Source organism: Anabaenopsis arnoldii, assembly GCF_028331025.1.
Lineage (GTDB): Bacteria > Cyanobacteriota > Cyanobacteriia > Cyanobacteriales > Nostocaceae > Anabaenopsis > Anabaenopsis arnoldii.
Map to the genome: position 1 here is coordinate 1 of NZ_JAQMUH010000096.1, position 57,099 is coordinate 57,099.

A 57,099-nucleotide genomic window follows, 5' to 3' on the forward strand; every position below is an offset into this window, starting at 1 on the left:
TCGATTTCATCAATAAACACCACTAAAGGAAGGGATGAAATCTTTGCCCATGATTCTAATGCTGCTCCAATCCGTCGCCCTACAGGAGCATCAGGCCATTTAGGGGGTTGTAATTCATCGGGTAACCTGTGACTAATAGCACCACGCCAAGCGTCTAAAATGGCTAATTCGGCAATATCTGGTTTATCTGGAAAAGCCGCCCCCACCTCTACAGATACCATGACGGCGGTGTACTTACCACTGGCTGTTAATTCCTGTGCTAGGGTGAGCATGGCAGTAGTTTTACCGGTTTGTCTGGGTGCATGGATGACAAAGTAATTGCGCTGCGCAATCAGGCGTTTTAACTCTGGTAACCGTTCGGTGGTAGGTAGGGTATAGTGTATATCGGGTTGACAAGGGCCAGCGGTGTTAAACCATTTAGTCATAAAAGTTTAAGTATAGGTTGATTTGATTATAACTCCCATGATTGTTGACGGTTGACGGTTGACTGTTGACTGGGATAGATGACTAGGCTATCCGCTTCATAGAGAATTGGTATTAAACCTCAGAGTTTTCTGCAACCTAGGTACACAAGTAAAGGTAAAATTAAGAATCTATCTTGAAATCACCGCATCTATAAGCCCCATGTATTGCGATTACCTGGTACAAATTCTGACTGCTCGTGTGTATGATGTTGCCCAGGAAACCCCCCTGGAATATGCCCCTAATCTCTCAAAACGACTGAATAATAATCTCTTGCTGAAGCGGGAAGATATGCAGTCAGTGTTTTCTTTTAAGCTGCGGGGTGCTTATAACAAGATGGTAAATCTGACACCAGAACGGCTAGCTCAAGGTGTAATTGCCGCATCTGCGGGGAATCATGCTCAGGGTGTGGCTTTGGCTGCTAGTCGGTTAGGTGCGCGAGCAATTATTGTCATGCCGGTGACTACCCCCCAAGTTAAAGTAGATGCGGTGAAAGCTAGGGGGGGAGAGGTGGTATTATATGGTAATACCTATGATGATGCCTACGCTTATGCTCGTGAGTTGGAGGCAGAAAAAGGATTGACTTTTATTCATCCCTTTGATGATCCTGAGGTGATTGCTGGACAGGGGACAATTGGGATGGAGATTTTACGGCAATACCAGCAACCCATCCATGCAATTTTTGTGGCTATTGGTGGCGGTGGTTTGATTTCGGGAATTGCTGCTTATGTTAAACGATTGCGTCCGGAAATTAAAATCATCGGTGTTGAACCTGTGGATGCTGACGCTATGTCACAATCGCTGAAGGCGGGACATCGTGTCCGTTTACCCCAGGTGGGTTTATTTGCTGATGGGGTGGCGGTACGAGAAGTGGGTGCAGAAACCTTTCGTTTATGTCAGAATTACGTAGATGAAGTTATTTTAGTAGATACAGATGATACCTGTGCGTCCATTAAAGATGTGTTTGAGGATACACGTTCAATTCTAGAGCCGGCGGGTGCATTAGCGATCGCAGCTGCTAAAGCCTACGCGGAACGAGAACAAATTCAGGGAAAAACCTTGATTGCTGTAGCTTGCGGTGCTAATATGAACTTTGACCGTCTGCGGTTTGTGGCGGAACGCGCCGAATTTGGCGAACGTCGTGAGGCTATTTTTGCAGTAGCTATTCCCGAAGAACAGGGTAGTCTGGGTAAATTTTGTCAATGTATAGGCGATCGCAATCTGACTGAATTTAATTATCGCATAGCCGACGAAAAAGAAGCCCATATTTTTGTCGGTGTACAAATCCAAAACCGTGCTGATGCAGTCAAAATGGTAGAAACCTTTGAAACTTATGGTTTTAAAACCATTGACTTAACCGATGATGAACTGACAAAATTACACCTGCGCCACATGGTGGGTGGACATTCTCCCCTAGCTCATAATGAATTACTCTACCGGTTTGAATTCCCCGAACGTCCCGGCGCTTTAATGAAATTTGTCGGTTCTATGAGTCCTAACTGGAATATTAGTATGTTCCACTACCGTAACAATGGGGCAGATTACGGGCGAATTGTGGTAGGAATGCAAGTACCTCCCCAGGAAATGCAGGAATGGCAAGCATTTTTAGATACCCTTGGTTATCGTTATTGGGATGAAAGCCAGAATCTGGCGTATAAACTGTTTTTGGGGTAGCTCTATTTCTACCCCAAATATAAGACAATTTTAGGCTTTTAATTCCGCGTGTTCTTCAAAGATAAAATGTTCATCCCGTCCCTTGATACTGTCGTCTGGCCATTTCACCCAATAATGTCTTTCTTCCAAACGAGCATCTAAAAAGGGATATTCCCCCGGAACAATATTTTCTAAAGTTTCTGGGAGTAAGTCTGAGGATTGATCTGTGGAAGGTTTGAGGATGGTTGGCTGTTTAATGATTAACGTACCAGGTAAACTGGTATCCTCTGGGGGAGGTGGAGGAGCATCTTTACCCACTAAGCCAACTTTGATCGCTTCGGCCATTTTTTCGGCATCAAACAGATCCATATCGGCTTTAGAATCAATAAAGCAACATTCTACTAGAATCGCCGGCATGGAAGTATTCCTGATGACAAAAAAAGCGGGTTTGCTTTTAACTCCTCTGTCCTTAAATCCTAGTTTGACAATTTCATTGAGCACTCTGCGAGCAATAGCTTGGGAAGCATTGCTAATGGCGAAAACTTCTGAACCTCTGGGAGCATTTGTAGGAGAAAACGCGTTGAAATGTATAGACACAAAGATGTCTACTTGATTGGCGTTAGCTTTACTAACTCGTTGACGAAGAGAATCACTTGATGAGGTGGCGGTGCTAGGAGTGCAATTGATCACACTGTGACCCAATGCAGTTAATTTTTGCATCAGGCGAGTGCCTACATCTTTAGTTAGGACATCCTCTCTTTTTATACCTACTGCACCAGTATCACGGGGAGGGCAGTTGTGTCCTATGTCAATTCCAAATTTCATACGAGGATTTCCTTAAAGGCTAATCAATCACGGTTTATTGACACTCTCCGGGCTGAATCCCCGGAGATTCTTGGTTCAACGAGTGCACTTAGATTAGACACCTTGCGGTACTTAACCCAGAGGTGGTTCTCTCCTAAGCGCGTTAACTTTCCGAGTGCTCCTCGGTAGTTGGATTACTCCAAGAATTTGTTTGACTTAAATTCGCTTGTAGGCTTACTAGTATATGTAAATTTTTATCATACATATATTTTGAAGCCGGCCTTATACTTATAGCCATTAAGATGACTTATGTCATCTATCTAAAGATAGATATTAGATAAATATTTTTCGTATCTAGGGTTACTATTTGATAGGGTAGGGTGGGGTAAACCATAAAAAACTCAGTACACAGGTAACACAGGATAATCAATCGATCGCCTTTTCGGTGTTCTCCTCCATAATGAATTGTGATAGCCATAGAAGTTTAGAAACGGTAAATATGCACAGCAGCGAAAAACTATCTCTCCCCCTGATGGGTTGCGGCACTTGGGCATGGGGTAATCAACTACTCTGGGGATATAATCAAAGCATGGATGGACAGTTACAAGCTGTGTTTAACCTGTGTGTGAGCAGTGGTGTAACTTTGTTTGATACAGGTGATTCCTACGGAACTGGAAGATTAAACGGACGCAGTGAGTCACTCCTGGGACGATTTACCAAAGAATATCAAGGTGCAAATCAAGAGCATATCTGCATTGCGACCAAGTTGGCGGCTTATCCTTGGAGATGGACAAGTCAATCAATGGTCAAAGCTTGTCAGTCATCGGCTCAACGCTTGGGTAAAAATGTTGATTTAGTGCAGATGCACTGGTCTACAGCTAATTATGCACCTTGGCAAGAATCAGGTTTGTTAGATGGTTTAGCTGATTTATACGCACAAGGATTAGTTAAGGGGGTGGGCTTATCTAATTATGGACCCAGACGTTTACAATTTGTACATCAAAAATTTGCGGCGCGGGGCGTTCCCATTAAGACTTTACAAGTCCAGTATTCTTTACTATCTACCTATCCGGTGACTGAATTAGGTCTCAAAGATGTTTGTGATCAATTGGGGATAAAATTAATCGCCTATAGTCCTTTAGCATTGGGGATATTAACTGGAAAATATACAGAAACTGGGAATTTACCCCCTGGTATCCGGGGTTTATTATTCAGACAACTATTACCAGGAGTGCGATCGCTGGTGGAATGTTTGCGGGAAGTGGCAAAATCTAGAAATAAAACTATGTCTCAAGTAGCAATTAACTGGTGTATTTGTAAGGGAACCATTCCCATCCCCGGTGCGAAAAGTGTGGAACAAGCACGGGAGAATATTGGTGCTTTAGGATGGCGGTTAGACTCTGGCGAAATTACCGCATTAGATCAAGCTGCAGCCAGTACAGATAAAAAAATGGTACAAAATATATTTCAAACGCGGTAAAAATACTGGTAGAGACGCAGGTAATCACATCTCTACCCACAGGCTTAATTTTGGAATCTATGATTTACCCTCAGCTATCGCTATCAGGAAAAACCCATTGAGGTGGTTCCATGATTTTCTTGCGCAGGCGTTCTTCTGCGATCGCCAGCATTTGGTCTAAGGAAGTTTCTTGAATAAATTTGCTTGTGGCTTCTCTAAATTCGATATTGGGGCAATTATCCCCTAAAACGCAGCCATTAACGCAGGCTTCGGCACAATTGATTTTTTGTTCCATAGTGAATTCCTCTCTAGTGAAAATATATGATCTCAAACTCTTGCTACTCTAAGAGCATATATATATATAAACCCAATACAATTTTTTGCTAAAAAGGGCGCTTATGTCGGAACTCTTAGCTATTACCGGAACCATCGCCGCCATCGCTACGGCTGTGGTTCCCCAACAAGGTAGCGTTACTATTGTACGGGTATCTGGTTCCCAAGCAATGGCGATCGCTCAAACCCTATTTTACGCTCCTGGGGGTCAGGTTTGGGAGAGTCACCGCATCCTTTACGGTTATATTCGTCATCCCCAGACCCAACAATTAGTAGATGAAGCTTTATTATTAATCATGGCAGCACCCCGTTCTTATACTCGTGAGGATGTGGTAGAATTCCATTGTCATGGTGGTATGATTACAGTGCAGCAAGTCTTACAACTGTGTTTAGAACAGGGTGCTAGACTGGCTCACCCAGGAGAATTTACTCTCCGGGCTTTTTTAAATGGACGACTAGATTTAACCCAAGCTGAAAGTATAGCAGATTTGGTGGGAGCGCGATCGCCCCAAGCTGCTCAAACTGCTTTAGCTGGTTTACAGGGAAAATTGGCTCATCCCATCCGACAGTTACGCGCTGACTGTTTAGATATTCTGGCAGAAATTGAAGCCAGGATTGACTTTGAGGAAGACCTACCCCCCCTGGATGATAAAGGCATCATATCACAGATTAATCAAATTGCTGCCGAAATTAGTAAATTATTAGCCACTAAAGATCAAGGTGAACTGCTGCGAACAGGTTTAAAAGTGGCGATTGTGGGACGACCAAATGTCGGTAAGTCCAGCTTATTAAATGCTTGGAGTCAGAGCGATCGCGCTATTGTCACTGATTTACCAGGTACTACCAGGGATGTAGTGGAGTCCCAGCTAGTGGTGGGGGGGATACCTGTACAAGTCCTGGATACAGCTGGAATTAGGGAAACCGTAGACCAAGTAGAAAAAATTGGTGTAGAGCGATCGCGTCGTGCTGCTAGTGCTGCTGATTTGGTATTATTCACCATTGATGCTGCTGCGGGATGGACTGAGAATGATGAGGAAATTTACCAACAAGTAAAAGACCGTCCCTTGATTTTAGTGGTTAATAAAATTGACTTAGTAGAAAATACATCTATTGTATCTAGTAAATATCCTGATAATGTTGAGGAAATTGTTACCACATCAGCGGCTAAAAATCAAGGAATTGATGCTTTAGAAACAGCCATTTTAAAGATAGTTCAAACCGGAAAAATACAAGCTGCTAATTTAGATTTAGCCATCAACCAACGACAAGCCGCAGCTTTAACTAAAGCTAAAATATCTTTAGAACAAGTACAAATGACAATAGCTGCACAATTACCCCTAGATTTTTGGACAATCGACTTACGAGGCGCAATTCAAGCATTAGGAGAAATTACCGGAGAGCAAGTTACAGAATCTGTATTGGATAGAATTTTTAGTAAATTCTGTATTGGTAAGTAAATCTTATGGTGTGGGTAGATTACCCCCTTTTACCCTACAGATTTAATCCCAGATAATCCTGAGAAAGTTACCACAGATAAACACAAATGGGGTAAAATACATTATGTTAATCCTCCATTCATCAAGATGAAATAAATGGCTTTTGGAAATTATCTTAATGCTGCTAATGCCTTAATTGTTGGTGCTAGTCAGGGGATAGGTTTGGGTTTTGTGAAAAATTTATTGGAAGATAGTAGAATCAAAAAAATTTATGCAGCCTATCGTCAAAGAGAAACAGCAGGGGAATTAATCGCTTTACAAAACGAATATCCTGATAAATTAACTTGTTTATCTATGGATATTACCCAAGAGTCCCAAATTGTCGCAGTTATCCAACACATCAAAGCCGAAGTCAACCGGTTACACTTAGTAATTAACTGTGTCGGAATATTACACGACGACACCTTACAACCAGAAAAAAGTTTAAAACAAATCAATTCAGAAAATTTACTACGCTACTTCCAAGTTAATAGTATTGGTTCTATTCTACTGGCTAAACACCTGTTACCCTTATTCCGCCATCCTGAACCCAGCGTTTTTGCGAGTATTTCTGCTAAATTAGCTAGTATTGGCGACAACCAACTGGGTGGTTGGTATGGTTATCGTGCTTCTAAAACCGCACTGAATATGTTTATGCGGACAGCAGCAATTGAGTATGGGAGAAGTTCCCCTAAAACGCTATTAGTTACTTTACATCCTGGGACAACAGATACAAGTCTATCCCGTCCATTTCAAACAAATGTCACCAAAGACAAGTTATTCTCTGTAGAACGTACGGTTAAGCAACTCTTACAGGTGATTTCACAACTGGAAGAAGGCGACAGCGGTCAATTTTTCTCTTGGGATGGAAGTAGGTTACCTTGGTAGCTGAAATTAACTGACGCTGAGGAAAACCCATGAAATTTTTTATTCCCGCTGCTAATGACCATACCAGAGCGGAAGATGTTTATCACAAGATTGCTCAATTCGCCCAAGCTCCAATTACTCAAAAGCGGATTTGGAAGTTAAGCTGGGTTGAGAACGGTGTCAAGATGGAATCTGAAGTGGGTAGACCTTTACCATTTCCATATCTCACCGGTCAAGAGCTAGTTTTAGCTATTTTTGATTGTGAAAACCTGTATAAAATTTGTACTCTCACTCATGGAGCAGTGAAAGGAAGACCTGTGTTAGTGGTAAAAAACTCCCAATGCTCAGTAGTCTATTTTTCCCCTGATATCAATAGTAATTAAATCGGGAGGTTAACTTGTATTTGAACATCAAGAATTATGATTAACTCATGAGTTCCAAGAGGTTTGATTAAAATTTCTACTAACAAGTATTTTGTGGAAGACTCAGCTGATTTAACCCCCGCAACGATTGAGCGGGTAAAACAAGGTGTAGCTGCTGCCAGCGATCGCGCTGTACGGGATATAATCAAAGAAGTTCTTCAGGGTCTGGAAGTTATTAGTCAAGGACATCCAGAAACTAAAATTCATCCCCTGGTGCGTCGTTGGGTATTGCGAACTTTCATCCATACTTTGTTTCGCGTACGGGTGGAAAACCTGGAGAGAATACCGGAAAAACCAGCTATCCTCGCAGCGAACCATCTCCACCATATCGACCCCTTACTACTGCTCGGGGAACTCCCCACCCATCCCCAATACTACGTTCTGGGTGATGCTCGGACTCTTTATAATAAGTGGTGGAAGCGTTTTATATTGCGCTTCGTGGGTGGTGTGATTCCTTTAGAACGTATCTGGAAAGAAGAAATAGCAGTCATAGAAGCAAGTAAGCACCAACGACAAGACCTTCTAGAACTCGCTCAAGCAATTGAGGACAATGTACCCACCGGGGAGGATATCTCCACCCTGCGAAAAATTAACCGCATTGTCCAGGGTTTGTTATCCCGTGGTAACGGACTGGTTGTATTTCCCGAAGGACGCTTAGGAAGCACAGAGGGTCAGTTACATCCTCTGAAGCGAGGAACAGTAGTTTATGCTTTGCGGGCTGGTGTACCTATAGTACCGGTTGTAATAATTGGTACACAAGACCTGTATTTAGGCAAAAAGTTAACTGTACGCTTCGGGGAACCATTATACTTTTCTCAAACTTCCAGAATTAAGCGTCAGGAAGTAGATTCAGCATTAGAAACCTTACAAAACGCTTTACTGAGTCTGTTACCCACTGACTATGTAGAACCAAAAGGAATTAAGATTTTGCGTCATTTTCTCAATCATATGTTCTGGTAGTTCAAGAGAAGATTACTTCCCACGCCATAAGTTTTGTAAAGACCGCAAAACTTTGACAATGATTTCTTCTAACCATAGTATAATTTTATCGAGCCACTCTAGCAGTTTCTCTAAAGGGTGCTTATCATAGCCCATAAAAGTTGCGGGAACTTCTATCCAGTCTGGCGCAAATTCCAGGTTATGGTACTTATTCTCAGTTGTAGCTGGGGAATTAACCCCTGGAGAGGTTTTTACAGACCTTTGCAACCAAGCAGATTTGGTCTGGATCTGACTATCAGACCCACTTAGGGATATGACTGTCGGATCATGACTAAACAAATCATGGAAATCTAACCAGGAATCTCCGACTAAATCTTCTGAATCAGGGTATTTTGCCAGGATTTTTTCCGGTGATTTTTCCAGTTTTTTATGTTTATTTCCCCCAAAAAAGTAATTAATTGCAGCTGCAATTAAATCCCTAATATTCAGTTGATTAGTTTCTAAACTATCAGCATTGACTGCTATATCCTCTGGTTTGCCATAAATCAATATTTTTAGCTCAGTTTGAGCAATTGCAATCATCTCTTGGCTGCGCTTTTGTATAGGTAACAAAGCCTTGGTTTCCCATTTAGCCACAGATGTATCCAACCAGGAAATTAATTTATTAGTTGGAAATGAATTATTTGGTCTACTTTCCGGCAAAGCTGGTATATTTACTTTACTTATGCCGGTAATTGTTGCTAAAATATATTTTTTAATCTTGCTAATTAATTGACTGTGTGGTTGGTTTTCAGGTAACTGCCAAGGTGGTTGAGAATTTTCTAATTCAAAGATTATCCTGGCGGCTAATTTTGCTTGTTGGTTGGGTGTGAGAATATCTAAAATTTTATTCTCAGTAGTAACAAGTACCAAATTACGACTTACCAAGTGTGTAGCAATTCCCTGAATCACCTGATAGGGTGGGGTGGTTATCCTCCTACTACCATTCCCTAGCCATATGTTACGTTCATTTATAGGTAACGCCACCCTATCGCCATCAGAAAATTTTCTGGGTGGGGTAGGGAGATAACGCCCAAGTTTTGACCGCAAAAACCGGAAAAATCTCACAGGTGCTGATTCAGAGTCAGAAGGTAAACTTCTGACTGCTGCTAAGACTCGTTCAATGGGTGCGTCAGATTTAGGCTCTTGCGGTTGTAACTTCAGTCTGGGTGGTGATTTAGCCTCTAAAGTTTTATTTGCTAATTCTGTGGGATGAAATAATTGGTAGAGGGGGTAAAGCAATATTTCCAGACTCCACTTACTTGCAACTTGCAAATGTCGGAAGGTGTGATCCCACTGTTGTGTCAACCGCCGAGTTTGCTGGTGGACAAAATTTAGTAGTCTACTTTGATAACGACCCAGAGAACCAGACATAATAATGGTGATTTGCTTTTTTTGAGTCTTGTTGAGTGGAGAGACTCCCCCCCAAGAATAATATATGTAATTAACCCTATTTTATCGAAAATATGACCCTGCCCATGTCAAAATCTCACACTGAATTTATTTTGGCAACTATTGAGCAACTGCGCTCTTATTCTCAGGTAAATGTCCAGTCTGGTTGGGTAGGTTGGGAATGTGACTGTCAGATTACTGAAATTGATATATCTCAAATCTCAGCGGGGAACCCTGTAAATCTCAATGCTAAAGCCCATATTGCTTGGACAAGGGGTAAAAAGGTGCTGTGGTTGGTACAAAAGTTTGTAGTTCCCGCAAATTTACAGGGTTATTCTGTAGCGGGTTTGTCTTTACGCCTGGCTTTGGTGTGGTGGGCCGATGTGGCTGAGATTTATGTGAATGGGGAGTTAGTGCTACAGGGAGATTTATTTGATTGTTCCCCCAGGGTGCTGCTAAGTCAAGGGGTGAAGGCTGGGGATGAATTTGTTGTGACTATACGTTTAGTCAGTCCGGGACATGATGATGGTGCTTTGGTGCGATCGCATCTAATTTATGAGTCTAATGATCATGATCATCCAGATCCGGGTTTTATGGCTGATGAGTTGGCGGTGGTACAACTGTTTTTAGCAAAGTTTGCGCCGGAACGTTTGGTTGATTTGGCGCAGGGGTTGCGGGAGGTAACAAACCCCAGGGGGACACAGATCGCCAACAAGGAGCTACGGGAAGTTTATCAGCGGTTATCGGGGTTGATCAACAGTTTAAATCCTAAAATCTATTTATTAGGTCATGCTCATTTAGATTTAGCATGGCTTTGGCCGGTGAGTGACACTTGGAAAGCGGCGCAAAATACTTTTGAGTCGGTTTTGCGGTTACAGGCTGATTTTCCAGAGTTGATTTTTTGCCATTCTACCCCAGCCCTTTATGCTTGGGTAGAGGAACATCGCCCAGATTTGTTTAGGCAAATTCAAGCCCAGGTAGCAGCTGGACGCTGGGAGGTTGTGGGGGGTTTGTGGGTGGAACCGGAATTAAATTTGATTTCCGGTGAGTCTATTGTACGTCAGCTGTTGTATGGTCAGCGTTATATCCAAGCTAAGTTTGGTAAGTTGTCCCCGGTAGCTTGGTTACCGGATACTTTTGGTTTTTGTGCGACTTTACCCCAGTTTCTAGTTAATGCTGGTATTGAGTTTTTTGTAACTCAAAAGTTACGCTGGAATGATACTAGCCAATTTGATTATGACGCTTTTTGGTGGCGATCGCCTGATGGTAGTCAAATCTTTAGTATGATGTCCGCACTTATCGGTCAAGGTATTGACCCGGTACAAATGGCAACATACGCTGATGAATGGCAAAGCAAAACCGGTTTTAAACAGTCCCTGTGGCTTCCCGGGGTGGGTGACCATGGGGGCGGTCCTACCCGTGATATGCTAGAAACTGCCCAACGCTGGCAAAGGTCTGATGTTTTCCCAGATTTAGAGTTTACCACCTCACAAAAGTATTTACAGCAAATCCAGGAGCAAGCTAACAACCTTCTACCTACCTGGAATGACGAACTATATTTAGAATTTCATCGCGGTTGCTACACTACCCATGCAGACCAAAAACGGTACAATCGACGCTGTGAAAATTTATTATATCAAGCAGAATTATTTGCTAGTTTAGCCTCCCTGATCTGTGGGGTGACCTATCCCCTTGAAATCGAAAAGGCTTGGAAACAAGTTTTATTTAACCAGTTTCACGATATTTTACCTGGTTCCTCCATTACCCAAGTTTATCAAGATGCACTCCCAGAATGGCAGCAAGTGGAAGCAGTAGGAACAAAGATATTACAAGAATCTTTATTAGCGATCGCCTCCCAAACCATTCTACCCCCTCCCCCCCATCCAGAATCAGAACCGATATTTATCTTCAATGCTCTCAATTGGCAACGTTCTGAGGTTGTCTGTGTCACACTACCTGAATCTCACCCACAATGGCAAGTCTACAACCTTTCAGGACAGCCAATTACTTCTCAAATATCAGCAGACAGAAAACTGCTGTTTCTAGCTCCTGAAATTCCCCCGGTAGGTTACCGCATTTTTTGGCTTTCCCCCACATCCCCAACCCCCCAATCCCCCAACACCCCCGACTGGACTTTAGAAAATGAATTTCTGCGGGTGATAATTAATCCCGACACGGGAGATTTATCTAGTGTATTTGATAAAACCCATCAACGAGAAATTCTAACTGGTGCGGGTAATCAACTACAAGCCTTTAAAGATAGCGGACAATATTGGGATGCTTGGAATATTGACCCCAATTATGCCCAACATCCCCTACCACCCACACAACTAAAATCTTTAGCATGGTTAGACCAAGGCCTAGTACAAAGTCGTGTCCGGGTGGTGCGTCAATTAGGTAAATCGGAATTTTGCCAAGATTATATTTTACAAGCTGGTTCGCCATTGCTAAAAATTGCCAGCACCGTTAATTGGCAAGAAAATCAGGTAATGGTAAAAGCAGCCTTTCCTGTAAATGTAGAAGCTGATTTTGCAACTTATGAAATTCCCTGCGGTGTCATTCGTCGCCCTACTCAACCCCAAACACCCGCAGAACAGGCTAAATGGGAAGTTCCCGCCTTGCGTTGGGCTGATTTAACTGGGGAAACTCAGGTAAATGTAAATAATGTAAATATTTATGTAAATATTTATGGTGTCAGCTTGCTGAATGACTGTAAATATGGTTACGATAGTAAAAGCAATCAATTACGCCTCACCCTGCTACGCAGTCCCAACTGGCCTGACCCAAAAACAGACAGAGGACTACATGAATTTACTTACGCCCTATATCCCCACGGGGGTAGTTGGGAAACAGCCAACACAGTTCAGCGTGGGTATGAGTTGAATATTCCCTTACAAGTAGTTATCAATCCCCCCACTACTCAGGATGCTACACCCTCACCCGGTGAAAGTGTGAGTTTCCTCAATTTATCCGCAGCCAATTTAATCTTAATGGCCTTCAAGCCCTCTGAGGACAACCCCCAGCAATTCATCCTCCGGTGTTATGAATGTCAGGGAGACACAGCGCAGTTAAGTTTACAGAGTCATTTAGGGCTAAGTTTGGGAAATGCTGTAGATTTGTTAGAAGCGAAATCATCCCAGCCGCAAAACTCAATCATAGAACCTTGGAAAATTGCCAGTTTTGAGGTGAACAGTGAACAGTAAACAGCCTGCGCACTGTTCCCTCACTCTAGTCTTCGTGGTCTTCAAAGGGGTCTGCTAACTGCTTACTAGGAGGACCGAAGGAAATGTAAATGGCATAACCCGTGATGGCAACTAAGGCAGCGCCAACGGAAATACTAACAATTGTTGCGGTGTCCATAAATGAAGAATTAATTATGAGTGCTATTATGGTTAAACTTGGCCTAGATTGGCACTGTTTATTTTAACATTTGTTTCGCTGTCACTAAAATTATTTTCCCTATGGCAAGTTATGACTCAGGCGCTTCGTGGTAATAGTAGAATATTACAGAAGATGAAAAAAAGCTTTGGTAACTGAATCTTAGGTGAACTATGGCACAACGCACTAGGTTGGGAGATATACTCAAACCTTTAAATTCTGAGTACGGTAAGGTTGCCCCTGGTTGGGGTACTACGCCTTTAATGGGTGTTTTTATGCTCCTATTTTTCGTGTTTCTGCTGATTATTTTGCAAGTTTACAACAAGTCTCTGTTGATTCAGGACGTAATGGTTGATTGGCGCTCTTTGGGCGGCTAAGTCAATACAGCGCAACTGTACCCGGCTTGTCCGGGTTTTTTTTTGGTTTTATACCAAAAACGTTAGCCTTAAATAAGTCAGCATGATATACATAAGGGGAGTTTTGATTTCGATTCTCCCCGGCCTAACTTGACCGCATTGTCTATTTATAGGAGAAAGGGCGTGAATATATTTGGTATCGGTCTACCGGAAATGGGTCTGATTATGGTAGTGGCTTTGTTGATTTTTGGCCCCAAGAAGTTACCAGAAATTGGTCGTAGTCTCGGTAAAGCAGTGCGGGGTTTTCAAGAAGCTTCTAGTGAGTTTCAAAATGAGTTTAAACGGGAAGCTGAACAAATAGAACAGGCTGTGAAAACTTCCGCACAAATCGAACCCAAGCAACTCGAAGCCACTAAATCTGAACAGGATGCGGCCGGTTCCTCCCCAATCAGTTAGGGAAGGACTAGCCAAAAAATTGATTTAAGGCATAATGACAGAAAGTGTTACGAAACCATCTCTGGTGATTCCTCAACTAATTGTCGGGTTGGGAAATCCTGAGCCTAAGTACGACCAAACACGCCATAATGTTGGCTTTGCTGCTATAGATGCACTGTCTCGTGCTTGGCAAATTCCTTTAGGGGAAAATCGCAAGTTTCAGGGTGAGTATGGCGAGGGAATAGCCCCGGGTAGGGGTAAAGTCCGCTTACTCAAACCTTTAACTTATATGAATCGCTCTGGACAGTCCATTCAATCTGTGACTAGTTGGTATAAATTACCTCCTGAGTCAGTGCTGGTGATTTATGACGATATGGATTTACCTTTGGGTAAAACTCGTTTACGGTTGTCTGGTTCGGCCGGGGGACACAATGGGATGAAGAGTACAATTTCCCACCTTAACACCCAAAACTTCCCGCGTTTACGCATCGGCATTGGTAAACCCAATGATGGCAGTAATAGCGATAAGTCTGAATCAATCTCTCATGTTTTAGGCAAGTTTTCTGCAGATGAAAGTCAACTGATATCTCTTGTGCTTCAGTTTGTGGTTGAGTGTGTAGAATTTAGCCTGAAACAGGGAGTAGAAAAGGCGATGAATCGTTGTAATAGCCACAATATCCCAGTCTATCCATAAACTACGTGAAAATAATATACCCTCACCTCTGAGATGTGGTGGGGTATATCCAAAAATTTTATGTAATAATTAAGGCAATGTACTATTGCTGATGTTAGGTCAAGCCTAAATAGGTTTATTAAAACCTTCGCTTACGTCTAGCTGATACCGCCTTACGTTTGCGCTTTTCTAGAGGTGTTTCAAAGTGGCGATGAAACTTGACATCAGCTAATATACCAGCTTTAGACACCTGGCGTTTAAACCGACGCAAAGCTGAATCAATACCTTCGTTTTCTCCTAGAACGACTTGGGTCATTCTTACCGCATCCTCATAATCAATACTTTCCACTGCAATTTTAGCCTCAAACTCAGGCAAACATCCCAAGGTACAGTCCGCATTAGGGGCAATTTATTAAATTTCTATTTGAGTTCATTAATTGTAATTACACTGAATATACAGTTGTTAAATCACCAAATCTATGGTATAATCATTGCTCGTTATCATTGCCCAGAGAAAGGGCTAGTTGATACAGCTGACGGCGAGGAAGAGAGGTAATTTTTGCTAATTGCCGGCTAGCTTGCGATCGCGATATTCCCTGAGTCATGATCTGAAGTAATTCAGCTTTGAGTTGTTCCTCTGTTAATTGGGGATGGACGGGGGGATTTCCGGCCACAAGTAGGGTATATTCGCCTTGGGGTTCACGCTGGCTGTAATGGGCGATAGCTTCGGCAATGGTTCCCCGCCAAAATTCTTCGTATAATTTAGTTAACTCCCGTGCCAGCACAATCTGGCGATCGCCACCCCAGACTGTTGCCAAGTCTTGTAAACTTTCTTGCAACCGATAGGGAGATTCATAGAAAATTAGGGTGCGGGATTCTGTCTGCAGAGAGTCTAAATACTCCCGCCGTTTTGCTGCTTTAGCTGGAAGAAAGCCTTCAAACACAAATCTATCTGTAGGTAGCCCAGCTGCGCTCAGAGCGGTAATCACCGCACTGGCCCCAGGAATTGGCACGACTGTTATTCCTGCATCAATACAAGCTATCACCAGTTCATAACCAGGATCAGAAATACCAGGCATTCCCGCATCACTCACCAGAGCTATGGCCTGGCCATTTGCCATATACTCTAATAATTCCGGGATACGGCTTTGGCGATTGTGTTCATGGTAACTTATTTGAGGGGTTTTAATTTGAAAATGCTGTAATAGTTTCCCAGTGTGGCGAGTGTCTTCCGCGGCGATTAAATTTACTGTTTGCAAAATGCGCACCGCCCGAAAAGTCATATCTTCCAGGTTGCCAATGGGTGTAGCAACAATGTAAAGTGTTCCTGGTTTGGGTTCAGTCTGCATGAGTAAAAAAAATTAGCGTTAGGTGACACACATGAATAATCTCAGATCCCACCGGGGTTTATTTGTGGGTTTAATGACTTTGGATTTAATTTACCTCGCTGATTCTACCCCTAGAAATAATCAGAAAATTGTCGCTACTGACTATACTTTAGCAGCTGGTGGACCGGCTACCAATGCCGCTGTCACCTTTAGTTATTTAGGTAATCAAACTCAACTTTTGGGGGTGCTGGGTTGTCATCCCATGACCCAACTGATTCGGGGAGATTTGGCAAAGTATCAAGTGGCGATCGCTGATCTTCAGCCTAGTATGACTACAGCACCACCTGTATCTTCCATTATTATCACTCAAAGCACAGGTGAAAGAGCTGTAATTTCTCTCAATGCAGCCAAAACTCAAGCTAATAGTGCATCTATCCCGGCAAATATTTTACAAGATATTGATATTGTATTAATTGATGGGCATCAAATGGCAGTGGGTCTAAGCATAGCGGCAATGGCTAAAGCTGAAAATATCCCAGTAGTCATTGATGGCGGTAGTTGGAAACCAGGATTTGAGGAAGTTTTACCTTTTGTTGATTATGCCCTGTGTTCGGCTAATTTCTATCCCCCTGACTGCAACACCGAGGCTGAGGTGTTGACTTACCTGAGTAAATTTAATATTCCCTACATTGCTATTACTCACGGGGAGAAACCCATTACATATTTATGTTCTACTGGAATGGGTGCTGTGGATGTCCCTCAGGTTCGAGCTGTTGATACCCTGGGAGCGGGAGATATTTTTCACGGTGCTTTCTGTCATTATATTTTAGAGGGCAGTTTTATGGATGCCCTGGCAGTATCTGCGACAATTTCGGCTGATTCTTGTCGATTTTTTGGTACTCGTCGGTGGATGGATGTTTCGGAATTGTCCACAGATGAACACAGATGAACACAGATGAAGAGGGGGGAATGAAGGACTTACAAGCAATATTGGCGATCGCTCTTGAAGTTAGTTGGGGTGCTTCTGATCTACTCCGGTCTTATTATCATGGCACTGCCAAAAATCCCGATCTTGATATACAGTACAAACACAATGAGCCTGTAACTGTTGCAGATGTGGCTGTGAGTCGATATATTATCGAGGAGCTACAAGGGGCTTTAGGTAATCAAGATTTTGCCTATATCAGCGAGGAGACGTATCAATCACCACTGAGTAAGCAATCCTCTCCATGGGTTTGGATTATTGACCCGTTAGATGGTACTCGAGATTTTATTCAAAAAACTGGCGATTATGCGATTCACATCGCCTTAGTCCAGGAATCACGTCCAGTTTTAGCTGTAGTTGCTATTCCGGAAGCTGAAAAGTTATACTTTGCGACTAAGGGAGGGGGTACTTTTGTCGCCACCCGTGACCAATGTTTTCCTATACAGGTCTGTTCCGGTAAGCCTATAGAAGATTTAACTGTAGTGGTCAGTCGCTCTCACCGCAATGAACCTTTAGATTATTTATTACAAAATTTACCTTGTCAAAATCAGAAATCTGTTGGTAGTGTAGGTTGCAAAATTGCCACAATCCTGGAAAAACAGGCGGATATTTATATTTCCCTTTCCGGGAAATCTGCCCCTAAGGACTGGGATATAGCAGCACCTGAACTAATTTTAACAGAAGCTGGTGGTAAGTTTACTCACTTCGATGGCAGTTTGTTGCAATACAACACCCAAGATATTAATCAGTGGGGTGGTTTGCTTGCGAGTAATGGCGAACATCATCAACAGCTATGTAAGACCGCAGAAAAGTTAATGAGAGAGTGTCAAAGTTAAGTTTTTACTACCCTCTGTGAGTAAAAAAGTACCATCCTTAAGCTTAAAAGCTATGAACTGAATCAACCTGAGAAGATTTAAAAATGCTGTGCTATATTCGTGGGTATAAAGATTATTTTCGGTGGAGTAACTCCTTTTGGTTTCTAAAAAGCGCCTCTCCGAATCTAACTCTCTACACTTCTCGGAATTCGGAGACATTCTATGTCAATTTACGTCGGCAATTTATCCTATCAGGTGAAAGAAGATGACCTGAAGCTAGCTTTTCAGGAATATGGAAAGGTTAATCGTGTTCAGTTACCCACCGACCGGGAAACAGGTCGTCCCCGTGGTTTTGCCTTTGTAGAGATGGAATCAGACGCAGAGGAAACAGCCGCCATCGAGGCTCTTGATGGTGCTGAGTGGATGGGACGTGATTTAAAAGTGAACAAAGCTAAACCCCGTGAGGAAAGAACTTCCCCACGTGGTGGTGGCGGCGGTAACTGGGGTAACAACCGTCGTGGCGGTGGCGGTGGGGGTGGCGGTGGACGCTACTAATCCCTAACATTGCCTTAGTAGTTCCCAAATGACCCTTAGCCCCCCCATTATAAATTTACTTTATGTTGGGGGGGATGTAATTATGGTAATGTATATTTTTGTATCGATTTGGCAGAGTGATTGGACTGATAATCTCATTTTTGCTCAACCTGTAAGATGATTAGACCTCTTTAAGCATTGGCGGAACTAATAGCCATAAATATATATCTTTTATATTTACAGGGTGTGGTGAATATAATTACCCGGCAAGTTTTGGCTCAAGATTATCAGGAAAAATGTTGCGCGTTTATCATCTTGTTCTCGGTGCTATTTTATTAGCTTTAACCCCGGTGGGAGTAAAAACTATTCTCCCTAATTTTTCTGCTGAGGTAGTAGAAAAGCCCAATTCTGTAGTAGAGACAACTCACAGCAGTCCTTCTCAAACCACTACTGGAATTACTTCTAGTACCATGGAAGGAAATACTTGGCAGAAAATTTTGGGTAAAACACCTACACCCAAGGGCTGGGAAGTTGTCCCTTGTCAGGTAAACCCCTCCCTGCTGTGCGTTTCTTCCCAAGGGAAACTTTTGGGTACCGTGGAAATCGGAGTTTATCCGGTGAAAGAAAATCAAAAATTTCAAAAAAATCTCACAGACGCGGGTATTCCCCTGGGTTCTCAGCTAGATTACCAAAGTCCTGATTACCAAAACAAGTTATTAATTGCACTCCAGACTTGGGTGGCTGATTTCAACGCTAGTTTTGTCAAAGACCGTCGGGATGTCCATGGAAACAAAATTATTTTCTCAGCTTACCCACCACAACCCGCATTAGTTGGTAAACTCCAGGGAATACGCTACGGGTTTGTGGGACTCAGTCCAGAGGGTGGAGTCGAAGAGTTACATATTAGTCATGTCACCTTCGACGGTACGGCTATTTACGTGATGACTACAGCTTTTGGCGCTGACTCTGTTACAGGTAAATTTGAGGAACTGGAAAATTTAGCAATTTTTCAAGCTTACTTTTCGGCCATCGCTTCCAATTTAAAATTACCGATGTGAGGGAATCCACCCGCTGGAATGGGTTAAATCTCGGCTACAGCGCGGGAAATCAATCGTCTCGCCAAGGTTTGTGTACCTGTGTGTTCATAGTAATTGGTAGCTACATCTAGAAAAGCCGCCAGATAATCTAACTTATCATCGGCCAGTTGCACAAAATTTTGCAAATTGCCAACTATTGTTTGTGGCGTTAAATTATTTTGGGTAACTAACCCCCCCATCCAACCTTTAACGGAGTCAAAGCTTTCGCCAATGAAGTTCAACTTACTCCCAACATTGTTACCGGGAATCGCATCTTGAATACCTTGGAAAGTCGAGTTTTGCGCTAATTCCTGGGGATTCATGCTAGATAGTGCAGATAATGCTTTGTAAATAAAGTCTGGACCTAGGGGTAATAATCCATCGACACAAACTAAAGCTACCATGCGAATCAGGGACTCACCAGCATACTCACCCAAAGAAGCGACAAAATCGCCGATACTGTCCCCCGGAATCCCATTAATTTGGCAGAATGCTACTAACTCTACTACTAATTTTAGGCACAAATCAATAGTTTGGGCTTTGTCGGCTTTGGGGGTGATATTGTTTAAAAAACCCAACAGAGGTATTTTTTCACCGACCTTGTTAGCTAATGCTGCTGTACCTAGGGCTGTATCTGTCCTGTCCACAGTTTGATAAAGCCACATAGCCCGTTGGTATCCTTGGGATCTGTCATTGTACAGGTATATCGCCCTTTCTCCAATTTGTTGAATTAAATCTTCATCAGTTTCCCCAGTTACAGTTTTAATGGTGTTGACAAAGCCTACGGTATTTTGCCACTCACCAGGAGCGATAAAATCTAGGGAATTTAACATGGAAACTGTTAACCCCCTAGTTGGAAGTTCATCAACTAACTCAAAAATTGGTTTGTTCACAAAAATCTCCTAGTTCAATTTAGCTAGACCATCAAGATTAAATTTCTCTATCCAATCTGCGCGATCGCTGGCGGTAAATGATGGATCGCGGGATAATACTTTTACTTGGTAACGATTATTTATCAATATTGCTGTTTGAGTCTGGCCAATTTCCCGCGCGGGATAACCAGCAATTGTCATAGTGCTATTAGAGTAGCTGGCCGCTGTTGCTGGTGTGCTGCTGGTGTCAGAAATAGCTAACATAGCTACATCTTGACCATCTTTCTTTAATTTAGCTTCAGCAAAACCTTTTTTCTCCTGGGTAAATACTCTTTGGTAACCATCACTAGCTACGGGAAAGAATTTATTAAATTCTCCCCCTTGAGTAGCAGTTTCTACAACTGCTTGACCTCGTTTTTGCTGAGTACTTTCCTGCTGTACCTGGTCAAAACGTCCCGGTTCTGCGGGGGTACAGGCGGTAGCTAGTATTAATACTGATATTACCAACCCAGCGAAAATTTTAGACACGCGAGGGAAATTCATTGTTTGTTCCTGATGTTTCAAATCTCAGCAATGCGGTGTGCGATGACAGCATAAAATGGATCTCCACCACCAGCACCTAACCACTGTAAAAAATTTGGCACTGTGGATTTATTCACAATTACCTCTGGAACTGTAAATCCCGGTACTGAGGTGAAGTACTGCTTCACTAATTCCACCCTAGCGGGTTCGGAAGCATCTCGCCAAGCTTGAATCGCTTTTTGAAAAAACATCCGGTTAGAAAAGCTAATAATTGCTACACCACTAGGTTTAAGGATACGATAAATTTCTGAAAATATGGCTTCTGGATATTGTATATATTGCACAGAAACACAATTGAGAACCGCATCAAAACTCTGGTCTGGTAGGGGTAGTTGGGGATGCTGATTCAGATTTTGGACAAAGTAATGATTTAAACGACGATTACGTGCTAATTCCTCGGCGTTCAGTCCATGTCCCTCAATATGGCTAAATTCCATCTCTGCTGGTAGGTGGGATACCCAACTGCTCATCATGTCCAATATACGCGTGTCAGGGCGCAGGCGATCGCGATATAAATCCGTTAGCTGTTGAATAAATCCCTCATCTACATGGGTGACGAAGCGGGGATAGTCGTAAAATACCTGGTCGTCTGTGTTGTCTAATTTTTGCCTTTCTTCGGGTTTGAGGAGCATAATGACCCTATTTTTTACCTTTCTTAGTGGTAAATACCGTAGTAAACATCATTAACATACCACCCAACAGAATAGCGATCGCAACCCCTCCGGTGATTAAATCCAGTAAATTGCTGTTCTCCATGACTTAAAAATCTACCCCCCGCTTTAGTTCTACACCTTGATTCGCATAATGTTTGTGACAGTATACCTCAGAGTGAACGCTAGCTAAATCAAAGTAGGCGGGTTGTTGTTGACAGCGTCCAGTAATAATAACCTCGGTATCCCGGGGTTTGCGAAGTAAGGCTTGAACTATGGGTTCAACCGGAAGTAATTCTAGGTCTACTGTGGGGTTAAGTTCATCAAGAATGATGGTTTTGTAGAGTCCCGAAGCGATGGCGGTTTTAGCAATTTCCCATCCTCTTTCTGCTTCTACATAGTCCAATTCCTGGCGAGAATTGCGCCACACGATTGCATCTCGACCGCAGCGTTGATGATCTACTACTTCTGGATATGATTGCTGTAAAGCGGCGATGGCTGAGTCTTCCGTATAGCCACTTCCTCCTTTGAGCCATTGCATAATTAATACACGTGTAGAGCCGGGGTGATTAATTCCCCTACCAATTGCCTGTAAGGCTTTACCTAATGCGCTCGTAGATTTACCCTTGCCAGCCCCGGTATAAATTTCAATACCATCTAGAAAAAGTTCTTTAGCTATGGGGTGGTCTTGGGGTTTCATTTCCGAGTGTAAATCGGCAATATCAAGTAAAGCTTGGGGTGCAGCGCGTCCAGTAGCGATGATTTCTAATTCTTGGGGTTTAGATTTCAATGTCCGTACTACCTCATCCACCCCTAGTAAACCCAAATCTAAAACCGGGTTAATTTCATCCAATACTACAACGGAATATAAACCAGAGGCAATGGCTCCTTTGGCTACATCCCAACCCCGCGCCGCTTCTTCTCGGTCGAAAGAGATGATTTCCTCTGGTCCAAAAAATTCCGCTCTCCCGGTGCGAACCTGATCAATTAAATGGGGAAAACCCCTCTGTAAAGCTGCGATCGCTCCGTCCTCGTCATAATCCCGTTCTGGCCCTTTTAAAAACCGCAACAGTAAAACGCGGCTGGAATCCCCCGGTGTATTGATTCCCAAGCCAATTGAGCGCAAAACTACCCCTAAAGCTGCTTGGGACTTACCTTTACCCGCACCGTCGTAGATGTGAATTTGACCTGTGAGCCGTTCAGGACGCACTTGCGCTGTGCGAATACCGATGCCGTTCCTTGTCATTTCTTGAAAAGCTGTAACGTGGGAATATCCAAAATTTTACCATAACCCTGCTATACTCTATATTATAGTATAATTTCATACTAAAAACTCTGGTATGCCTGGGAATTCTTGCTGCATAGATATTCCTAAAAATTTATCCACTCTCAAATTGCATAGGACTTACCTACTCCAGAATAAATCAGGTTATACTGGCAGACCAGGATAACTACCGGATCATTGCCCTAATTACACCTATCCAAATCGATAATTTATGCTTGGACTTGAAAATCTCACAACTCCTAAAATCCTACCCCTCGGTGCAGTTTTGTTTGGATTTTTATTTTTACTAACCGCCATTCCTATAGAAGCATACGTTTTAAACCAAAGGCTAAAATTCGACAAAAAAACTAGTACTTTTTACGCCATATCTATAAATCTCCTTTCCAGTACTATTGGTTGGGTGATATTTTTTTTACTAGAACCAGTATTACCCCTCAATTTAAAGTCAGAATTAATAAGTTACATATTTTTTAATACTTTTAGATCAGAAGCTAGTCAGGGCGTTCTTATTTTCACGGCTTTTACAATCTTCTTCTTTACCTTTTTCATGAAGTTCTTTCTTTTGAGGTTTCTCATACTCTCATTAAAAGAAGACTTGATAAATATCTATACAAAAACACCAGATAATAGTCGCTTAAAATGGCGGGTGACCAGCATTGCTAGATTACAAAATACAAATTTAGTTACCAGTATATTAATCGCGAACTCACTGAGTTACAGTGTGATTACCATAATTATATTTTTGAGCAGGAAGTAGACTTAAAACAGTTGTATAATTTTGAACAGATAAGAGGAGTGAAGGATGCAAACCTTATTTAAAGATGTTTTACTACTTTTTCAATTTATTGTCGGGATTTTTGAGGGAACTAGAAAGTTATTTGTGCCAAAGAAAGCTTATTCCTGGCAGACATTAATTTACTTGAGTTTTTATTCTTGGGGACTTTCACTGCTAGCTGTAGGTTATGTGCAAATTATAATTGCATTTTTAGGGTGGTTGTTTTTAATTGCTGGTACTGCCTGGTATACAACTGATGATCCTTTAAGAGTTCCTGGTACTTTTATGCCAGTGGGAGCAGTAATAACCGGGTTTTTAGTTAGTACTTTCGCCTTTGGTCATCCAGAGGATGTAATTACACCCAGAACTGTTGTTCTCTGGCCAACAATATCGGGAATAATTACAGCAATTCCAGAGTTTATTGAAGGTACCGAAACCAAGACTACAGCAAAAATTCCTAAACCAGAAGTTCGGGAAAAAATCATAGTTCTGGTGGCTAGTTGTATGTTAATTAGTTGCTGGATTCAGTTTTACTTTGTCATGGATAATTGGTTAACAAAATATCCCACCTTACTCACAGATAATTTTGAGCGTAGTAGCTTTGTGGTGAGAATTGCACAAGCAGAAACAACAGAAAAAAACCGGATCCCAGAAAATGGTGTAAATATACTCGATGGTATACAAATAAAAGTAGAACAACAATTAAATAAAACACCTTGGTCACAAGTGGAAAGATGGTTACTAGATGCAACAAATGAAGTAAGCAACTTAGGTAATCAAGTCATCAATGAGAAACTAGGACAATATGAGGAAAGTAAATTATGGAGTACGGATGCGCGGGTAGCTAATATTCCATCTGGATATGGATTAGATTTACTCAGTATCTGGCTAGGACCTAGTTCAGACCCCAAGGGGTATTTTTTACAAAAATCTTGTCGGATTGAACCAATAGCAGTATCTACCAGAACTCCCGTGAGTCTCGGACAGGTAGAGGTAAAAAATACAGTTGCAGAAATTGAATGCGATCGCCTGAGTAAATTTATTGCGGATGAAGTACCAGCCAAGCGTTGAGGGGATGAGGTTTTGGCTGTGGTTTAATCATCCCCCCAAGTTCGTAACTGCAAATAAACAAACACCAAAGTAAAAGCTAACAATACTGTAGCTGCGGCGGCGGCGTAGCCAAAATCAAATTGAGCGAAAGCTTCTTGGTAAATGTAGTAAACCAGCAAGTTAGTAGTATTGAGGGGACCACCGCCGGTAATTACATAAACCTGCTCAAAACTTCGCAATGTAAAAATTGCTGTAGTAACTATGGCAAATATTATAGTAGGTTGTAGTCCCGGTAGGGTAACGTGCCCGAACTGTTGCCAAGCATTAGCCCCATCTAGTTCTGCTGCTTCATAGCGACTGCGGGGGATTGCTTGCAACCCGGCTAAAAATACCACCATATTAAAACCGAGTTGTTTCCAGATACTCAAAATAATTAATACTGGCATAGCCCAAACTGTGCTACTTAACCAGGGAATGGGTACAATGCCCAGTAAGTCTAAAAATCCGTTGACGGGGCCAGTTGTTTGAAATAACCAGCGAAAACCTAAACCGGCGGCGACAAGAGAGATAATGGAAGGCAGAAAATAGGCACTCCTGAGCAGTCCCCGCAGCGCCAGGGATTTGTCTAATAGTACTGCTAGCCCCAAAGGAATAACTAAACTGGGAATGACCGTGGCAACGGTAAAATAAATTGTGTTACCTAAGACTTGCCAAAAATCTTGGGTCAGTAGCAAGCGCCAATAATTCCTTAAACCTACCCAAGTAGTACCTGCGGAGGTGAAACTACCAGCAGTAAAACTGAGGTAGAACAAATAAGCGATGGGCCAAATGATGAAGATGATCAGTAAAATCAGGGCGGGAGACAAAAAAATCCAAGCCGCAAAGGTATCATTATCTAACCAGGACTTAGTATATGTTTTTGGCATTTATCATTTTTCCTCTTTGCTGTTATGACTCTTTGCCCTGATTCTACCCTTAGCCTGGTTGCTCCCAGTATTAGTAAACGCCTTTTATCACTCAGTCAGCCCTTAAAATTAGGGATTATGGCTTCTGGTAGTGGCAGTAATTTTGAAGCGATTGCCCAAGCGATCGCAGATGAGCAATTAAACGCTCAAATTGAGGTTTTAATTTATAATAACCCCTTAGCCAAAGCTGCCATACGGGCGGCTAATCGGGGGGTGGACGCTGTATTATTAAATCACCGTGACTACGGCAGCCGCGAAGCATTTGATGGTGCAATTGTCAAGACTTTGCAGCAGTATGATATCGATTGGGTGATTATGGCTGGCTGGATGCGTTTGGTGACACCAGTGTTAATTGATGCTTTTACAGACAAAATTATTAATATTCACCCCAGTTTACTGCCTAGTTTTAAAGGCATTAATGCCGTAGAACAGGCTTTAGCATCTGGAGTAAAAATTACTGGCTGTACTGTACATTTAGTTTGTTTGGAAGTAGACAGTGGTCCGATATTAATCCAAGCGGCGGTGCCAGTATTACCTGAGGATACAGTCGAAACACTCCACGCTAGGATTCAAATTCAGGAACATATTATTTTACCACAGGCGATCGCACTAGCGGCGCAAAGGTAGTTAACTGGTACAAGTGCGACACCTCATATCTTAACTTAGGTCGAATTGAACCACAGATGAACAAAGATAAATCTCATTTGAGTAGATTATGTTTGATCCATTTTGGTTTGGCGGAATTTCCAGAAAAAGCCGGAAATCCAATTTGTGATCATGTGGGCAATAATTGGCACTAACAAGTTACCGGTGAGCAAGGCGCTAAACCCCAGCATTAAGCCAATGATAGTTGCCCAAATTACATAGGGCCATTGTTGGGGTCCACTTAGATGTAAAATACCAAAGGCTAGACTAGATACAATTACGGCTACATTATCTAGGCCTAGGGCTGGTAGCATCACTCCCCGAAATAAAAGTTCTTCACTTAAGGCCGGGAGTAAGCCTAGCCAGATTAGGTCGGGTAAAGCTAAGGGCTTGATGACTATGTTGAGGTAATAGTCTGCGCTTTGACGGTAGGGAGGATAAAGGCGATAAGCTAAACCACTTAAGGCGGCGATGATTAAACCTAGCCCTAAGCCTAAGAGTAAATCTTTTGCTGACCAGTACCATCTTAATAAGTAAACATCGCCATAGCTTAACCACACTCTGGCGACTATCCACAACACAATTGCAGTCACCCCCATAGCTACTAATACTTGGGTGCGTGTCAAGTAGGGAATTTCTGGTTCTTGATTTTGTTGTTCAACCACGATTTGTAATTACTGGCTTCAATGAGGATATTTTAGGACTGAGGGCGGCAGGATTGATGCCGGCTTTATGGGCTACTATTACACCTACGGCCTCTAAATATGAGTTTACCTGCATGGCTGTGATTCCTAAAGCCAGGGCAGGAACCTGGATCAGGGTTTGATTTTCTGCTACGGTAATAATTTGGCATGGCTTTTGATTTAAGCTGATTAAGGCACTACTACCACAAGCATTTGCAGGTACGATGGCTGCATCTACTTCATCTGCCCAAATATCATCTGGTAAAGATGTAGTTGGCTGTTTTTCTGTAATAAATTGGGGGGCGCGACTTAAACCCACAAGTACACATGGTAAAAAAGTATAACCTAATTCTTCGGCGGCAGAACGAGGTGATAAATAGGGGTCTGGGGGTGCGGTTGCTAAGGCTGGAGCGTGGGCGCAGGGTATTTGGAAGGTGCGCACGATTAAATGGCTGATTACTGCTTCCGCACCCGCTAAGGGGTCTACTCCTTGGCCATGACGGTAGTTTTGTACTGCTTCCTCATCCATGTCATCGGGGAAACGGGCGACAACGGCGATCGCTTCTGCGCCGGCTTTGTTAATTAATATTTCTGCCCCTCTAAGGAGACTGTCAGGGTTGCCAATGGTTCCCCAACTAACTCCGGACTTAGATAACCGTAATTCTACGTTTATTGGCGCATCTGTAATTACATAGTCTGTAAGAGTTAAACCCAGGGTAGCTCTGGCAGCATCTGCCGCTTGTAGGTGTCTGAGCCGTAACTCTGGTTCTATACCTTGGTCTAAAAGTAAACCTATCTTATTATTACGCACGGGACGTAAACCCCAGCATCCAGAGGCAAATTTGTCAAGTCCGTAACCTTCCACATACAGGGTGTTGGGGAGGTTCCAATACAAACTTGCACCATTGAGGACATTGGGGTGAGTGATGAGGCGATCGCAAACCTGTGATATAACTCTAGCTACAGGTAAACCATCACCAGCGTAACCGCCAATGGCAGCCCCCACCCCAGTAGGTATAATTAAAATGGCTGTATAGGGGCGTTGATTCACTCGACTGATGCACAGTCCAAAGTCACAACAGCTTCAACAACAGCTTTTTGCTGTGCTTGATCCACAGAAGTAATCGCCCAACGCAGGGGTTCACCTTGTTTTTGCAATTCCGCTGTAATTGCTGTTTCCAACTCAGTAGGAGTTGCTTGTAAATCAACTTCAGCAGTAATAAAATGGGTTGTCATGGCGGTAAATCTTTGATATTTCCAGTTTCTACAATAACTGATATCAGTTACCAGTTATCAAATAAGTTCATAGTACTGATAACTGATAACATAACTTATCTATTGGTCTTTACCAAATTGCAGCTGATAAACTATTTCTTCCTTTTCGGTTTCCACTTTCAAGTCAGAACGGGGATAAGCAACACATAGCAAGGCGTAACCTTGTTTTTGTAGTTCTGGACTCACGCCCATCCCATCAGTTTGATCTACAGTTCCCTCGGTAATTTGACCAGCACAAGTGGTACAAACTCCTGCATGACAAGAACTCGGTAAATCTAGACCAGCGGCATCGGCTACTGATAAGATTGTTTCATTTTCAGGAACTTGTAAAGTATGAGTTTTGCCTTGGTGATGAATTTCAACGTTGTAAGTTTTCGACATATACAAAAGCAGGTGATGCCACGCACAAATTAATTATATTATCTGACTTAGTTAAAAATCTTGCAGATATTCTCATAAATATTTAGATGAATTTGGCCAAAAGATAGCAATTGACCTCTCCTGGGGGTTTAAAGCTACACAACAGAGCTAAAGCGGCTCCATCTCGCCTTGTAGTTTCGGTTTCCCAGAGGGTGAAAAACTCACCTACACTCAAGTTTTTCTAGAAGGGAACAGGGAATAGGCTTAAAGCTCTCTATTTGTAATGGTTTCATTATCTGTTTTTGTTGTCACCTGCTTGGCGGTTGCTATATATCAAAGGTGAAAGATATTGAATTAGTCAAAACTATACTTTCAGTATAAAACAAAATTACTAATAACCAATTACCTGTGAGGCTTTTAGGTATAAAAATCAGGTGAACTTTGATAGCTAAATTTTGCCGAAAAATATTTGATAATTAAGGGGAGAACATCCCAATGGAGAACACCAAAATGCTAGAACAATACCGTCATCATGTTGCGGAACGCGCCCAACTCGGTATTCCCCCTTTACCATTGGATGGGAAGCAAACCTCAGAACTTGGCGAATTGTTGCAAAATCCGCCAGTAGGTGAACAGGATACATTATTACATTTATTGCGCGATCGCGTCCCCCCTGGTGTAGATGCAGCAGCTTATGTGAAAGCGGGATTTCTCACAGCCATTGCTAAAGGCGAAATTACCAGTCCTTTAGTTTCCCCCGTCGCCGCAGTAGAATTACTGGGAACGATGGTAGGAGGATACAATGTTCAATCCTTAATTGATTTACTGCAAATTTCCGGGGATGAAGCGATCGCCGCCCACGCCGCCACTGCCCTGAGTAAAATTCTGTTGGTGTATGATGCCTTTCATGATGTTTTGGAATTATCCCAAAGCAATCCTTACGCCAAGCAGGTAATTGACTCCTGGGCTAATGCGGAATGGTTTACCAGTCGTGAGAAACTAGCAGAAGCGATTACGGTGACAGTATTTAAAGTCCCAGGGGAAACCAACACCGATGACCTATCCCCCGCCACCCACGCCACCACCCGCCCGGATATTCCCTTACACGCCTTAGCCATGCTAGAATCAAGGCAACCAGGGAGTTTAGAAACCATTGCCGAATTAAAGCAAAAAGGACATCCTGTGGCTTATGTGGGCGATGTTGTGGGTACTGGTTCCTCGCGCAAATCTGCCATTAACTCAGTATTGTGGCATTTAGGAAATGATATTCCTTATGTACCGAACAAACGCGCTGGGGGTTATATTTTAGGTAGTGCGATCGCACCGATTTTCTTTAACACGGCTGAAGATGCAGGTGCTTTACCCATTCAATGCGATGTAGGTAACTTAGAAACCGGTATGGTAATTACCATCCATCCCTACAAAGGCGAAATTACCAACCAAGCAGGCCAAGTCATTTCCACCTTCACCCTCAAACCCGAAACCATCCTAGATGAAGTCCGCGCTGGTGGACGTATCCCCCTACTCATTGGGCGTACCCTCACCGACAAAACCCGGGAAGCCTTGGGTTTATCACCCAGCACTTTATTTATTCGTCCCCAACCACCCCATGATACAGGCAAAGGTTATACCCTCGCCCAGAAAATGGTAGGTAAAGCTTGCGGTTTACCCGGTGTCCGTCCGGGGACATCCTGCGAACCCCTGATGACTACCGTTGGTTCTCAGGACACCACAGGCCCCATGACCAGGGACGAATTAAAAGAACTAGCCTGTCTGGGTTTTAGTGCTGACCTAGTTATGCAGAGTTTCTGTCACACTGCGGCTTATCCCAAACCCGTAGACATTAAAACTCACCAAGAACTACCAGATTTCTTTGCCCAGCGTGGTGGTGTAGCCTTACGTCCCGGCGATGGTATTATTCACTCTTGGTTAAACCGGATGCTATTACCTGACACTGTGGGAACAGGGGGCGACTCCCATACCCGCTTCCCCTTGGGTATTTCCTTCCCCGCAGGTTCTGGGTTAGTAGCCTTTGCGGGTGCGTTGGGTGTGATGCCCCTGGATATGCCAGAATCAGTATTAGTCAGGTTCAAAGGTGAATTACAACCGGGTATCACCTTACGGGATATTGTTAATGCTATTCCTTACGTGGCCATTCAAAAAGGTTTGCTGACCGTAGAAAAGAAAAACAAGAAAAACGTCTTTTCAGGGCGGATTCTGGAAATGGAAGGCTTACCCAATTTGAAAGTAGAACAAGCCTTTGAACTTACCGATGCTTCCGCAGAACGTTCTTGTGCAGGTTGCACAATTAAGCTGAGTGTTGAGACAATTTCGGAATATCTGCGTTCTAATGTCACCCTGTTAAAGAATATGGTAGCTAGGGGTTACACCGATGCACGTACCATTATGCGCCGGGTGGCGAAAATGGAAGAATGGTTAGCTAACCCCACGCTCATGGAAGCTGATGGAGATGCAGAGTATGCAGAAATCATTGACATTGATTTGAATGAAATCACAGAACCCATTGTCGCTGCACCTAATGACCCTGATAATGTGAAATTATTATCAGAGGTTGCCAATGACCCGGTACAAGAAGTTTTTGTTGGTTCTTGTATGACCAATATCGGTCATTATCGCGCCACTGGTAAAGTGTTAGAAGGTGCTGGTGTGGTGAAAACTCGCCTGTGGATTTGTCCGCCTACCCGCATGGATGAACACCAACTCAAACAAGAGGGTGTGTATAATATCTTTGAAGGGGCTAATGCACGTACAGAAATGCCTGGATGTAGTTTATGTATGGGTAATCAGGCGCGAGTTGCAGATGGGACAACTGTTTTTTCTACTTCGACTCGTAACTTCAATAATCGCATGGGTAAAGATGCGCGAGTTTACCTTGGTTCTGCGGAGTTAGCGGCCGTTTGTGCGTTGCTGGGGCGCATTCCCACAGTGCCGGAATATTTAGATATTGTGGCACAAAAGATTCATCCTTTTGCTGATGATTTGTATCGGTATTTGAACTTTGATCAAATCACTGGTTTTGAGGATGAAGGGCGAGTTGTCGCTGTGGAAGATATGCCCAAACTTGAGGATATTTTAGGTATGCCTAGGGCAGCAAGGTAGTTAGTTTCATGCCAGAATAGCCTGTAATTGGCAAAAACATCTTCTTGTATATATCTTGTATATATACAAGAGGTTTCATTTTATTACAGACCAGAAGATTAAGATTTGTTCGTTTTCTCTATGTTTCTTTACTTAGCAGTATAATTGCTACAGAGTCCACTAGAATGTCATAAGTATGTTTTCCTTGAACAGACTTACTGAGCTTTTTGGATTCATCCTATGTTGATATTTTTCAATATTTAATATCTCCATTGATTGGCTTGAAATATTTTTGCACAGAGCCTCTCAACTTTTCAAATGTAAATATTGAAAACCTCAGTTATTCCGACTAGAGAAACTAGATTTGAGGAACCATGAATGTATACAAAAACAGTTATTCCCCATTGGGGTATTCCTCCTGTCCTTGATTTAGAACAAGAGCTTCCCCAATTTCAAAGTAAAGCGGCTCGAAAAATAGCAGAGATAGTATTAAAAATCAGTACGGACTGTAAACCAATCATATTGCAAGCTCCTCCCGGCAGTGGTAAAACATTTACATCGGCATGGATTCACACACAATCTCATTTAGAAGGCATCTTTGCTGAAATAGATTGCTCCCAATTACCCCCAAATAACCAAGGTCTTCTGTTGGGCAACAGTAACCAAAAAGGGATACTTGAAGAGATTGAGCAGGGTACTGTACTAATTGATAATGTACAGTTATTAAGTGAAGCAGAAGGCGATCGCCTGATCAATTTCCTTAAAAATCGACCAAACAATCAATTACGTCTAATTCTGGCCAGTCCTCAACCCATTGTCACCGAAGGGATAGAAGTTCATCAAGTCAAACTTTTTGCCCTTTCCCAACGCAAAGAAGACATTCCCATCCTGGCTGAGTATTTCTTAACAAAAATCTGTCGCACGCAAAATCGTCCCACTTTAAAACTCAGTCAAGTAGCCCTGCGGCGTTTACTCAGTTATCACTACCCCAACAACTTGGCGGAATTAGAAATCATCCTGCAACGAGCAGTATTAATGACCGCTCGTGACCAGTGCATGATTTCCGAACAAGTATTATGGTCAGTAGAATCGAAGAAAAACAGTTTTCGCCTTGACTTATTAAACTACCTACCAGCTTTACGCCAATTCTTCCTGAGTAAATGGTGGCTAACTCCATTCTGGTGGGTAAGTATGGTCATGTTTATCCCCCTAGTTATCCTGGGTTTTATCGGTTCACCAACGCGAGAGCATAGCTTAATGCTCAACCTATTCTGGGCATGGTGGTGGCCAATATATTTACTACTGTTTCCTTTAGTGGGGAGACTTTGGTGTGCTGTTTGTCCATTTATGATTACAGGTGAATTGCTCAGAAAAATCTCTGTGTGGGTTTATCCCCGCCAGTTGCGCCCTTGGCCTCATAAATGGCTGAATAAATGGGGGGCGTGGTGTGTCTGGGGGGGGTTCCTGATCATTTATCTATGGGAAAAACTCTGGGATTTACCCCATTCTGCCTATCTTTCCGCCTCCTTATTACTAGTAATTACAGGTGGGGCGGTAATCTTCAGTCTCATCTATGAACGTCGTCTGTGGTGTCGTTATCTGTGTCCCATTGGCGGCATGAATGGAATGTTTGCTAAATTATCTATGATTGAGTTGCGTGCCACCGAGCAAGTCTGTGGTTGTCAGTGCAGTACATTTGCCTGTCGCAAACCCACCCCAGCCACACCAGTTACTTTTGCTGAAGCCCTACCCACGGAAGGACAGGCCAGCTATGGATGTCCTCTGTATTCTGTGCCGGCACAGTTATCAAATAACCGGGATTGTGTGTTATGTATGGGATGTCTAAAATCTTGCCCTAATCGTTCTGTACAGCTGAATTTACGGATTCCCGGTGCAGATTTATGGGAAAATCATCAAGGTTTTGCCGCAGAAGTTGCCTTAATGCTGTTGCTATTGGGTGGAGTTTTTCTGCACAACTCTCACAAGTTTTTGAGTTGGTTTGGTTTAGGTGCTTTGTCACTAGATTCTGAGCATTTATTGCTGGGGGTGTCCGTGGCAATAGTTTTGTTAAGTCTGCCTGGAATATTCACCTATTTAACTCACCGTCTGAGTCGTTGGCTCGATGGTGAAATGCCAGATTACTTAACCGTTGTTTATGCTTATTTACCCATGACACTGGCGGCAAATTTAGCATATTACCTACCGGCTATGATTACCGAATCTGGAAAAATTTTACCAGTATTTGCCCAAAATTTGGGTTATACTGATATATTTTTACCTAGCTTAAGCTGGGATGTACATGTGGCGACTTTTCTCCAGGGTGTGACATTACTGGGTATTGTTCCGGTGAGTATTTTTGCGCTTTTCAGGATTAGCAAAGGTGATTTATTGAGAAATTTGCCACATATTTGCTTGCTTATGGGTTTTGTTGCCGTGTTTTTTGGTCTGATGGTTTTTTAACACAAAGAAGGAAAATCATCTTTGAATAGTTGAAGTATTGTCTCTATTCCCACAGTGCCTATGAAACCCTACCAGGGAAGCAGGGAGAGGATTGGGGCAATTCATTTATTTATTGCCCCTGGCTATGGTTGAATTAAACTGTACGTTGCTGGATTAAAGCTTCATAAGAAGCTTGGAAATCATCAACAGTAATCTTGATGGCAGCAGTATCTGTTTCACCTTGAGACCTAAACCGGCGAATTGCTTCTACAGCGGCCTGATTGCAGAGTAATACTAAATCCGCACCATTCCAACCTTCTGTCACCTTAGCCCAGTGTTCCAAATCTACATTTAAAAGAGGTCTGCCTTGATTGTAAACTTGCAAAATCTTGCACCGACTATCTAAATTCGGTAAATCTACTTTTAATTGTAAATCTAACCGCCCTGCCCGTAACAGAGCAGGATCTATGGCATCAGGACGATTTGTAGCCCCAATTACCAAAATATTTGCGCCGGTTCCTAAACCATCTAATTCCGTGAGTAATTGTCCTACTACCCGGTTACTGACTCCCGAATCACCGGTGTAAGTCCCCCGTGCTGGCGCTAATGTATCAAGTTCATCGATAAATATTACACAGGGATCTGCTTGTCGCGCCTTAGCAAATAACTCCCTAACTGCTTGTTCACTGGCTCCCACCCAACGGCTGAGTAAATCTGGTCCATTAATACCAATAAAGTTAGCTCGGGCTTGGGAAGCCACAGCCTTGGCTAATAATGTTTTCCCAGTACCGGGCGGACCCCACAAGAGTATTCCCTTGGGCGCTCTGGCTTTTGTTTCTTTGTAGAGTTCTGGATACAACAAAGCCCCTTCCACAGATTCCCGCAAGGTCTGTTTTATGGTTTCCAAGCCCCCAATATCTTCCCATTCCACATGAGGAACTTCAACTTCCATGCTACGAAGTACTGCTGGTTTGATTTCCTTGAGCGCCTGCAAGAAATCAGATTGCTGCACCGTAATAACTTCTGGAATTGGCATATCAATGGAAGGAACCTGACGGCGTAAAGCTGTGTATGCTGCTTTTTGACAGACAGCTTTTAAGTCAGCCCCCACAAATCCCACGGTGCGATCGGCAATAAACTCCAGATCAACTGTATTATCTAAGGGCATAGCACGAGTCAGGACTTGCAGGATTTCTTTGCGCCCATTGATATCTGGAACTCGAAACTGAATTTCTCTGTCGAATCGTCCGGGACGGCGTAGAGCTGGGTCAAGATGATCAGGGCGATTAGTAGCTCCGAGTAAAATCACGCCTTTGTTGTGGGAGAAACCATCCATGAGGCTCAATAGTTGGGCAACTAAACGCTTTTCTACTTCCCCTTCTACTGCACTACGGTCTGGGGCCAAGCTATCGATTTCGTCAATAAAGATAATACAAGGAGCATTTTTGGCAGCTTTTTCAAAAATAGCCCGCAGTTTTTGCTCTGCTTCACCATAATATTTGGTGATGACTTCAGGGCCAACAAGGGCAATGTAGTTAACCCCCAGTTCTTCAGCTAACGCACGGGCTGTGAGTGTTTTGCCGGTACCGGGGGGACCTACTAATAATACCCCATGTGTAGGTTCGAGTCCTAACTTAACTAGCAGGTCAGGGCGTTTTAAAGGAATAGCAATCAGTTCTTTGAGTTCTTTGAGTTCTTGGTTCAATCCCCCAATATCTTTGAGGGTTATACCTAAATTACCTTCAGGTTGTATATTGGGGTCAGATGCACCTGTATCACGTGCAGGGGAAGATGGGGTACGAATGGAAGTAGTACCAACATTACTAGTTGTATTATTATTAGTACGGGGAATGTTACCGGTTCTGGGAATACTGCTTAATGAACGTGAGTTAAACTGCACATCAGTTTTAATTTCTCCATTTTCCACTTTTTCTTCTAGAGTTTTCACCAACTCTATAAACTGCTCAAATCCCTTGAATAAATCACTCATAAAGTTCCTCGAAAAATGAATTGAGAAAATATATCTTAGGCTACATACAGCTTAAATTTGATATTGATTAATCAAAGTCAAATAAAAGATTTGCAGCTGCTTGAATACGGGCAATTGGTTCTACTGATCTAGGTAAATTGGGTAAGCGGATGATTGTTTGTTCGGGAAATAAGCTGGAGTCAATTCCTATTTCTTGAGTATAGCGATTTTGCACTACATAACGTTGTTGGATTCCCATATCTTTCAGGGATGCTGTTAGGCGTATATGTTCAGATATAATCGCACCTTCTGCCTGAATTACTCCCACAAATTGCGTATGCTTTGGATTTTTTAATTTCTTTTGGGCTTGGACAACTTGTTGACGTAAATTCCGCAACCGCCCAATTAAATCTAGTCTACCTACAACGTTCTGGTATTTTATCCATAACTTAAATATCCACGATAACCAATCTCCTAAAGCAGATGGCATTGCCAAAAATTGTAGCAGATGACCGGTGGGAGCAGTATCTAAAATAATCAAGTCTTGCTGGTTACTATCCAATAAGTCCATAATAGTGATTAGGGACAGTATCTCATCAATACCTGGTAAAGCTTGAGACATAATCTGTCGCCAAGCTCCTGGAAGATAAGCAATATCTATTGTGCTATCAGTTTCTGTTCCTTCACCACTAATCATATCCGCTAATTCCCAAAGATAATCCGTACGAAACTGATCTAATATTTCATCAGCATCAATTTCTTGTCCGGTCAAATTAGTTGCCAATGATGAGGCTTGATGTCCCAATTTTTGTCCAAATGCATCGCCCAAGGAATGAGCAGGATCTATGGAAATTATCCGAATTTTTTGTTGAGGATGACGATTAGCTAAACCCCAGCCTAAAGCTCCTGCAACTGTTGTTTTACCAACTCCTCCTTTACCCCCCACAATAATTAGTTGACATCCTTCGGCTACAAAGTCACTGAAGCTTGGGAGGATTCTACTTGGCCACTGAATTGCTGGCGGGGTAGAAAGTTCGACGCTGTCAATTTTTTGAATTTGTCGTGCCAGGTCATCCAATGCCAAGGAACCTAATGGTTCTTTTGCTTGTTGTGGTACAATGAAAACTGGTTGATCGCCGGCAATTTTTAAGAATTTATCGGTCAAATTTTGTTGCTCTGCATAGCGGTCTGTATTTATATCGCTATCTGTGATGATGCGATTTATCAGAATTCCCGTATAGTGAATATTGAGAGTTTTTAAATTATCTAAAAATCTTTCAGTTTCTGCTAAACACATGGGTTCAGCAATTGTGACTACCAAGCAACCTGTAAATGTCTCATCTTGTAGCAGTCGTCTCCCTTCTGCTAATTGAGATTTCATATCCTCCAGAAAATCATCTACTTCATCAGATTTATAGCTCCCTCTGAAACTCTCTGTGATCACACGATGTTTTTGTTGAAATAATTCAAAGGAATTTAAAATTACATCGAAGAAATCTTTTAATTGCAACAAATTTAATGTATGACCTGAAGGAGCCATATCAAGCACTATCCGGTCTACGGTTTTTTCTGAAAGTAGACGCTGAATTTCTAGCAATCCCATCAGTTCATTTAAGCCGGGCCAATTTAGATCCCAAACCGGGGCTAAATCTTCTCCGTCAGCTAAACTCCCTCGCTCAACTAGCAGTTCTAAGAATCGACTATATTTAGCCCTAAATTCCACTAATAGTTTTTCAGCATCTAATGCTCGAACACTCAAATTAGGTAAATCTTCTACCTGTGAACCATCATCTGTGACTTTTGAAAGTAATACATCTCCTAAGGAATGTGCTGGGTCTGTAGAAAGTAACAAAATTTTTTCCTCTGGAAACTTTGTCGCCCAGTAACGAGCAAAACTGCAAGAGATAGTAGTTTTACCAACTCCGCCTTTGCCGCTAAACATAACCAAGTTAAGTGAGTCGTACTGCTTCATAACTTTAAAAGAATTAGGAAAAGAATAAATAAACTTTAATTAAATAAAGTGGTAAGGAGGAAGAGAATCTCCTAACAATAAATTCCAACGAGGACAAGCTTTTTGCCAATTTAAAGTTTGTTCTAAAAACCAATTTTTATCTTCAATATTAACCAGCATATGAATGCTTACTTCTTGCTCTTTTTCTTTAACAACAACCGGATAATTATTGGTTGTTGTTATTAAATCAATGAGATAGTGTTTTTCTGCTGCTTGTGCAATACTAAAGTCTTTTTGGTTTTGATACTGTTGCTTTTTAGCTAAAAAGTAATCTTTTCCCCTGGCCTTTACTGGTGCTACTTCCTCTAGTATTACAGGAATCAATTTCAAAGTAAATTCAGTCTTACCATGAATTTTTTGTAGCTGCTGGCGATATTTTTCGGTATTTGATTCTAGGTGAATGAGCAGATTTTTCTGAGAATTAAAGCATATTCCAAACTGCACGGGTAAAACTGTAATCTGCTGGTAAAGCTCACAAATAACTCGGTCATGGCATAAAGCCATCTCGATAATTTTCTGCTCATTATGTTGGAATGACTCTAAAGATATTCCAGGCTCAACAATAGCCGAAAGATTAGTACTCTTAATCAGCACTACTTGACTAGCAGCACCTTGTGGTAAAATTAAGGGCAAGCTAGGTGTTTCTAAAAAGGCATAACTATAGAGGTTTTCTGATTCCATATACTGCACCTAGATAGTTGTATAATTTTAACTAATTCAGTTTCCGCTCCCACATTGTAATAATATTAAATTATCATCCTCGATTTGGTAAAAATTATACCATATTTTTATATTTTTGGTGATAGTGCCAGATTTTGAAGACTTATAGAGTTAGTTTAAAGTATTGCTGAAAATATTTACATATTCTTGAAAGATTTACAATGACACCTTAGTTAGCTATAATTAATAATTAATAACAATTCAGACATTGTTCATGAAAAATACTCCTAAGCGTAGTGTTATCAGACCTAAGATTAGTACAATGCCTCGCAATAAGAACGAGGCATCGTGCCAGCTGGAACTGTATCAAATGGTGACTGAAAAGGAACGTCTTCAAAGGGAACTATATTTCATTAGAGAGCGAACAAGTTTACTAAACAGGCGTTTAACTACCCTGAATCACCAAATAGAAGAAACCGAGAAAACGATTAAGAAATTCCGTCAAAATGATCCGGAGTTAACAAATACTCAAGATATAGGCTCTCGAAAAAATATATATGTTGAGTCTATTGAATCGGTGCAATCTAAGAACTACAATGTTCTGGAAATTGAATATTAAGTCGGTCATATTGCCGAAAATTTGACAACTCCCGGTTGGATCTTGATCTACTTAAGTCTATGCTCTCACCTGATTTTGTTCTTCCAAGGCTTCGTATTCTTCAGATTCTGCTTCCAGTCGGGCTTCTTCTTCCAATTCTTGGAGTTTTAAAAGAATTTCTTCTTCTTGAGCGTCATACTCTTCTTCGGTAATGTCGCCCATGTCTAGGGAAAGCTGCAGGGTCAATAATTGTTTGTTCAGGTTTTCTTGATCATTAAATTCGGTATTAGCACGCTCTTCAATTTTCTCTGCAATCCATACAACTCCATTAATTGGACCCATTATTGGAGATAGTAAAAGTTTCATCAGCATAGTCATAAATCCTTGGTAGTTGATATTGCATTTTTAAAGCTATTATTACATACAGCAAGAGGGATGGTAATAAATAGCTGCAATTGGGTCTATGGTTCAGCCAGTTGTGCAAATGTGTAGGGAGCAGTGAAATTGTTGTAGCGAATACGTAGGCGATCGCCAAATTTCATATCAATTGCTTCTACGATTTCACCGAATTTAGATTCACTTTCCCAAGGAATCAAAAATGCGGTGTTATAAATCATGTCCTCTGTCATAAGTTCACCCTCTATAACCTCTGTTGCTAAAGGATTTAGCTCATTAGAGAAAACTTCAATCACAGATTGTTTGCGAGCGGATAAATTACTTTCAATTAATTGTCCAATGTGAATCACCTCCTCTATACTTAATTTTCTCCCTTCCATATTGTCACGCTCCTGTTTCAAAGCGAGATTAGATTCCATCATGGCTTGCAATTCAGACTTGCTATCCCAAAAAATCTTAACACTCACCTCTCTTTGTCCGGCCAGTTTTTGAAATAAGTTGTGCAATTGCTCTTTATATGGTTCGATGAGTTGTGTGGTTATTGCGTCCCAGTCTTTAATAACTAATCCGAACTGGAGAGGAAGAAGGACATTAAATCCTGCTTGCATTGTCTCCTCTAACACTTTTTCATGAGTTAATAAATTGCGTCGAGAAGCCAAATATTTCTCTTTAGATGCTTCTGAATATAAAAAAGTCAATCCATCAACTACCTGACTATAAACAGGTTTCCCGTCCAATCCTGTAATAGAAACAGAGCTAGGAATTATATCGGGGAAAATCCCATACAAATAAAGACCAAAATTCATTAATTTATTAACCCATTGAGTTGGAATTTACAACTTATCACTTTTGATTACATTGTTTTGGCGGTCAAAACTAACCGTAACTTAGCATGAATCAGGTCTAGTTGAGCTAAACCGATATCTATCTCACCGTCTACAACAACTCCAGTATTTAAAAGCCGGTCTAATAACTCTACCACTGAAGCCTGATTGCTAGTTTCCCCTGGATAATAAGAACCAGAGGGAGGTAAAAGACTACCAAAATCTCCTAAATTTACATTGAGGTCTGATGGCTCAATTTCAAATATCTGACAAAAATCTAAAATTTGTGACTCTAACTTTTGCAAACTTTCCGCCGCTCGGTCTAAATCAGATTCACACAGTAACTCCTGTTCCATACGCCGAATTACTTGCGCTTCCATTAGTTGACGCAGCAATTCTAATACAGTCAATAATAAAGGAGCTAAACCCGCTTCGTTATTTTTAGAAGCCTTGGTTGGTAAATCCTTAAAGTCTTCCGATGGATTACAAACCATTTCTATAAATGTAACCTAAACTTTCAGTTTCTTTGAATGCAATTCAATCAGTCATTTTTCAATAGTTATTAACCGTCCCAGTCTGTTTGACTTTCGCTGGTTCAAACAGAAATTTTAACCAATTACTCATCTAACTGGGAATCTCGTGATCAAATAATTTCCTGGTTACTTAATCATGTTGAATATTCTCTGGTAATGGAGTTTGATCTTGGATACTCGCAGACTTAAGTAACTTTATTTCGGATTCTAGACTCTCCAGGCGATTTTGAAGCTGTTGATTTTCTTCAATTAATCTTTGGGCTTTACTGCTCAGATAAGGGTCATTTTCCCACCAATTAATACCCATTTCCTTGGCTTTATCAACGGAGGAAATTAACAAGCGAATGCGAATATGTAAAAGTTCAGTTGATGCGATAGATATAGAAATATCGCCCGCAATAACAACGCCCTTATCTAAGACTCTTTCCAGAATGTCCGCTAAGTTTGAGCCTTGAGTAGATGTGTTAATAGTTCGACTTGAGTTTGTCTGATGACGTGTTGGTAGTATGGGGGTAGAAGTCACGAATAATTCAACTCTTGAATAGTATAAAGACGATAATTTTGCTCACAAACAATTTGTGTTCCAAAGAACCAGAAGCATTTAGTATTAGATGCCATCTGGAGCTAAGTCTTTGAAAATTCTAGTTATTACTTGACTTTTTGGTATGAGTTTAGTGATTATAAACTTCTTTATCAAAAAGATCAGCATTTTCTAAATCTGTCTTTGGCTGTGAAAGTTCTGTTTGGAAACTAGTCTTGCTAAGTAATTCCATTAAAATATTTGTCGCTTCACTCATAGCTAAATTACTGCGGTTGCACAGAACATCGATAGCAATCTCCTGAAAGTCTGGATTTTCTACTTCTACTATAATGTCATTTTCCGCACATACTTTAGCAATCATCAAACAAGACCGTAAACCTGAAGTTTTCTCTGCTTCTATAGCCAGACGAAACGATCTTACCAACTGCACTATTAAGTAAGCAGATTCTCGAGATATGTTTGTTTTCTGAATTAATATTTCGCCTTGAGTTATCTCATCTGGTTCTGGCATATTAATAGTTACCAACCTATCCATCAAAGCATCTTGGGTTGAATGAACTCCGCAGTATTCTTCGGGATTGGATGTAAATATAGCGCGAAATTTCGGATTAACGTGTAGATACTCTGGCTGATTACTACTAGGAGGTAGGCTGAGAATTTTTTCTTCTAAAGCTGAAAGTAAAACGTTATTAACTTCTGGACGTGAACGGTTAAATTCATCATAGACTAAGGTAAAACCTTCTCGACAGGCTAAAGTCAGTCTAGAATCAACCCAGTTCTGTTGTAATTGGTCTTCTACTTTAACGACGTTGTGAATATAATTGTCCAGTAATTTCTTGCGAGTATAACCAGTTTCACTACCAATCAAATCCGAACTTTTAAATTCGTCATCGCCAAACAGTAACATTACTGGGCTCTCGAGACAGTGCGCTATGTGGAGTGCTAAAGTTGTTTTACCTGTTCCCGCAGGGCCTCGCAAGTGAACGGGAAACCCTGATTTGAGATAACGCAATGCTCTAGCTGCTACTTTCTCAATCGCAGGTGTCATGACAAACTGTCCTGGACGGACACGAATAACTGCTCTTTTGTGATTCGTATTGGTGATAGCCATAAATTGAAGCTGGTAATAAATTGAAGGTGTGTGAGACTATAGACTGAAAGATTTCAAGTGTTACTGTCAATTGGGATTTGCCAAGGGACTCTCTGCACTTTAAAGGTGTGTAGTGATATCAAATTTTTCTAGCGGTCTAGTTTTTGAAGTCCCAGGCTAGGTTTTGATTTTTTCTATTCACTTGATGATCTTAACATTTTTGACGCTAACTAAAACCAGGATTTGTGATCCAAATCCCAGTTATAAGTTGAGAAAGCATGGAACTATCTTTATATTCAATCAGAGGGAAATTAAGGTGCAATTATTGATTTAATGTGATAGAGTTCCTCTCTATCGTACTATATAAAGGTAAATAAATCTAAAACTCTAGTTAAGTAACACTATTGACTTTATTCGTTAAGCAAATATTGGAATCAGTGGGTTAGCAATACAAGCCTATTTTACTAAAGTCTCGGAACACTTTAATTTTATTAATTAACCCCTTGTATTAGCAGTTTTGCAACTGAAAGATAAAGGGGGTTTATTATTTAGCCCAATTGTGAAACAGATGAGATGTGTTTATTGCGAATCTTGATTAAAGTCCGGATCCACCAATAACACTCATAAACAAATCCTGACGGAATTGACGCAGTTCTGCTGCTTGGGCTTTGGCCTTAGCAACACGTTCTTTAGCAGTGGTGGCTAAAAATTGCTCAGTTTCTTGCTGCAGGTTTTGTTGGAACTCAAGCAATGCTGCTGCTTGTGCTTTCGCTTGAGCAACACGTTCTTTAGCAGTGGTGGCTAAAAATTGCTCAGTTTCTTGCTGTAGGTTTTGATAGAACTCAAGCAATGCTGCCGCTTGTGCTTTCGCTTGAGCAACACGCTCTTGAGTTGTGGTTGTTAAAAATTGCTCAGTTTCTTGCTGCAGGTTTTGATAGAACTCAAGCAATGCTGCTGCTTGTGCTTTCGCTTGAGCAACACGTTCTTGAGTTGTGGTTGTTAAAAATTGCTCAGTTTCTTGCTGCAGGTTTTGATAGAAATCGAGCAATGCTGCTGCTTGTGCTTTCGCTTGAGCAACACGTTCTTGAGTTGTGGTTGTTAAAAACTGCTCAGTTTCTTGCTGTAGGTTTTGTTGGAACTCGAGCAGTTCTGCTGCTTGTGCTTTCGCTTGAGCAACACGTTCTTGAGTTGTGGTTGTTAAAAACTGCTCAGTTTCTTGCTGTAGGTTTTGTTGGAACTGACGCAGTTCTGCTGCTTGTGCTTTCGCCTGAGCAACTCTAGCAATACTTTGAGCAACTCTAGCACTTTTGCTGCAATCAATAAGTTTATTAACACTCTCGAAGATGGAGCGGTTTTCTTCCCGGATTCTTTCCATCAAAGCAGACATGAACTTCTCCTGAATAATGATAAAGTGGTCTTAACCATTTGATAATTAAGCAGGAACTGCTGCAGACTGAGTGAGTCCTACTGCTTCTGCATATTTCAGGTAAGTTTCTACAGAAGCAATGACAATTCTAGCTTCAATAGCCAGTAATTCGATACCAACTAAAGAAACACGAGCCCAAGCATCGATGACGATACCTTTGTCCAGGATTCTATCAATAACTTCTGCCAAGCTGGAGGAAGAGTTAGTTTTTTCAACTGCCATATGTTTACACCTTACAATCCCTTGTAACCGTTAGCTATCAAGCTTTTTTTAAATTTGCAAAATGCAGAATAACGCAGAATAACTATAAGAAACTTATAGTTATTCTACAAAAATGGATTTTATTGTGAGAATTATGCAGGAACTGCAGCAGACTGAGTCAGACCTACTGCTTCTGCATATTTCAAGTAGGTTTCTACAGAAGCGATTACGATTCTAGCTTCAATAGCCAGTAATTCGATACCAACCAAGGATACACGAGCCCAAGCGTCGATAACGATACCTTTGTCAAGGATTCTGTCGATAACTTCTGCCAAGCTGGAGGAAGAGTTAGTTTTTTCAACTGCCATATGTTTACACCTTAGATAATTGTCGCAAAGTTTACCTGTGGCAAAAAAAGAATGTGTTTTTTTACTCACAATTGGAACATTAGCATCTCTCCCCAGCATTTGGCAATACCTTGGAACAAAAAAAGTGTAAAAAAGTTTAAAAAAGTTAATTTATGAAATTGATGTATGAAAAAAGTATATTTTTAGGAAAAAAAGTCACAAATTGGGACAAATTGCTGTATGATCTGAATTTTTATGACTTTTACTCTGTTTTAATACTATTTACGGCGTCTATAAGGAGCATCGCAGTTTGGAAAGTGCAGGATAGAACATCCCCCCCAGCTTCGGGGGGCGCGATTGCGGTATCACTGAAGTTCCTCGCTTTTATTGATCTCGCGACCAGCCGAACTAGAAAGAACATTATGTTTTATGCTGGTAACTGTAAATGTGGGAGTAAAAAACTATGGTATCAGCACCGCATCTGCTGACAGACCCATTTTTGCAACTGCCAACTACCAACTCAGTGCAAGTAGTTTGGTTTACTGAATTTGCAGGTCAAGAACACGTGGTTTACTACGGTGAAAATCTGGATAAATCGAGATGGGCAAAAACGAGTAAACTTAGCCGCACAAGAGAAGACCAGCAATCAAAAGTAGCAAATACAACTATAAATCAACCTGTCAAACGCCATATTTGGCGACACGCAGCTGAGGTGACGGGGTTAACCCCCGGTGTGCGTGTTCCCTATTTTGTTATGAGTGTGCGAGAAGATGGTGCAAGTGTTAGGAGTGATGTTTTCACTCTCGCGCCTACCCCGGAGCGGGGTCAAGCAATGAAGATTCTATTGACTTCAGACCATCAATTAAAACCGATGATAGCAGCCAATCTGCAAAAGGTGGTGGAAACAGTCGGACAAATAGATGGGGTATGGTTCGCTGGTGATTTAATTAATGTGAGCGATCGCGCCTCAGAATGGTTTGATGATCATCGGGGTGGTGCGTTCTTTCCGGCTTTACAAGGTCGTGCTAATTATAAAATGGCGCATAATGGTGTTGAAACCATTTATACAGGTGGTGAAATCATTCAACACGCCCCCATGTTTACAGCCATTGGTAATCATGAAGTCATGGGGAGAGTTGGGAGAAGCAATAGTTTAAACAATGAGTTTAATGATACCATTCCCCGTGCTGTCGCCGAAAAATTATACAGGGGAAATTCTTTAATAGATAATTCCTTTAATACACAGACCTACGAAGAGATTTTTAGCTTACCTGAAAGTGAATCCGGCGGTAAAAAGTATTATGCAGTGAGCTTTGGGGATGTGCGTCTAGTAGTACTGTACGTAACTTGTATGTGGCGAACCCAAAAAATAAATACAGTATACAGAGGTAGATATACAGAAGCAGTCCAGGATTTAGACAATCCTGAAAATTGGGGTTATGGACAGTTTATTTTTGAACCAATTGCCAAAGGTAGTGAGCAATATAATTGGTTAGAAGCAGAACTTGACAGTGAAGAGTTTCAACAAGCCAAATATAAAGTAGTGATGTTCCATCATCCCCCCCACACTCTGGGTGATAACATCGTCCCTGCTTATACTGACCCAGTGCAGATCATAGAACGTGATCACAAAGGTAAGATTACCGCTGTCCGTTACGAGTACCCCAAAGACACAGACTATATTAACCGTGATCTTGTCCCGTTACTAGAAGCGGCTGAAGTGCAACTAGTATTATATGGACATTCCCACCTGTGGAATCGGTTTATAAGTCCTAGTGGAATGCAGTTTCTAGAAACATCGAATGTGGGTAACTCCTATGGTGCTGCTTGGGGGAACAACAAACGAGAAATACTGACTGTATCTCAAGAAGATTATATTGCAGTGGGTGATCCTTACGGATTAGAACCAGTAGTCCCAACCATAGCACCTTTGTTAAGGGAAGATAATCAGCCCATTCCTTACATAGCGAGTAACGACATCACGGTTTTTAGTATATTTAACACAGGCACTGGGATAGTAACTAGCTATTATTTTGATATGCGTAAACCAGATTCAGATGTAGTAAAATTCGATGAATTTAAATTAAAATAATCCCATCCCAGAAACCTCTGTGTTTGTCTGTGTAGTTCCTTTATAGTGCGCACAAAAAAATATAGCAACCTCAACAGGTTGTGATAAACTCTCAGCCAGAGAAAATAAAAAGGTACTAAAAATGACTAAGCTGCGGGTGGGACTGCTGTTTGGGGGTCGTTCGGGGGAGCATGAAGTTTCAATTAGTTCAGCACGAGCGATCGCCCGTGCCTTAAATGTAGAAGAAAATGCTCACAAATACGAAATATTGTGTTTTTACATCCAGAAAAATGGCTGCTGGTTAGGGGGAGAACTAGCACAGCAGATTCTAGAAACTGGTATTCCCCAATTAGAAACCCAAAACTTGAACCCGTGGCGATTACCTGACCAAGTAACAGAAGTAGATGTTTGGATTCCCATTCTGCACGGTCCCAACGGAGAAGACGGTACTATTCAGGGGTTGCTGACATTAATGCAAGTTCCCTTTGTGGGTTCTGGGGTCTTAGGTTCGGCTGTAGGTATGGATAAGATTGCCATGAAAATGGCTTTTGAGCAAGCCGGATTACCCCAAGTGAAATACAAGGCCTTAACTAGAGCGGAAGTTTGGTCAAATCCCTGTGTGTTTCCCAAACTATGCGATGAAATAGAGTCAGCCTTAGACTATCCCTGTTTTGTGAAACCTGCTAACTTAGGTTCATCAGTGGGTATTGCCAAAGTGCGATCGCGTTCAGAGTTAGAAGCGGCCTTAGATAATGCTGCTACTTATGACAGACGAATAATTGTGGAAGCGGGTGTAGTTGCTAGAGAAGTAGAATGTGCCGTATTAGGTAATGATCAAACTAAAGCCTCCATTGTAGGAGAGATTACTTTCCACAGTGACTTCTATGATTACGAAACTAAATATACTGTAGGTAAGGCAGATTTATTAATTCCTGCACCCATTCCAGATGGTGTGAGCCGCCAAATCCAAGATATGGCCTTACAAGCCTTTGCAGCTGTGGATGCTGCTGGGTTAGCAAGGGTAGATTTTTTCTTTGTGGAAGCTACCGGGGAAGTATTAATTAACGAAATCAACACCTTCCCAGGCTTTACTGCTACCAGTATGTATCCGCAGCTTTGGGCTTATAGTGGTATACCCTTTGCGGAATTAGTAGACCGGTTAATTCAATTAGCTCTAGAAAGGTATAAGGTTTAAATGATAAAAATATAATCAGATATAGTCAGATGTAATCATTTATGGGATATTTTGGGAATGAAACTATCTGACTACCCTAAATCAAAGGGAATAAATTACCAGACTGCTTGGAGGATGTGGAAACGTGGTGAACTTAAAGCTACTCAGCTTCCTACAGGTACAGTCATCGTTGATGTACAAAAAACCTTTGAAGGAGTTGTGATTTATACGAGAGTATCTACTGCTGAAAATAAAAGCAATTTAGACTGAATTGCACACCTGGCTACTGATACCTGATGTCTAAGCCTCCACTACAATCATGAACTAGAGGGGCGTAAGTTGAAACTAACCATGGAACATAGTCACAGTAGACAGTATGAGGCGAGGCAAATCAGAAGACCGGGAAATAGGAAATCAAAATTAGTCGATAATTTCAACATTTTTATCTATGTGCTGATACGTCATCCAGGGTTATTGTTGACGGGGTTGTTCACAATCCTCATAGGAATTACCGCCTTAGCTTTGTATAGCTTGGGTGATGTTGGTAGTAAAGATAAGGTAGAGCCACTAGAAATACCGGCTGTAGTGGCCAAACCAATGACAAGGCCTTCCGACAAGAACAATCCTACACCTTTATGGATGGTAGCGGCCATCGCCCTGAGTTGTGCCAGTGGTTGCTTAATGATTTTGCGACTAGTCAATCACCAGGTATCAAGAGCGGACAAACCCATCACTAGTCCAAGAGCAAAATCAAGGATTTTAAATAGTTCACCTATTGTTGCACCACTCGAACCCAGGCTAAGGAAATCAGATACACCGGAAACGGTTCTAGCATCAGAAGATATGCATCCACTGGATAAAAGGCAAGAAATTTTGGCAGAGTTGATGGATATTCGTCAAAAAAATTCTTGGTCGGCAATTTTATTGTCCAAATCTCAACCTGGTTCCTAAGTTGATCAAATGTGAGCTTTGTCCATAATCCCAGGGGTAACCAATAGCCATGATAACAATCTAAAAAACTGCCAAAATGGCAACCATACTGAGATTTAGTGGGTTAGATTAAAGAAGACAAAAACAAGACGGGTTCTATTAATTGGGATTATCAAGAATAAACTTACCTTGATAAAGGATAACGGTTTTAATCAATAGTTTTGGTATTTGTCGCACCGGGAATATTAAATATATCCGCGTTGTCACTGTTATATACATTAGCCCCCTAAATCAATGACAGTGCTGATAAATATTCCTGAACACTACAGCAGCAAATACCAGAGTGAGAGGTTCAAGGCGATTGGTATGCCTTCTCTCACTCTTTTTTTTTCGGTCAAAAATTTGTCTTGTGCAAAAAATCAAGAATAGCTGCATTGATCACCGCTGAGGAACCAGTCGCAGCATCATGACAGCAGTTATCTAAAATTCTTAGCTGGGAATGAGGGATAGATAGATGTAACTTTTTACCATGACTGAGGGGGAACCAACTATCTTGATCTCCCCACATAATCAGTGTGGGACATTTAATATTACCTAAATTATTTTGAATCTGACTGAGCATATTAGGTTTATTAAGTTGCCAGTTCTCTATTTCCTGTGCTGCTATTTGTAACTCCTCAGCGACTTTGACAATAGTCCCAGGAAACTCAATAAATGGATAGGTTATCCAATACACATCTTCTTGTGTCAACAGTGATGGGTCGAAAAGCACTCCACGCCTTTCTATAGCCATGATTTCTCGTAATATAGGGGCAAATAGATAAGCTAAACGCAAAGAGTCTATTGTATCTAATACTTCTATTGGCGTTTTAGCAAGTATCCACATTGCCCAATGGGGTAACCGTTCGGTGAAAATAGGTACATTGACAACTATTAACCGCCCCACTAATTGGGGATTGTGTTGAGCTAGGGCCAGGGCTACTAATCCCCCTAAAGATTCTGCTACAATGGCGGCGGGTTGATCACATAAAGCCTGAATAATTCTTTCTAACTCAATAACTTGATGACCGTTCTGTTCTTTACGTAACCGAGGTTTTTCCGAAAAACCATAACCTTTGGCATCAAAGCAAATGACTCGAAAATGTTTAGATAATGGAGCAATACTATGGCGCCAATTGTAGCTCCAACTACCCATACCGTGTAATAGAAATAATGGCTGACCAGTACCTACTTCACCATAGGCAATTTCTACGGGATGTCCATGTGTATCACTAATAATGAGAGTTTGTCTACCTTGAGGAAACGTAGCCTGCCACCAATCTTTCATTCCTTTATGCATAAGTTGTTTAAGGCATTCTCATTATTATCATGGGAATGCTATTAAGACAATGGCATGAAAATATAGATTTTCCTAATTTTTGCAGCTGTGCTGAGTTATTTGTGGAAAAATATCAGCCTATGGGCTAATGAATAAACCTACTGACAAATCAAATAGGAATGCTAAAAATTTTGGTATTTATTTGCTCCGAGGTAGAGTCAACTGTAAATGTTCTTCCAATAGCTTGATATTATACTCATTAGCTGTCCAGGCGAAATCAAATAAGTCTCCCATGATGGGGACAGTACCTACTAAGCCATCGATGATCACATTCAAGACCATTCTGCTTAACATACCTTTAGGAACACCTATTCTGGCGGCTTCGATAACGATGTAACTAGCCAGGATGACTCCCAAAATGTCGCCACCAATGGGTAAAAATCCCACAAGGGGATCTAAACCAATGTGAATTGGGGTTCCGGGAATGGTGACAACTTTATCAAGGATGCGACTCAGCTGACGCAGCCGTTTGAGTGTGAGTGCTTGAGGGTCGGAATCAAGATGGGAAAGCCGTCGATAAGAATCAGGCATGGAGGCGATCGCTTATTTGAGGTGAAATTTTTACTAGTGTATGGATTTTGCGATTATTTGTCGATATTACTACTGGCGGCTATCTGGATGATTTTAATGTAAGTTGGATTACCGCCCTAGGTTGAGATTCTGCTCCTGTTTGCCAGTCTATGCGATCGCTGCTAATTTGCCATTGTAACCCCAAATATTCTATCACTGCTTGCGATCGGTCTAGGACAAGTTCCGCTAACTCATTTTCTCTCTGATTAATGATCATTTGTAGGTTTAAACCGGGCTGCTGCTGTAAAATTTTACCTGCACGGTCTAATAATTGACGGTCATCTGACCTAATTTCTGATTTCTGATTCTCAAAAGATATAGCCCCTAAAGAAGTAGCTACTCTCTGCATACTCACCTGAACAGACTGATCATCTAGGAGACTTCTGACGCTATCGGCGACTAAAGTTTGAGCATCTCTATCAATATCCCGTTCACTGAGATACACCACCCGGATGCTTAAAGGCGCAACTGGACTAGTAGTTAACTCGTAATTAATCATTTTTGCTGGTGGGGGAAGCCGCAAATCAAGCAATGCAGATTGAATTTCCTGCACAAAAATTGATTGTAACTGGGCGATGGTTAACACTGGTTCAGGGGGTTGTTCCTTTGGTACTGGGCGTAAGAGTTCATTGGATGCGGTGGGAATTTCCACCAGCTTCAGCGCTAATAATTCTTGAGGTCTTCCCAAGCGGGAAGCTAAGATTTGAATATAACTATCCTGCTCCTCTGCTGAATATTGCTGACTTGTAAACACCTGAAGTTGAATTGTCAGCTTATCCTTTTGTTCTGAAGTCGAGATGTTGCTAATGAAAGAACGTGCTTCACCATCGGCAAAAGTAGCAAAGTTTTTCTGCCACACATCCTTTGCGGAACTACGAATACGATTTTCCTGTTGCTGGAGAGCAATTTCCCGTCCGAGTTGACTCAGGGAACGATTGAGCGGGAAAATAATCGCGCCAATGGTGATAATTATTAACAATAGTCTGCCTGGAAGCGAGCCAATTTTGCCCAGTTTGCTATAAGCGGGTACTTTTTCCAACCAATTCTGCACCCAGAGACTCTCTGGATGTGTGTTACGCCATTCCCTAACTCTTTCTCTTACCTGATGATTGTCAATATTTAGTCCCAGAAACACCAGCATGGCAGTAAAGGTAATGGCTACCAAGTTAGTGAAAAAAAGTAAGCCGCCACCACTAGCTACCTGTATTCCTTGGACGCTATTGAGGCTGATAGCCACCCCAATACCATAGCCGACAACACATAGTGGCGGCATCAAGGCCACGGCAATCGCAACACCAGGAATGGAAGTAGCCACCCCTTTGGGTTCTTTACAAATTGCCACAGAACCCACTGCACCGGAAAACAGGGCGACTACTAAATCCAGAAGATTAGGTTGAGTCCTGGCTAAAATCTCACTGGTAATTTCTTTGAATGGCAGCAATGATACTAGTATTACAGCAAAGGAAATGGCAACTAGACAACTTAATATTAAATTCAGCAGTGAGCGGATGGCTAAGACGACATCACCCGCAGCTAGTGCTAGTCCATTGGCGAGAATACCCCCCATTAATGGAGAAATCAGCATGGCACCAATAATCACAGCGGGACTATTCAGAACTAGTCCTAGGGTAGCAATACCAGCGGAGAACAAAACTTGAATCCAATAACTAACATCGTCCAGGCTGAGTGAACTACATATTTCCAGGTATACTTGCTCTTTACGAGCTTGACCTACTCCCAAGTTGTTGGCAAACCAGTTTCTAAACATATAAAATCCTCATAGCAGCCCCAATCAAAAAGTACCGGTAAGTTAGGCATAATTTAAGTGTGTTATCATTCTATGGTATATTTATATGCTATTGAAAAATAATTATCTCATTACCAACAACTGGGTTACGGGCTATAAGCTTGTCTTGGGAGTCAATAATTTCTAGATGGGTAAAATCAAGTTCTTGAGAGCGTTGTAATATTTCCCCAGCTAGTTGCTTTTGTTCAGATTCTGGGAGATTGTACCAATCATCATTAATTTTGACAGTCAAATTACTAGTACGGAAGTTAGCTTGTATTGATTGTATTAAACCAGATGCAAAGCGATCGCTAATTTCGGCTACTTGATTTTTAATGGCTGCAATCAAGGTTTCTTCTGGTGTCAATTTTAAGATGGGTATTGGTTGTGGTTCCGGTATGACTTCCGGGGTGGGTATTGCTTCTGGTTCCGGTATGACTTCCGGGGTGGGTATTGCTTGTGGTTCCGGTATGACTTCCGGGGTGGGTATTGCTTCTGGTATGGGTGCTGGAACTTCCGGTGTGGGTATTGGTTCTGGTATGGGTGCTGGAACTTCCGCAACCGGCGCAACTGTAGCTACTTCAGTTTGATTTTGCATAAAGATACTTACAGTTGACCACATTACCGCCACAGTGATCATGGCTAAAATTCCGCTCAAAACTGCATCTGACAAGTTGTTAGACACATTTGATGGTAGAAACAAGCGGACTTGTCTTAAAAATCTATTCCATTGTATTACCAGACCTTGCCAAAAACGGGGTGTTTCTTCACTACCTGGTAGTACTGGAGTCTCAAGTTTAACTACCGCGGTTTCTAAAATTCCAATCGTCCCTCTGATAATTTGGATAATTTTAACTTTCCAAAGGGGTACTTGGGGCGAAGGAGAAGGTTGTGAATTTTGATTGTCTTGTGACATGGAATTTTGACTGCTGCTTGTGCCTTAATGTATCACTTCGTTGATCATGAGTTCTTCGGCTAAACTGACTAGATATTGAGTTTGGTAAGTTTTATGAACCTGAAACGCCGTCAATTCTTATTTTTAGGTACTCTTGGCACTATGGGGACAGGACTTTTAGGCTGGACGCTCACTCGTCCCAATAGCCGAATTAATAATAATATGCCAAATTCAAGAGTATTAGCCACCACCCCACCCAAAAAGGACTTACTATTACGTTTTACCTCCGTTGCGGATACTGGGACTGGCGCTAGAGGTCAGTATAGCGTGGCTGGGGCAATGAATTATTATCACCAAGAAAATCCTTATGATTTAGTGGTTTTAGCTGGAGACAATATTTACAATGATGGCGAAATTGAAAAAATCGGTGCTGTTTTTGAACGTCCTTATGAAAAATTATTGACACAGAATGTAAAATTTCATGCTTGTTTAGGTAATCATGATATTCGCACTGAGAACGGCGACCCTCAAATCAAATATCCCGGCTTTAATATGCAGGGGCGTTATTACACATTTCGCCGCGATGCGGTGCAATTTTTTGCTTTAGATACTAACCGTAATGCTGACTGGGAAAATCAAGTTATTTGGTTAGAACAGGAATTAAGCCGCAGTGATGCACCTTGGAAAGTGGTATTTGGACATGATCCATTTTACTCATCGGGTCACTATGGAGTCAGTCAATCACTAATTAAACGCTTTACGCCTTTATTTAAAAAGTATAATGTGCAGCTTTACATCAATGGTCACGACCACCATTATGAGCGCACTGGTAATATTGATGGTACCACCTATTTAACTACTGGTAGTGGTGCTGGTGTTCGTCCTGTGGGGCGTTCTCAGTGGACAGAACATTCTGCCGAAAGATTGGCTTTTGCTGCTTATGAGGTGTATCCAGATAGAATTGAGGTGAGGGCGATGGGTACTGATAAACGAATTTTTGATCAAGGTGTGATTCAGTTTAAGTCTGTTTAATCTCTGAGTATCTGGTGGCTAATACCCACCAAATAAATTAGCACTATCAAACTTAAAACGCCTTCCTTGCTTCAAGACCAACGTTCTTATAGCTCCTAGGAGGATTGACTTGGCTAAATCCATCAGTCTACTCTTTGTAACTGGGCTAGGTGGGGGTCAACAATTTTCTGCCCCAAACTGGCGAATTTAATCGCTACGGATACCTTATTCCCTTGTCCGAAAATATGCGTTATTTTACCTATACCAAATGCTTTATGTAATACCTTATCCCCAACTTGCCAAGTTTGGGTTGTATAAGGCTTACCGCTAGCTTTGACAGCAGTTTTGCTCTGGGTATGACGGCTTTGATGGTGAGTAGTTAATAATTCTTCTGGTAATTCATTGAGAAATTGCGATCGCATAGCCGGCTCACGAGAACCATATAAACGACGTTCGCGGGCGTATGATATATATAACCTTTCTTGGGCGCGAGTAATGCCAACATAACATAGGCGGCGTTCTTCTTCTAAAGCTGCTGGGTCGTTAATAGAACGGTAATTAGGAAATAATCCCTGTTCTAATCCCACTAAAAACACCACAGGAAATTCTAAACCCTTAGAAGAGTGCAAGGTCATTAAAGATACCGCCTTTTGCCCTGCTTTTAAATTATCCAAATCAGAACTGAGGGCGCTACTTTGCAAAAAGGCTGTGAGGGAAACGTCCTCACTTTCTTCTTGAAATTGGAGTACGGCGTTATAAAGTTCCTGAACGTTTTGAATTCTATCTTCGGCCTCATCTGTGGCTTGGTTTTTCAGGTCTTGAGTATAACCAGACTGCTCTAGCAGTTCTTGTAAAAGTTGGGAAACTGAAACTGTTGCGGCTTTTTCCTTGCAGTTGTTAATCATTTGAGCAAAGTTATTCACAGCTTTGGCCGACCTTCCCGCCAATGTATTAACTGATGTTTCATCACTGAGTATTTCCCACAAGGTTATCCCCAGTTCTTGAGAGGCGTTAACTAAGCTTTCAATGGTGGTTTTACCAATACCGCGGCGGGGAGTATTGATGATTCGCAGTAAACTAACTGTATCAGCAGGATTGGCGATCGCTCTGAGATAAGCTAAAATATCTTTGATTTCCTTGCGATCATAAAACTTCATTCCTCCCACAACAGTATAAGGAATTTGATTCCTGACTAAAAACTCTTCAAAAGGTCGTGATTGGGCATTAGTCCGATAAAGAATCGCAAAACTACCCCAGTCTAACTCAGGATTTTGCTGTTCTAAACCAAGAATTTGCTCAATGACAAACTGGGCTTCCTCAATTTCATTATCTGCTTTATGACAATAAATTTCCTCACCCCTTCCTCGGGTGGGTTTGAGGACTTTATCAATACGTTGAGTGTTATTCTCGATTAATTCATTAGCTGCTTGCAGAATATTCTCACAAGAGCGGTAATTTTCTTCCAGCTTCACCATGGAACGGGTATCATCATCAGCTAAACCATCACCGAAGTCTTGCTGAAATTCTAATAAAATAGTGAAGTCAGCCATTCTGAAGCTGTAAATAGACTGGTCTGCATCACCCACCACAAACACTGAGCGGTTTTGCCATTCCCATGCACTTTTGTTCTCTTCACCATTAGTCACTAACAAGCGAATCAAATCATACTGAGTGCGGTTAGTATCTTGATATTCATCTACCAGGATATGGCCAAACTTACCATGCCAGTAACCTAAAACCTGCTCGTTTTGCTGAAACAACCTTGTAGGGACGAGAATTAAATCATCAAAGTCGAGAGCGTTATTTTCTGCTAACTTATCTTGATAACAATTATAAACCTCGGCGATCACCCGCCCGCGATAATTGGGTTGTTGCCGCTCAAACTCGCGGGGTGAAAAGCCTTGATTTTTAGCGTTACTGATGGCATAGCGCACAGAGCGCGGGTCAAATTTCCTATCGTCTAAATTTAGCTGTTTGCTGACAATCTCTTTAACTAGACTTTGGACATCGGATTCATCAAAAATCGAAAAATTACGAGTCCAAATCCGTCCTTTTTCATCTTGGTATTTCTCAATATCAAACCGGAGAATCCGAGAAAATAAACTATGAAAAGTCCCACACCACAAGTCTTTAATGGTATTTTTATAGACTTGCGATCGCAACTGCATTTGCTGGTATTCTGTCAACACCTCAAATTTTTGGCCATGTTGTTTCATCGCCAAGTCTTGAGCAAATAGCGTTTGAATGCGTTCCTTCATCTCCCGCGCAGCTTTATTAGTAAAAGTAACCGCCAGGATATTCTCTGGATGAACACGGTGTTTGAGAATCAGGTTAGCAATGCGATATGTCAGCGCTCGTGTTTTACCCGAACCTGCACCAGCAACAACTAATAGCGGACCACAATAGTGTTCCACGGCTTGACGCTGACTGGAGTTAAGATGGCTAAGAAAATCAGTAGTTGTTGTCATAGCCGTGTAGGTAAATCATTGACTACTTGCATATTAGCAGAGTATGTGAGCCATAAGATTTTACCGACCTGCCTTAATCTTGCATAGTCAGTGGTAAGTGAACAGTGAAAGTAGA

The 57,099-nt window shown here is 41.7% G+C and carries 57 protein-coding genes and 1 pseudogene (1 of these 58 only partly in view); 25 read left to right on the forward strand and 33 right to left on the reverse strand.

What is annotated here, in order from left to right:
• Window positions 1–425, reverse strand: a pseudogene (locus tag PN457_RS08535) (ATP-binding protein); the annotation flags it as partial.
• Window positions 426–624: 199 nt separating this feature from the next.
• Between PN457_RS08535 and ilvA the strand changes: the two are divergent.
• Window positions 625–2,136, forward strand: a complete 1,512-nt coding sequence (gene ilvA, locus PN457_RS08540) for a threonine ammonia-lyase, biosynthetic (RefSeq protein ID WP_271732642.1) — start codon at window positions 625–627, stop codon at window positions 2,134–2,136.
• A 30-nt stretch (window positions 2,137–2,166) separates the two neighbouring features.
• Here ilvA and PN457_RS08545 read toward each other — a convergent pair whose 3' ends face one another.
• On the reverse strand, window positions 2,167–2,940 hold the full coding sequence (locus PN457_RS08545) for an N-acetylmuramoyl-L-alanine amidase (protein WP_271732643.1): 774 nt from the start codon (window positions 2,938–2,940) through the stop codon (window positions 2,167–2,169).
• Between the two features lie 478 nt (window positions 2,941–3,418).
• Between PN457_RS08545 and PN457_RS08550 the strand changes: the two genes are divergently transcribed.
• Window positions 3,419–4,399 (forward strand): aldo/keto reductase, encoded by a 981-nt coding sequence (locus tag PN457_RS08550; protein WP_271732645.1) that lies wholly within the window; start codon window positions 3,419–3,421, stop codon window positions 4,397–4,399.
• A 70-nt stretch (window positions 4,400–4,469) separates the two neighbouring features.
• Here the strand turns inward: PN457_RS08550 and PN457_RS08555 are convergent, their stop codons facing one another.
• The gene (locus tag PN457_RS08555) at window positions 4,470–4,673 is read right to left on the reverse strand and encodes a hypothetical protein (RefSeq protein WP_200988967.1); all 204 of its coding nucleotides are present in this window, start codon (window positions 4,671–4,673) and stop codon (window positions 4,470–4,472) included.
• Between the two features lie 103 nt (window positions 4,674–4,776).
• Here PN457_RS08555 and mnmE point away from each other — a divergent pair, with 103 nt between their 5' ends.
• The 4 genes from mnmE to PN457_RS08575 all read left to right on the forward strand — a co-directional run bounded on the left by mnmE (window position 4,777) and on the right by PN457_RS08575 (window position 8,435).
• Window positions 4,777–6,168 carry a tRNA uridine-5-carboxymethylaminomethyl(34) synthesis GTPase MnmE gene (mnmE, locus tag PN457_RS08560; protein ID WP_271732647.1) on the forward strand — a complete coding sequence of 464 codons (1,392 nt, stop codon included), beginning with the start codon at window positions 4,777–4,779 and terminating at the stop codon, window positions 6,166–6,168.
• 135 nt (window positions 6,169–6,303) lie between these two features.
• Window positions 6,304–7,074, forward strand: a complete 771-nt coding sequence (locus tag PN457_RS08565; protein ID WP_271732648.1) for an SDR family NAD(P)-dependent oxidoreductase — start codon at window positions 6,304–6,306, stop codon at window positions 7,072–7,074.
• Window positions 7,075–7,103: 29 nt separating this feature from the next.
• Window positions 7,104–7,436: a hypothetical protein gene (locus PN457_RS08570; RefSeq protein ID WP_200988970.1), complete on the forward strand. Its 333-nt coding sequence runs from the start codon at window positions 7,104–7,106 to the stop codon at window positions 7,434–7,436.
• Window positions 7,437–7,499: 63 nt separating this feature from the next.
• Window positions 7,500–8,435: a lysophospholipid acyltransferase family protein gene (locus PN457_RS08575; protein WP_417006596.1), complete on the forward strand. Its 936-nt coding sequence runs from the start codon at window positions 7,500–7,502 to the stop codon at window positions 8,433–8,435.
• A gap of 12 nt (window positions 8,436–8,447) precedes the next feature.
• Here the strand turns inward: PN457_RS08575 and PN457_RS08580 are convergent, their stop codons facing one another.
• The gene (locus tag PN457_RS08580; protein WP_271732650.1) at window positions 8,448–9,827 is read right to left on the reverse strand and encodes a hypothetical protein; all 1,380 of its coding nucleotides are present in this window, start codon (window positions 9,825–9,827) and stop codon (window positions 8,448–8,450) included.
• Between the two features lie 92 nt (window positions 9,828–9,919).
• Between PN457_RS08580 and PN457_RS08585 the strand changes: the two genes are divergently transcribed.
• The gene (locus PN457_RS08585) at window positions 9,920–13,048 is read left to right on the forward strand and encodes an alpha-mannosidase (RefSeq protein ID WP_271732652.1); all 3,129 of its coding nucleotides are present in this window, start codon (window positions 9,920–9,922) and stop codon (window positions 13,046–13,048) included.
• A gap of 25 nt (window positions 13,049–13,073) precedes the next feature.
• Here PN457_RS08585 and psbN read toward each other — a convergent pair whose 3' ends face one another.
• Window positions 13,074–13,205, reverse strand: coding sequence for a photosystem II reaction center protein PsbN (psbN, locus tag PN457_RS08590; RefSeq protein ID WP_200988972.1), 132 nt, complete (start codon window positions 13,203–13,205; stop codon window positions 13,074–13,076).
• A 191-nt stretch (window positions 13,206–13,396) separates the two neighbouring features.
• On the opposite strand from psbN, the gene psbH reads away from it, so the two are divergent.
• From psbH to pth, 3 genes are all read left to right on the forward strand, one after another.
• Complete coding sequence (gene psbH / locus PN457_RS08595) at window positions 13,397–13,600, forward strand: photosystem II reaction center phosphoprotein PsbH (RefSeq protein WP_200988973.1); 204 nt, start codon at window positions 13,397–13,399, stop codon at window positions 13,598–13,600.
• A gap of 162 nt (window positions 13,601–13,762) precedes the next feature.
• A complete protein-coding gene (locus tag PN457_RS08600) occupies window positions 13,763–14,035 on the forward strand; it encodes a TatA/E family twin arginine-targeting protein translocase (protein ID WP_271732655.1) in 273 nt (90 codons plus the stop codon).
• Window positions 14,036–14,069: 34 nt separating this feature from the next.
• Window positions 14,070–14,708 carry an aminoacyl-tRNA hydrolase gene (gene pth / locus PN457_RS08605; protein ID WP_271732657.1) on the forward strand — a complete coding sequence of 213 codons (639 nt, stop codon included), beginning with the start codon at window positions 14,070–14,072 and terminating at the stop codon, window positions 14,706–14,708.
• A 118-nt stretch (window positions 14,709–14,826) separates the two neighbouring features.
• Here pth and rpsU read toward each other — a convergent pair whose 3' ends face one another.
• Window positions 14,827–15,003 carry a 30S ribosomal protein S21 gene (rpsU, locus tag PN457_RS08610; protein ID WP_200990068.1) on the reverse strand — a complete coding sequence of 59 codons (177 nt, stop codon included), beginning with the start codon at window positions 15,001–15,003 and terminating at the stop codon, window positions 14,827–14,829.
• A gap of 172 nt (window positions 15,004–15,175) precedes the next feature.
• Window positions 15,176–16,036 (reverse strand): 16S rRNA (cytidine(1402)-2'-O)-methyltransferase, encoded by an 861-nt coding sequence (rsmI, locus tag PN457_RS08615; RefSeq protein ID WP_271732659.1) that lies wholly within the window; start codon window positions 16,034–16,036, stop codon window positions 15,176–15,178.
• Between the two features lie 31 nt (window positions 16,037–16,067).
• Between rsmI and PN457_RS08620 the strand changes: the two genes are divergently transcribed.
• The 4 genes from PN457_RS08620 to PN457_RS08635 all read left to right on the forward strand — a co-directional run bounded on the left by PN457_RS08620 (window position 16,068) and on the right by PN457_RS08635 (window position 19,407).
• On the forward strand, window positions 16,068–16,964 hold the full coding sequence (locus PN457_RS08620; protein WP_271732661.1) for a sugar kinase: 897 nt from the start codon (window positions 16,068–16,070) through the stop codon (window positions 16,962–16,964).
• A gap of 20 nt (window positions 16,965–16,984) precedes the next feature.
• Window positions 16,985–17,836, forward strand: a complete 852-nt coding sequence (locus PN457_RS08625) for a 3'(2'),5'-bisphosphate nucleotidase CysQ family protein (protein WP_271732773.1) — start codon at window positions 16,985–16,987, stop codon at window positions 17,834–17,836.
• 201 nt (window positions 17,837–18,037) lie between these two features.
• On the forward strand, window positions 18,038–18,370 hold the full coding sequence (locus PN457_RS08630) for an RNA recognition motif domain-containing protein (protein ID WP_271732662.1): 333 nt from the start codon (window positions 18,038–18,040) through the stop codon (window positions 18,368–18,370).
• 275 nt (window positions 18,371–18,645) lie between these two features.
• Window positions 18,646–19,407, forward strand: a complete 762-nt coding sequence (locus tag PN457_RS08635) for a hypothetical protein (RefSeq protein ID WP_271732663.1) — start codon at window positions 18,646–18,648, stop codon at window positions 19,405–19,407.
• A 23-nt stretch (window positions 19,408–19,430) separates the two neighbouring features.
• Here the strand turns inward: PN457_RS08635 and PN457_RS08640 are convergent, their stop codons facing one another.
• The 4 genes from PN457_RS08640 to PN457_RS08655 all read right to left on the reverse strand — a co-directional run bounded on the left by PN457_RS08640 (window position 19,431) and on the right by PN457_RS08655 (window position 22,775).
• Entirely contained in the window at window positions 19,431–20,318 is an 888-nt protein-coding gene (locus PN457_RS08640; protein ID WP_271732665.1) for a hypothetical protein, read from the reverse strand.
• A 9-nt stretch (window positions 20,319–20,327) separates the two neighbouring features.
• A complete protein-coding gene (locus tag PN457_RS08645) occupies window positions 20,328–20,840 on the reverse strand; it encodes a hypothetical protein (protein WP_271732667.1) in 513 nt (170 codons plus the stop codon).
• Window positions 20,841–20,857: 17 nt separating this feature from the next.
• Complete coding sequence (locus PN457_RS08650; RefSeq protein ID WP_271732668.1) at window positions 20,858–21,511, reverse strand: class I SAM-dependent methyltransferase; 654 nt, start codon at window positions 21,509–21,511, stop codon at window positions 20,858–20,860.
• Window positions 21,512–21,638: 127 nt separating this feature from the next.
• Window positions 21,639–22,775 carry a cob(I)yrinic acid a,c-diamide adenosyltransferase gene (locus PN457_RS08655; protein WP_271732669.1) on the reverse strand — a complete coding sequence of 379 codons (1,137 nt, stop codon included), beginning with the start codon at window positions 22,773–22,775 and terminating at the stop codon, window positions 21,639–21,641.
• A gap of 250 nt (window positions 22,776–23,025) precedes the next feature.
• Between PN457_RS08655 and fraC the strand changes: the two genes are divergently transcribed.
• Window positions 23,026–23,571 carry a filament integrity protein FraC gene (gene fraC / locus PN457_RS08660; RefSeq protein WP_271732670.1) on the forward strand — a complete coding sequence of 182 codons (546 nt, stop codon included), beginning with the start codon at window positions 23,026–23,028 and terminating at the stop codon, window positions 23,569–23,571.
• A 45-nt stretch (window positions 23,572–23,616) separates the two neighbouring features.
• Window positions 23,617–24,660, forward strand: coding sequence for a septal junction protein FraD (gene fraD, locus PN457_RS08665; protein WP_271732671.1), 1,044 nt, complete (start codon window positions 23,617–23,619; stop codon window positions 24,658–24,660).
• A 23-nt stretch (window positions 24,661–24,683) separates the two neighbouring features.
• On the opposite strand, the gene PN457_RS08670 is transcribed toward fraD, so the two are convergent.
• Window positions 24,684–25,565, reverse strand: coding sequence for a carbohydrate ABC transporter permease (locus PN457_RS08670; protein WP_271732672.1), 882 nt, complete (start codon window positions 25,563–25,565; stop codon window positions 24,684–24,686).
• 24 nt (window positions 25,566–25,589) lie between these two features.
• Here PN457_RS08670 and purN point away from each other — a divergent pair, with 24 nt between their 5' ends.
• On the forward strand, window positions 25,590–26,231 hold the full coding sequence (gene purN, locus PN457_RS08675) for a phosphoribosylglycinamide formyltransferase (protein ID WP_271732673.1): 642 nt from the start codon (window positions 25,590–25,592) through the stop codon (window positions 26,229–26,231).
• A gap of 86 nt (window positions 26,232–26,317) precedes the next feature.
• Here the strand turns inward: purN and PN457_RS08680 are convergent, their stop codons facing one another.
• The 4 genes from PN457_RS08680 to PN457_RS08695 form a co-directional block, all read right to left on the reverse strand.
• On the reverse strand, window positions 26,318–26,914 hold the full coding sequence (locus tag PN457_RS08680; RefSeq protein WP_271732674.1) for a CPBP family intramembrane glutamic endopeptidase: 597 nt from the start codon (window positions 26,912–26,914) through the stop codon (window positions 26,318–26,320).
• Window positions 26,907–27,983: a DUF3326 domain-containing protein gene (locus PN457_RS08685; protein WP_271732675.1), complete on the reverse strand. Its 1,077-nt coding sequence runs from the start codon at window positions 27,981–27,983 to the stop codon at window positions 26,907–26,909. The genes PN457_RS08680 and PN457_RS08685 overlap by 8 nt, the downstream gene beginning before the upstream one ends.
• Window positions 27,980–28,168, reverse strand: coding sequence for a hypothetical protein (locus PN457_RS08690; RefSeq protein ID WP_271732676.1), 189 nt, complete (start codon window positions 28,166–28,168; stop codon window positions 27,980–27,982). The genes PN457_RS08685 and PN457_RS08690 overlap by 4 nt, the downstream gene beginning before the upstream one ends.
• 99 nt (window positions 28,169–28,267) lie before the next feature.
• Complete coding sequence (locus PN457_RS08695; RefSeq protein WP_271732677.1) at window positions 28,268–28,588, reverse strand: 2Fe-2S iron-sulfur cluster-binding protein; 321 nt, start codon at window positions 28,586–28,588, stop codon at window positions 28,268–28,270.
• Window positions 28,589–29,077: 489 nt separating this feature from the next.
• Between PN457_RS08695 and acnB the strand changes: the two genes are divergently transcribed.
• A complete protein-coding gene (gene acnB, locus PN457_RS08700; RefSeq protein WP_271732774.1) occupies window positions 29,078–31,687 on the forward strand; it encodes a bifunctional aconitate hydratase 2/2-methylisocitrate dehydratase in 2,610 nt (869 codons plus the stop codon).
• A 357-nt stretch (window positions 31,688–32,044) separates the two neighbouring features.
• Entirely contained in the window at window positions 32,045–34,126 is a 2,082-nt protein-coding gene (locus tag PN457_RS08705) for an AAA-type ATPase lid domain-containing protein (protein ID WP_271732678.1), read from the forward strand.
• A 133-nt stretch (window positions 34,127–34,259) separates the two neighbouring features.
• Here the strand turns inward: PN457_RS08705 and PN457_RS08710 are convergent, their stop codons facing one another.
• The 3 genes from PN457_RS08710 to PN457_RS08720 form a co-directional block, all read right to left on the reverse strand.
• The gene (locus PN457_RS08710) at window positions 34,260–36,095 is read right to left on the reverse strand and encodes an AAA family ATPase (RefSeq protein WP_271732679.1); all 1,836 of its coding nucleotides are present in this window, start codon (window positions 36,093–36,095) and stop codon (window positions 34,260–34,262) included.
• A gap of 67 nt (window positions 36,096–36,162) precedes the next feature.
• Window positions 36,163–38,046, reverse strand: a complete 1,884-nt coding sequence (locus tag PN457_RS08715) for an ArsA family ATPase (RefSeq protein WP_271732680.1) — start codon at window positions 38,044–38,046, stop codon at window positions 36,163–36,165.
• A gap of 39 nt (window positions 38,047–38,085) precedes the next feature.
• Window positions 38,086–38,766 carry a GvpL/GvpF family gas vesicle protein gene (locus PN457_RS08720; RefSeq protein ID WP_271732681.1) on the reverse strand — a complete coding sequence of 227 codons (681 nt, stop codon included), beginning with the start codon at window positions 38,764–38,766 and terminating at the stop codon, window positions 38,086–38,088.
• Window positions 38,767–39,115: 349 nt separating this feature from the next.
• Between PN457_RS08720 and PN457_RS08725 the strand changes: the two genes are divergently transcribed.
• Entirely contained in the window at window positions 39,116–39,364 is a 249-nt protein-coding gene (locus PN457_RS08725) for a hypothetical protein (protein WP_271732682.1), read from the forward strand.
• A gap of 57 nt (window positions 39,365–39,421) precedes the next feature.
• Here PN457_RS08725 and PN457_RS08730 read toward each other — a convergent pair whose 3' ends face one another.
• The 8 genes from PN457_RS08730 to gvpA (PN457_RS08765) all read right to left on the reverse strand — a co-directional run bounded on the left by PN457_RS08730 (window position 39,422) and on the right by gvpA (PN457_RS08765) (window position 44,722).
• The gene (locus PN457_RS08730) at window positions 39,422–39,721 is read right to left on the reverse strand and encodes a gas vesicle protein GvpG (RefSeq protein WP_271732683.1); all 300 of its coding nucleotides are present in this window, start codon (window positions 39,719–39,721) and stop codon (window positions 39,422–39,424) included.
• 83 nt (window positions 39,722–39,804) lie between these two features.
• Window positions 39,805–40,545 carry a gas vesicle protein GvpF gene (gene gvpF, locus PN457_RS08735; protein WP_271732684.1) on the reverse strand — a complete coding sequence of 247 codons (741 nt, stop codon included), beginning with the start codon at window positions 40,543–40,545 and terminating at the stop codon, window positions 39,805–39,807.
• 47 nt (window positions 40,546–40,592) lie between these two features.
• The gene (locus tag PN457_RS08740) at window positions 40,593–41,057 is read right to left on the reverse strand and encodes a gas vesicle protein K (protein WP_271732685.1); all 465 of its coding nucleotides are present in this window, start codon (window positions 41,055–41,057) and stop codon (window positions 40,593–40,595) included.
• Window positions 41,058–41,226: 169 nt separating this feature from the next.
• Complete coding sequence (locus tag PN457_RS08745; RefSeq protein ID WP_271732686.1) at window positions 41,227–41,619, reverse strand: gas vesicle protein; 393 nt, start codon at window positions 41,617–41,619, stop codon at window positions 41,227–41,229.
• Window positions 41,620–41,767: 148 nt separating this feature from the next.
• Window positions 41,768–42,748: a gas vesicle protein GvpN gene (gene gvpN / locus PN457_RS08750; protein ID WP_271732687.1), complete on the reverse strand. Its 981-nt coding sequence runs from the start codon at window positions 42,746–42,748 to the stop codon at window positions 41,768–41,770.
• A 574-nt stretch (window positions 42,749–43,322) separates the two neighbouring features.
• Window positions 43,323–44,114, reverse strand: a complete 792-nt coding sequence (gvpC, locus tag PN457_RS08755) for a gas vesicle protein GvpC (protein ID WP_271732688.1) — start codon at window positions 44,112–44,114, stop codon at window positions 43,323–43,325.
• Between the two features lie 45 nt (window positions 44,115–44,159).
• Window positions 44,160–44,375: a gas vesicle structural protein GvpA gene (gene gvpA / locus PN457_RS08760; protein WP_063873375.1), complete on the reverse strand. Its 216-nt coding sequence runs from the start codon at window positions 44,373–44,375 to the stop codon at window positions 44,160–44,162.
• Between the two features lie 131 nt (window positions 44,376–44,506).
• Window positions 44,507–44,722, reverse strand: coding sequence for a gas vesicle structural protein GvpA (gene gvpA / locus PN457_RS08765; RefSeq protein WP_063873375.1), 216 nt, complete (start codon window positions 44,720–44,722; stop codon window positions 44,507–44,509).
• Between the two features lie 442 nt (window positions 44,723–45,164).
• Between gvpA (PN457_RS08765) and PN457_RS08770 the strand changes: the two genes are divergently transcribed.
• From PN457_RS08770 to PN457_RS08785, 4 genes are all read left to right on the forward strand, one after another.
• Window positions 45,165–46,793 carry a purple acid phosphatase family protein gene (locus tag PN457_RS08770; RefSeq protein WP_271732689.1) on the forward strand — a complete coding sequence of 543 codons (1,629 nt, stop codon included), beginning with the start codon at window positions 45,165–45,167 and terminating at the stop codon, window positions 46,791–46,793.
• Window positions 46,794–46,914: 121 nt separating this feature from the next.
• Window positions 46,915–47,967, forward strand: a complete 1,053-nt coding sequence (locus tag PN457_RS08775) for a D-alanine--D-alanine ligase family protein (RefSeq protein ID WP_271732690.1) — start codon at window positions 46,915–46,917, stop codon at window positions 47,965–47,967.
• Between the two features lie 57 nt (window positions 47,968–48,024).
• A complete protein-coding gene (locus tag PN457_RS08780) occupies window positions 48,025–48,216 on the forward strand; it encodes a hypothetical protein (protein ID WP_271732691.1) in 192 nt (63 codons plus the stop codon).
• Window positions 48,217–48,297: 81 nt separating this feature from the next.
• The gene (locus tag PN457_RS08785) at window positions 48,298–48,897 is read left to right on the forward strand and encodes a hypothetical protein (protein WP_271732692.1); all 600 of its coding nucleotides are present in this window, start codon (window positions 48,298–48,300) and stop codon (window positions 48,895–48,897) included.
• 373 nt (window positions 48,898–49,270) lie between these two features.
• On the opposite strand, the gene PN457_RS08790 is transcribed toward PN457_RS08785, so the two are convergent.
• The 4 genes from PN457_RS08790 to PN457_RS08805 all read right to left on the reverse strand — a co-directional run bounded on the left by PN457_RS08790 (window position 49,271) and on the right by PN457_RS08805 (window position 53,526).
• The gene (locus PN457_RS08790; protein ID WP_271732693.1) at window positions 49,271–50,203 is read right to left on the reverse strand and encodes an alpha/beta fold hydrolase; all 933 of its coding nucleotides are present in this window, start codon (window positions 50,201–50,203) and stop codon (window positions 49,271–49,273) included.
• Between the two features lie 189 nt (window positions 50,204–50,392).
• Complete coding sequence (locus PN457_RS08795; protein WP_271732694.1) at window positions 50,393–50,785, reverse strand: DUF4112 domain-containing protein; 393 nt, start codon at window positions 50,783–50,785, stop codon at window positions 50,393–50,395.
• Between the two features lie 79 nt (window positions 50,786–50,864).
• Entirely contained in the window at window positions 50,865–52,592 is a 1,728-nt protein-coding gene (locus PN457_RS08800) for a DUF389 domain-containing protein (RefSeq protein ID WP_271732695.1), read from the reverse strand.
• An 88-nt stretch (window positions 52,593–52,680) separates the two neighbouring features.
• On the reverse strand, window positions 52,681–53,526 hold the full coding sequence (locus PN457_RS08805; RefSeq protein ID WP_271732697.1) for a procyclic acidic repetitive family protein: 846 nt from the start codon (window positions 53,524–53,526) through the stop codon (window positions 52,681–52,683).
• A 93-nt stretch (window positions 53,527–53,619) separates the two neighbouring features.
• Here PN457_RS08805 and PN457_RS08810 point away from each other — a divergent pair, with 93 nt between their 5' ends.
• Window positions 53,620–54,537 carry a metallophosphoesterase family protein gene (locus PN457_RS08810; protein WP_271732698.1) on the forward strand — a complete coding sequence of 306 codons (918 nt, stop codon included), beginning with the start codon at window positions 53,620–53,622 and terminating at the stop codon, window positions 54,535–54,537.
• A gap of 122 nt (window positions 54,538–54,659) precedes the next feature.
• On the opposite strand, the gene pcrA is transcribed toward PN457_RS08810, so the two are convergent.
• Together pcrA and PN457_RS08820 are read right to left on the reverse strand one after the other, a co-directional pair.
• Entirely contained in the window at window positions 54,660–56,984 is a 2,325-nt protein-coding gene (gene pcrA, locus PN457_RS08815; RefSeq protein ID WP_271732700.1) for a DNA helicase PcrA, read from the reverse strand.
• 73 nt (window positions 56,985–57,057) lie between these two features.
• On the reverse strand, window positions 57,058–57,099 hold the end of the coding sequence (locus tag PN457_RS08820; protein ID WP_271732702.1) for a sensor histidine kinase. It continues 1,671 nt past the right edge of the window; the window shows 42 of its 1,713 coding nt (coding positions 1,672–1,713); its start codon lies beyond the right edge, outside the window — the gene reads right to left on this strand; its stop codon occupies window positions 57,058–57,060.

What these genes read in the sequence shown, in the direction of transcription:
- ilvA (WP_271732642.1), top strand. Translation starts at nt 625, where the DNA reads ATGTATTGCGATTACCTGGTACAAATTCTGACTGCTCGTGTGTATGAT.
- PN457_RS08545 (WP_271732643.1), bottom strand. Translation starts at nt 2,940, where the DNA reads ATGAAATTTGGAATTGACATAGGACACAACTGCCCTCCCCGTGATACT.
- PN457_RS08550 (WP_271732645.1), top strand. Translation starts at nt 3,419, where the DNA reads ATGCACAGCAGCGAAAAACTATCTCTCCCCCTGATGGGTTGCGGCACT.
- PN457_RS08555 (WP_200988967.1), bottom strand. Translation starts at nt 4,673, where the DNA reads ATGGAACAAAAAATCAATTGTGCCGAAGCCTGCGTTAATGGCTGCGTT.
- mnmE (WP_271732647.1), top strand. Translation starts at nt 4,777, where the DNA reads ATGTCGGAACTCTTAGCTATTACCGGAACCATCGCCGCCATCGCTACG.
- PN457_RS08565 (WP_271732648.1), top strand. Translation starts at nt 6,304, where the DNA reads ATGGCTTTTGGAAATTATCTTAATGCTGCTAATGCCTTAATTGTTGGT.
- PN457_RS08570 (WP_200988970.1), top strand. Translation starts at nt 7,104, where the DNA reads ATGAAATTTTTTATTCCCGCTGCTAATGACCATACCAGAGCGGAAGAT.
- PN457_RS08580 (WP_271732650.1), bottom strand. Translation starts at nt 9,827, where the DNA reads ATGTCTGGTTCTCTGGGTCGTTATCAAAGTAGACTACTAAATTTTGTC.
- PN457_RS08585 (WP_271732652.1), top strand. Translation starts at nt 9,920, where the DNA reads ATGACCCTGCCCATGTCAAAATCTCACACTGAATTTATTTTGGCAACT.
- psbN (WP_200988972.1), bottom strand. Translation starts at nt 13,205, where the DNA reads ATGGACACCGCAACAATTGTTAGTATTTCCGTTGGCGCTGCCTTAGTT.
- psbH (WP_200988973.1), top strand. Translation starts at nt 13,397, where the DNA reads ATGGCACAACGCACTAGGTTGGGAGATATACTCAAACCTTTAAATTCT.
- pth (WP_271732657.1), top strand. Translation starts at nt 14,070, where the DNA reads ATGACAGAAAGTGTTACGAAACCATCTCTGGTGATTCCTCAACTAATT.
- rpsU (WP_200990068.1), bottom strand. Translation starts at nt 15,003, where the DNA reads ATGACCCAAGTCGTTCTAGGAGAAAACGAAGGTATTGATTCAGCTTTG.
- rsmI (WP_271732659.1), bottom strand. Translation starts at nt 16,036, where the DNA reads ATGCAGACTGAACCCAAACCAGGAACACTTTACATTGTTGCTACACCC.
- PN457_RS08620 (WP_271732661.1), top strand. Translation starts at nt 16,068, where the DNA reads ATGAATAATCTCAGATCCCACCGGGGTTTATTTGTGGGTTTAATGACT.
- PN457_RS08625 (WP_271732773.1), top strand. Translation starts at nt 16,985, where the DNA reads ATGAAGGACTTACAAGCAATATTGGCGATCGCTCTTGAAGTTAGTTGG.
- PN457_RS08630 (WP_271732662.1), top strand. Translation starts at nt 18,038, where the DNA reads ATGTCAATTTACGTCGGCAATTTATCCTATCAGGTGAAAGAAGATGAC.
- PN457_RS08635 (WP_271732663.1), top strand. Translation starts at nt 18,646, where the DNA reads ATGTTGCGCGTTTATCATCTTGTTCTCGGTGCTATTTTATTAGCTTTA.
- PN457_RS08645 (WP_271732667.1), bottom strand. Translation starts at nt 20,840, where the DNA reads ATGAATTTCCCTCGCGTGTCTAAAATTTTCGCTGGGTTGGTAATATCA.
- PN457_RS08650 (WP_271732668.1), bottom strand. Translation starts at nt 21,511, where the DNA reads ATGCTCCTCAAACCCGAAGAAAGGCAAAAATTAGACAACACAGACGAC.
- PN457_RS08655 (WP_271732669.1), bottom strand. Translation starts at nt 22,775, where the DNA reads ATGACAAGGAACGGCATCGGTATTCGCACAGCGCAAGTGCGTCCTGAA.
- fraC (WP_271732670.1), top strand. Translation starts at nt 23,026, where the DNA reads ATGCTTGGACTTGAAAATCTCACAACTCCTAAAATCCTACCCCTCGGT.
- fraD (WP_271732671.1), top strand. Translation starts at nt 23,617, where the DNA reads ATGCAAACCTTATTTAAAGATGTTTTACTACTTTTTCAATTTATTGTC.
- PN457_RS08670 (WP_271732672.1), bottom strand. Translation starts at nt 25,565, where the DNA reads ATGCCAAAAACATATACTAAGTCCTGGTTAGATAATGATACCTTTGCG.
- purN (WP_271732673.1), top strand. Translation starts at nt 25,590, where the DNA reads ATGACTCTTTGCCCTGATTCTACCCTTAGCCTGGTTGCTCCCAGTATT.
- PN457_RS08690 (WP_271732676.1), bottom strand. Translation starts at nt 28,168, where the DNA reads ATGACAACCCATTTTATTACTGCTGAAGTTGATTTACAAGCAACTCCT.
- PN457_RS08695 (WP_271732677.1), bottom strand. Translation starts at nt 28,588, where the DNA reads ATGTCGAAAACTTACAACGTTGAAATTCATCACCAAGGCAAAACTCAT.
- acnB (WP_271732774.1), top strand. Translation starts at nt 29,078, where the DNA reads ATGCTAGAACAATACCGTCATCATGTTGCGGAACGCGCCCAACTCGGT.
- PN457_RS08705 (WP_271732678.1), top strand. Translation starts at nt 32,045, where the DNA reads ATGTATACAAAAACAGTTATTCCCCATTGGGGTATTCCTCCTGTCCTT.
- PN457_RS08710 (WP_271732679.1), bottom strand. Translation starts at nt 36,095, where the DNA reads ATGAGTGATTTATTCAAGGGATTTGAGCAGTTTATAGAGTTGGTGAAA.
- PN457_RS08715 (WP_271732680.1), bottom strand. Translation starts at nt 38,046, where the DNA reads ATGAAGCAGTACGACTCACTTAACTTGGTTATGTTTAGCGGCAAAGGC.
- PN457_RS08720 (WP_271732681.1), bottom strand. Translation starts at nt 38,766, where the DNA reads ATGGAATCAGAAAACCTCTATAGTTATGCCTTTTTAGAAACACCTAGC.
- PN457_RS08725 (WP_271732682.1), top strand. Translation starts at nt 39,116, where the DNA reads ATGGTGACTGAAAAGGAACGTCTTCAAAGGGAACTATATTTCATTAGA.
- PN457_RS08730 (WP_271732683.1), bottom strand. Translation starts at nt 39,721, where the DNA reads ATGACTATGCTGATGAAACTTTTACTATCTCCAATAATGGGTCCAATT.
- gvpF (WP_271732684.1), bottom strand. Translation starts at nt 40,545, where the DNA reads ATGAATTTTGGTCTTTATTTGTATGGGATTTTCCCCGATATAATTCCT.
- PN457_RS08740 (WP_271732685.1), bottom strand. Translation starts at nt 41,057, where the DNA reads ATGGTTTGTAATCCATCGGAAGACTTTAAGGATTTACCAACCAAGGCT.
- gvpN (WP_271732687.1), bottom strand. Translation starts at nt 42,748, where the DNA reads ATGGCTATCACCAATACGAATCACAAAAGAGCAGTTATTCGTGTCCGT.
- gvpC (WP_271732688.1), bottom strand. Translation starts at nt 44,114, where the DNA reads ATGTCTGCTTTGATGGAAAGAATCCGGGAAGAAAACCGCTCCATCTTC.
- gvpA (WP_063873375.1), bottom strand. Translation starts at nt 44,375, where the DNA reads ATGGCAGTTGAAAAAACTAACTCTTCCTCCAGCTTGGCAGAAGTTATT.
- gvpA (WP_063873375.1), bottom strand. Translation starts at nt 44,722, where the DNA reads ATGGCAGTTGAAAAAACTAACTCTTCCTCCAGCTTGGCAGAAGTTATC.
- PN457_RS08770 (WP_271732689.1), top strand. Translation starts at nt 45,165, where the DNA reads ATGGTATCAGCACCGCATCTGCTGACAGACCCATTTTTGCAACTGCCA.
- PN457_RS08775 (WP_271732690.1), top strand. Translation starts at nt 46,915, where the DNA reads ATGACTAAGCTGCGGGTGGGACTGCTGTTTGGGGGTCGTTCGGGGGAG.
- PN457_RS08780 (WP_271732691.1), top strand. Translation starts at nt 48,025, where the DNA reads ATGAAACTATCTGACTACCCTAAATCAAAGGGAATAAATTACCAGACT.
- PN457_RS08785 (WP_271732692.1), top strand. Translation starts at nt 48,298, where the DNA reads ATGGAACATAGTCACAGTAGACAGTATGAGGCGAGGCAAATCAGAAGA.
- PN457_RS08790 (WP_271732693.1), bottom strand. Translation starts at nt 50,203, where the DNA reads ATGAAAGATTGGTGGCAGGCTACGTTTCCTCAAGGTAGACAAACTCTC.
- PN457_RS08795 (WP_271732694.1), bottom strand. Translation starts at nt 50,785, where the DNA reads ATGCCTGATTCTTATCGACGGCTTTCCCATCTTGATTCCGACCCTCAA.
- PN457_RS08800 (WP_271732695.1), bottom strand. Translation starts at nt 52,592, where the DNA reads ATGTTTAGAAACTGGTTTGCCAACAACTTGGGAGTAGGTCAAGCTCGT.
- PN457_RS08805 (WP_271732697.1), bottom strand. Translation starts at nt 53,526, where the DNA reads ATGTCACAAGACAATCAAAATTCACAACCTTCTCCTTCGCCCCAAGTA.
- PN457_RS08810 (WP_271732698.1), top strand. Translation starts at nt 53,620, where the DNA reads ATGAACCTGAAACGCCGTCAATTCTTATTTTTAGGTACTCTTGGCACT.
- pcrA (WP_271732700.1), bottom strand. Translation starts at nt 56,984, where the DNA reads ATGACAACAACTACTGATTTTCTTAGCCATCTTAACTCCAGTCAGCGT.